The organism is Dyadobacter psychrotolerans, from assembly GCF_004349265.1.
GTDB lineage: Bacteria > Bacteroidota > Bacteroidia > Cytophagales > Spirosomataceae > Dyadobacter > Dyadobacter psychrotolerans.
On the sequence record NZ_SMFL01000017.1, the window covers coordinates 1 to 57,671 of the forward strand.

At 41.2% G+C, this 57,671-nt stretch carries 55 protein-coding genes and 1 tRNA gene; 34 read left to right on the forward strand and 22 right to left on the reverse strand.

What is annotated here, in order from left to right; all coding sequences use genetic code 11:
- The 5 genes from E0F88_RS28965 to E0F88_RS28985 form a co-directional block, all read left to right on the forward strand.
- A partial coding sequence (locus tag E0F88_RS28965; RefSeq protein ID WP_131961839.1) for a T9SS type B sorting domain-containing protein occupies positions 1–312 on the forward strand: 312 nt, incomplete at its 5' end.
- Positions 313–423: 111 nt separating this feature from the next.
- On the forward strand, positions 424–1,302 hold the full coding sequence (gene fabD / locus E0F88_RS28970) for an ACP S-malonyltransferase (RefSeq protein WP_131961840.1): 879 nt from the start codon (positions 424–426) through the stop codon (positions 1,300–1,302).
- Positions 1,303–1,370: 68 nt separating this feature from the next.
- Positions 1,371–1,441 (forward strand) — tRNA-Gln (locus E0F88_RS28975).
- Between the two features lie 249 nt (positions 1,442–1,690).
- Entirely contained in the window at positions 1,691–2,302 is a 612-nt protein-coding gene (locus E0F88_RS28980) for a TetR/AcrR family transcriptional regulator (protein ID WP_131961841.1), read from the forward strand.
- A 154-nt stretch (positions 2,303–2,456) separates the two neighbouring features.
- Complete coding sequence (locus E0F88_RS28985; protein WP_131961842.1) at positions 2,457–3,962, forward strand: lipopolysaccharide biosynthesis protein; 1,506 nt, start codon at positions 2,457–2,459, stop codon at positions 3,960–3,962.
- A gap of 5 nt (positions 3,963–3,967) precedes the next feature.
- On the opposite strand, the gene E0F88_RS28990 is transcribed toward E0F88_RS28985, so the two are convergent.
- Positions 3,968–4,714 carry an ABC transporter ATP-binding protein gene (locus E0F88_RS28990; RefSeq protein WP_131961843.1) on the reverse strand — a complete coding sequence of 249 codons (747 nt, stop codon included), beginning with the start codon at positions 4,712–4,714 and terminating at the stop codon, positions 3,968–3,970.
- A gap of 11 nt (positions 4,715–4,725) precedes the next feature.
- Positions 4,726–5,454, reverse strand: coding sequence for an MlaE family ABC transporter permease (locus E0F88_RS28995; RefSeq protein ID WP_131961844.1), 729 nt, complete (start codon positions 5,452–5,454; stop codon positions 4,726–4,728).
- Between the two features lie 62 nt (positions 5,455–5,516).
- Between E0F88_RS28995 and E0F88_RS29000 the strand changes: the two genes are divergently transcribed.
- From E0F88_RS29000 to E0F88_RS29015, 4 genes are all read left to right on the forward strand, one after another.
- Positions 5,517–6,227 (forward strand): SDR family oxidoreductase, encoded by a 711-nt coding sequence (locus tag E0F88_RS29000; protein ID WP_131961845.1) that lies wholly within the window; start codon positions 5,517–5,519, stop codon positions 6,225–6,227.
- Positions 6,228–6,300: 73 nt separating this feature from the next.
- Positions 6,301–7,209, forward strand: coding sequence for an ROK family protein (locus E0F88_RS29005; RefSeq protein ID WP_131961846.1), 909 nt, complete (start codon positions 6,301–6,303; stop codon positions 7,207–7,209).
- Between the two features lie 81 nt (positions 7,210–7,290).
- Entirely contained in the window at positions 7,291–8,001 is a 711-nt protein-coding gene (locus tag E0F88_RS29010; RefSeq protein WP_131961847.1) for a glycosyltransferase family 2 protein, read from the forward strand.
- 357 nt (positions 8,002–8,358) lie between these two features.
- Positions 8,359–10,356, forward strand: a complete 1,998-nt coding sequence (locus E0F88_RS29015) for a T9SS type A sorting domain-containing protein (RefSeq protein WP_165940178.1) — start codon at positions 8,359–8,361, stop codon at positions 10,354–10,356.
- Here E0F88_RS29015 and E0F88_RS29020 read toward each other — a convergent pair.
- Together E0F88_RS29020 and murB are read right to left on the reverse strand one after the other, a co-directional pair.
- Entirely contained in the window at positions 10,345–11,556 is a 1,212-nt protein-coding gene (locus E0F88_RS29020) for a Dol-P-Glc:Glc(2)Man(9)GlcNAc(2)-PP-Dol alpha-1,2-glucosyltransferase (RefSeq protein ID WP_131961849.1), read from the reverse strand. The genes E0F88_RS29015 and E0F88_RS29020 overlap by 12 nt on opposite strands.
- Positions 11,557–11,570: 14 nt before the next feature.
- Positions 11,571–12,587: a UDP-N-acetylmuramate dehydrogenase gene (gene murB, locus E0F88_RS29025; RefSeq protein WP_131961850.1), complete on the reverse strand. Its 1,017-nt coding sequence runs from the start codon at positions 12,585–12,587 to the stop codon at positions 11,571–11,573.
- A 111-nt stretch (positions 12,588–12,698) separates the two neighbouring features.
- Between murB and E0F88_RS29030 the strand changes: the two genes are divergently transcribed.
- Together E0F88_RS29030 and gmd are read left to right on the forward strand one after the other, a co-directional pair.
- Positions 12,699–13,265 (forward strand): SPOR domain-containing protein, encoded by a 567-nt coding sequence (locus E0F88_RS29030; protein ID WP_229213948.1) that lies wholly within the window; start codon positions 12,699–12,701, stop codon positions 13,263–13,265.
- Positions 13,266–13,310: 45 nt separating this feature from the next.
- A complete protein-coding gene (gene gmd / locus E0F88_RS29035; protein WP_131961852.1) occupies positions 13,311–14,423 on the forward strand; it encodes a GDP-mannose 4,6-dehydratase in 1,113 nt (370 codons plus the stop codon).
- A gap of 85 nt (positions 14,424–14,508) precedes the next feature.
- Here the strand turns inward: gmd and E0F88_RS29040 are convergent, their stop codons facing one another.
- Entirely contained in the window at positions 14,509–14,982 is a 474-nt protein-coding gene (locus E0F88_RS29040) for a thioredoxin family protein (RefSeq protein ID WP_131961853.1), read from the reverse strand.
- 173 nt (positions 14,983–15,155) lie between these two features.
- Here E0F88_RS29040 and yihA point away from each other — a divergent pair, with 173 nt between their 5' ends.
- The 7 genes from yihA to E0F88_RS29075 all read left to right on the forward strand — a co-directional run bounded on the left by yihA (position 15,156) and on the right by E0F88_RS29075 (position 21,178).
- Positions 15,156–15,764 carry a ribosome biogenesis GTP-binding protein YihA/YsxC gene (gene yihA, locus E0F88_RS29045; protein WP_131961854.1) on the forward strand — a complete coding sequence of 203 codons (609 nt, stop codon included), beginning with the start codon at positions 15,156–15,158 and terminating at the stop codon, positions 15,762–15,764.
- Positions 15,765–15,886: 122 nt separating this feature from the next.
- Positions 15,887–16,399 carry a DUF5606 family protein gene (locus E0F88_RS29050; protein ID WP_131961855.1) on the forward strand — a complete coding sequence of 171 codons (513 nt, stop codon included), beginning with the start codon at positions 15,887–15,889 and terminating at the stop codon, positions 16,397–16,399.
- Between the two features lie 118 nt (positions 16,400–16,517).
- Entirely contained in the window at positions 16,518–17,651 is a 1,134-nt protein-coding gene (locus tag E0F88_RS29055; RefSeq protein ID WP_131961856.1) for an AAA family ATPase, read from the forward strand.
- A 2-nt stretch (positions 17,652–17,653) separates the two neighbouring features.
- The gene (locus E0F88_RS29060) at positions 17,654–18,271 is read left to right on the forward strand and encodes a phage tail protein (RefSeq protein WP_131961857.1); all 618 of its coding nucleotides are present in this window, start codon (positions 17,654–17,656) and stop codon (positions 18,269–18,271) included.
- A 46-nt stretch (positions 18,272–18,317) separates the two neighbouring features.
- Entirely contained in the window at positions 18,318–18,974 is a 657-nt protein-coding gene (deoC, locus tag E0F88_RS29065; RefSeq protein ID WP_131961858.1) for a deoxyribose-phosphate aldolase, read from the forward strand.
- Entirely contained in the window at positions 18,971–20,089 is a 1,119-nt protein-coding gene (locus E0F88_RS29070; protein WP_131961859.1) for a glycosyltransferase, read from the forward strand. Before deoC ends, E0F88_RS29070 begins: the two co-directional genes overlap by 4 nt.
- Before the next feature lie 144 nt (positions 20,090–20,233).
- A complete protein-coding gene (locus tag E0F88_RS29075) occupies positions 20,234–21,178 on the forward strand; it encodes a 3-oxoacyl-ACP synthase III family protein (RefSeq protein ID WP_131961860.1) in 945 nt (314 codons plus the stop codon).
- Positions 21,179–21,252: 74 nt separating this feature from the next.
- Here the strand turns inward: E0F88_RS29075 and E0F88_RS29080 are convergent, their stop codons facing one another.
- Positions 21,253–23,247, reverse strand: a complete 1,995-nt coding sequence (locus E0F88_RS29080; RefSeq protein WP_131961861.1) for a M1 family metallopeptidase — start codon at positions 23,245–23,247, stop codon at positions 21,253–21,255.
- Positions 23,248–23,383: 136 nt separating this feature from the next.
- Between E0F88_RS29080 and meaB the strand changes: the two genes are divergently transcribed.
- Both meaB and E0F88_RS29090 read left to right on the forward strand, forming a co-directional pair.
- Complete coding sequence (gene meaB / locus E0F88_RS29085) at positions 23,384–24,382, forward strand: methylmalonyl Co-A mutase-associated GTPase MeaB (protein ID WP_131961862.1); 999 nt, start codon at positions 23,384–23,386, stop codon at positions 24,380–24,382.
- Between the two features lie 111 nt (positions 24,383–24,493).
- Positions 24,494–24,979 (forward strand): hypothetical protein, encoded by a 486-nt coding sequence (locus E0F88_RS29090; protein ID WP_131961863.1) that lies wholly within the window; start codon positions 24,494–24,496, stop codon positions 24,977–24,979.
- Positions 24,980–25,054: 75 nt separating this feature from the next.
- Here E0F88_RS29090 and E0F88_RS29095 read toward each other — a convergent pair whose 3' ends face one another.
- Positions 25,055–26,740, reverse strand: coding sequence for a SusD/RagB family nutrient-binding outer membrane lipoprotein (locus E0F88_RS29095; RefSeq protein ID WP_131961864.1), 1,686 nt, complete (start codon positions 26,738–26,740; stop codon positions 25,055–25,057).
- Positions 26,741–26,785: 45 nt separating this feature from the next.
- Positions 26,786–30,223 (reverse strand): SusC/RagA family TonB-linked outer membrane protein, encoded by a 3,438-nt coding sequence (locus E0F88_RS29100; protein ID WP_229213949.1) that lies wholly within the window; start codon positions 30,221–30,223, stop codon positions 26,786–26,788.
- A 528-nt stretch (positions 30,224–30,751) separates the two neighbouring features.
- Between E0F88_RS29100 and E0F88_RS29105 the strand changes: the two genes are divergently transcribed.
- Both E0F88_RS29105 and E0F88_RS29110 read left to right on the forward strand, forming a co-directional pair.
- A complete protein-coding gene (locus E0F88_RS29105; protein WP_131961865.1) occupies positions 30,752–31,624 on the forward strand; it encodes a diacylglycerol/lipid kinase family protein in 873 nt (290 codons plus the stop codon).
- A 39-nt stretch (positions 31,625–31,663) separates the two neighbouring features.
- Positions 31,664–31,999, forward strand: a complete 336-nt coding sequence (locus E0F88_RS29110; RefSeq protein WP_131961866.1) for a translation initiation factor — start codon at positions 31,664–31,666, stop codon at positions 31,997–31,999.
- Between the two features lie 76 nt (positions 32,000–32,075).
- Here E0F88_RS29110 and E0F88_RS29115 read toward each other — a convergent pair whose 3' ends face one another.
- Positions 32,076–32,528 (reverse strand): DUF8785 domain-containing protein, encoded by a 453-nt coding sequence (locus E0F88_RS29115; RefSeq protein WP_131961867.1) that lies wholly within the window; start codon positions 32,526–32,528, stop codon positions 32,076–32,078.
- 66 nt (positions 32,529–32,594) lie between these two features.
- The gene (locus E0F88_RS29120) at positions 32,595–33,836 is read right to left on the reverse strand and encodes an ABC transporter permease (RefSeq protein ID WP_131961868.1); all 1,242 of its coding nucleotides are present in this window, start codon (positions 33,834–33,836) and stop codon (positions 32,595–32,597) included.
- A gap of 230 nt (positions 33,837–34,066) precedes the next feature.
- On the opposite strand from E0F88_RS29120, the gene ggt reads away from it, so the two are divergent.
- Positions 34,067–35,833 carry a gamma-glutamyltransferase gene (ggt, locus tag E0F88_RS29125; protein ID WP_131961869.1) on the forward strand — a complete coding sequence of 589 codons (1,767 nt, stop codon included), beginning with the start codon at positions 34,067–34,069 and terminating at the stop codon, positions 35,831–35,833.
- Between the two features lie 19 nt (positions 35,834–35,852).
- On the opposite strand, the gene E0F88_RS29130 is transcribed toward ggt, so the two are convergent.
- Both E0F88_RS29130 and E0F88_RS29135 read right to left on the reverse strand, forming a co-directional pair.
- Positions 35,853–36,359 (reverse strand): cupin domain-containing protein, encoded by a 507-nt coding sequence (locus E0F88_RS29130; protein ID WP_131961870.1) that lies wholly within the window; start codon positions 36,357–36,359, stop codon positions 35,853–35,855.
- A complete protein-coding gene (locus E0F88_RS29135; RefSeq protein ID WP_131961871.1) occupies positions 36,356–37,120 on the reverse strand; it encodes a DeoR/GlpR family DNA-binding transcription regulator in 765 nt (254 codons plus the stop codon). Before E0F88_RS29135 ends, E0F88_RS29130 begins: the two co-directional genes overlap by 4 nt.
- A 55-nt stretch (positions 37,121–37,175) precedes the next feature.
- On the opposite strand from E0F88_RS29135, the gene nudK reads away from it, so the two are divergent.
- Entirely contained in the window at positions 37,176–37,760 is a 585-nt protein-coding gene (nudK, locus tag E0F88_RS29140; protein WP_131961872.1) for a GDP-mannose pyrophosphatase NudK, read from the forward strand.
- A gap of 51 nt (positions 37,761–37,811) precedes the next feature.
- On the opposite strand, the gene E0F88_RS29145 is transcribed toward nudK, so the two are convergent.
- The 3 genes from E0F88_RS29145 to E0F88_RS29155 all read right to left on the reverse strand — a co-directional run bounded on the left by E0F88_RS29145 (position 37,812) and on the right by E0F88_RS29155 (position 39,815).
- On the reverse strand, positions 37,812–38,135 hold the full coding sequence (locus tag E0F88_RS29145) for a YtxH domain-containing protein (protein WP_131961873.1): 324 nt from the start codon (positions 38,133–38,135) through the stop codon (positions 37,812–37,814).
- Between the two features lie 184 nt (positions 38,136–38,319).
- Entirely contained in the window at positions 38,320–39,051 is a 732-nt protein-coding gene (locus E0F88_RS29150) for an SIMPL domain-containing protein (protein WP_131961874.1), read from the reverse strand.
- Positions 39,052–39,380: 329 nt separating this feature from the next.
- A complete protein-coding gene (locus E0F88_RS29155) occupies positions 39,381–39,815 on the reverse strand; it encodes a MarR family winged helix-turn-helix transcriptional regulator (RefSeq protein ID WP_131961875.1) in 435 nt (144 codons plus the stop codon).
- 392 nt (positions 39,816–40,207) lie between these two features.
- On the opposite strand from E0F88_RS29155, the gene E0F88_RS29160 reads away from it, so the two are divergent.
- The 4 genes from E0F88_RS29160 (at position 40,208) to E0F88_RS29170 (ending at position 43,170) form a co-directional block, all read left to right on the forward strand.
- Positions 40,208–41,032, forward strand: a complete 825-nt coding sequence (locus E0F88_RS29160) for an AraC family transcriptional regulator (protein ID WP_131961876.1) — start codon at positions 40,208–40,210, stop codon at positions 41,030–41,032.
- Between the two features lie 201 nt (positions 41,033–41,233).
- Positions 41,234–41,386, forward strand: a complete 153-nt coding sequence (locus E0F88_RS33830) for a hypothetical protein (RefSeq protein ID WP_165940179.1) — start codon at positions 41,234–41,236, stop codon at positions 41,384–41,386.
- A 122-nt stretch (positions 41,387–41,508) separates the two neighbouring features.
- Positions 41,509–41,931, forward strand: a complete 423-nt coding sequence (locus E0F88_RS29165; protein ID WP_131961877.1) for a VOC family protein — start codon at positions 41,509–41,511, stop codon at positions 41,929–41,931.
- A gap of 57 nt (positions 41,932–41,988) precedes the next feature.
- Positions 41,989–43,170, forward strand: coding sequence for an FAD-dependent oxidoreductase (locus tag E0F88_RS29170; protein ID WP_220466398.1), 1,182 nt, complete (start codon positions 41,989–41,991; stop codon positions 43,168–43,170).
- A 94-nt stretch (positions 43,171–43,264) separates the two neighbouring features.
- On the opposite strand, the gene E0F88_RS29175 is transcribed toward E0F88_RS29170, so the two are convergent.
- From E0F88_RS29175 to rpsU, 3 genes are all read right to left on the reverse strand, one after another.
- Positions 43,265–45,850 (reverse strand): phosphoenolpyruvate carboxylase, encoded by a 2,586-nt coding sequence (locus E0F88_RS29175; protein ID WP_131961879.1) that lies wholly within the window; start codon positions 45,848–45,850, stop codon positions 43,265–43,267.
- Between the two features lie 66 nt (positions 45,851–45,916).
- Positions 45,917–46,789 (reverse strand): phage lytic cycle repressor MrpR family protein, encoded by an 873-nt coding sequence (locus E0F88_RS29180; RefSeq protein ID WP_131961880.1) that lies wholly within the window; start codon positions 46,787–46,789, stop codon positions 45,917–45,919.
- A gap of 119 nt (positions 46,790–46,908) precedes the next feature.
- Positions 46,909–47,103, reverse strand: coding sequence for a 30S ribosomal protein S21 (rpsU, locus tag E0F88_RS29185; RefSeq protein WP_090154901.1), 195 nt, complete (start codon positions 47,101–47,103; stop codon positions 46,909–46,911).
- Positions 47,104–47,259: 156 nt separating this feature from the next.
- On the opposite strand from rpsU, the gene E0F88_RS29190 reads away from it, so the two are divergent.
- From E0F88_RS29190 to E0F88_RS29210, 5 genes are all read left to right on the forward strand, one after another.
- Positions 47,260–48,195: a Ppx/GppA phosphatase family protein gene (locus E0F88_RS29190; protein WP_131961947.1), complete on the forward strand. Its 936-nt coding sequence runs from the start codon at positions 47,260–47,262 to the stop codon at positions 48,193–48,195.
- A gap of 72 nt (positions 48,196–48,267) precedes the next feature.
- On the forward strand, positions 48,268–48,468 hold the full coding sequence (locus tag E0F88_RS29195) for a DUF2683 family protein (RefSeq protein ID WP_131961881.1): 201 nt from the start codon (positions 48,268–48,270) through the stop codon (positions 48,466–48,468).
- Entirely contained in the window at positions 48,465–48,719 is a 255-nt protein-coding gene (locus tag E0F88_RS29200; RefSeq protein WP_131961948.1) for a Txe/YoeB family addiction module toxin, read from the forward strand. Before E0F88_RS29195 ends, E0F88_RS29200 begins: the two co-directional genes overlap by 4 nt.
- A gap of 161 nt (positions 48,720–48,880) precedes the next feature.
- Complete coding sequence (locus E0F88_RS29205; protein WP_131961882.1) at positions 48,881–51,457, forward strand: zinc-dependent metalloprotease; 2,577 nt, start codon at positions 48,881–48,883, stop codon at positions 51,455–51,457.
- An 83-nt stretch (positions 51,458–51,540) separates the two neighbouring features.
- Entirely contained in the window at positions 51,541–52,209 is a 669-nt protein-coding gene (locus tag E0F88_RS29210) for a peptidoglycan DD-metalloendopeptidase family protein (protein ID WP_131961883.1), read from the forward strand.
- Positions 52,210–52,232: 23 nt separating this feature from the next.
- Here the strand turns inward: E0F88_RS29210 and E0F88_RS29215 are convergent, their stop codons facing one another.
- The 4 genes from E0F88_RS29215 to E0F88_RS29230 form a co-directional block, all read right to left on the reverse strand.
- On the reverse strand, positions 52,233–53,462 hold the full coding sequence (locus tag E0F88_RS29215; RefSeq protein WP_131961884.1) for an MFS transporter: 1,230 nt from the start codon (positions 53,460–53,462) through the stop codon (positions 52,233–52,235).
- Between the two features lie 19 nt (positions 53,463–53,481).
- Positions 53,482–54,135, reverse strand: coding sequence for a FadR/GntR family transcriptional regulator (locus E0F88_RS29220; protein ID WP_131961885.1), 654 nt, complete (start codon positions 54,133–54,135; stop codon positions 53,482–53,484).
- Positions 54,136–54,207: 72 nt separating this feature from the next.
- Positions 54,208–54,960, reverse strand: coding sequence for an SDR family NAD(P)-dependent oxidoreductase (locus tag E0F88_RS29225; RefSeq protein ID WP_131961886.1), 753 nt, complete (start codon positions 54,958–54,960; stop codon positions 54,208–54,210).
- A 90-nt stretch (positions 54,961–55,050) separates the two neighbouring features.
- Positions 55,051–56,754 (reverse strand): S41 family peptidase, encoded by a 1,704-nt coding sequence (locus E0F88_RS29230; protein WP_131961887.1) that lies wholly within the window; start codon positions 56,752–56,754, stop codon positions 55,051–55,053.
- 296 nt (positions 56,755–57,050) lie between these two features.
- On the opposite strand from E0F88_RS29230, the gene E0F88_RS29235 reads away from it, so the two are divergent.
- Positions 57,051–57,623 carry a Crp/Fnr family transcriptional regulator gene (locus E0F88_RS29235; protein ID WP_131961888.1) on the forward strand — a complete coding sequence of 191 codons (573 nt, stop codon included), beginning with the start codon at positions 57,051–57,053 and terminating at the stop codon, positions 57,621–57,623.
- The last annotated feature ends 48 nt before the right edge of the window (positions 57,624–57,671 follow it).

A 57,671-nucleotide genomic window follows, 5' to 3' on the forward strand; every position in this document is an offset into this window, starting at 1 on the left:
GTTTGCAAAGACAACTGCCCTGCCTATGTTTTGCCAAATGTATTTACACCAAACGGTGACAATAAAAACGATATCTTCCAGCCTTTCGATTGCCCCGCATTTGTACAGTCGCTCGAATTCAGGGTTTTCAACCGCTGGGGAGCACAGGTGTATGATACCAAAGATGTCAACATCAACTGGAACGGAAAAAACAAAGCAGGGAAAGACCTCGCAGCAGGACAGTATTATTACGAAGTTTCCATTCAATTCGAATCGTCAAGAAAAGATGCCAAACCGACTATCCTTAAAGGCTGGGTGCAGATGTTGAGGTAAAACCCAGGCAAAGCCTGCTTTTTTCTTTCGATTACAAGTATTTCCTTTGTAGCCCCGCAGATTCAACTGCGGGGCTTTTTTATTCACTGTGAATACGATAAAATATAAATTATGAAAAAGGCATATATTTTCCCTGGCCAGGGATCTCAGTTTAAAGGAATGGGATTGGATCTTTATCAATCTTCTGATTCGGCAAAAGAATTGTTCGATAAAGCGAATACAATTCTGGGCTTTGACATTACCAAAATCATGTTTGAAGGAACAGATGAAGAACTGAAACAAACCAATGTAACCCAGCCTGCGATTTTCATTCACTCTGTTGCTCTTGCCAAAAATAGCAATGACTTTGCTCCGGACATGCTTGCGGGTCATTCACTTGGCGAATTTTCTGCTCTGGTGGCAGCAGGTGCACTTTCTTTTGAACAAGGGCTTTCATTGGTTGCCAAACGTGCCGATGCGATGCAGAAGGCATGCGAAATCCGTCCTTCCACAATGGCTGCTATTCTAGGTCTTGACGATAAGACAATTGAAGATATTTGTGCAGGAATTACCGACGAAATTGTTGTTCCGGCTAATTACAATTGCCCCGGACAGGTTGTAATTTCAGGAAGCATTGAAGGTGTAGAAAAAGCATGTGAGCTATTAAAAGCCGCCGGTGCCAAACGTGCACTGATTTTACAGGTAGGCGGTGCTTTTCACTCTCCTTTGATGGAACCTGCACGGGAAGAACTTGCGGCAGCAATTCATGCGGCAGAATTTAAATCACCGGTTTGTCCGGTTTATCAAAACGTCAATGCCAGTCCGGCAACAGATATAGCGATTATCAGGGAAAACCTTATTTCTCAGCTTACAGCGCCGGTACGCTGGACACAATCGGTGGAAGCAATGGTGGGTGACGGAGCAGGTTTATTCATTGAATGCGGTCCAGGAAAAGTACTTCAGGGATTGGTAAAAAAGATCGCAAATCAGGTTGAATTAAAAAGTATATAAATTTTTTTTCACCAAATACTTGACAAAACCAGATACGCGTATTAGTTTTGCACCACTATTAACAGTTCTGGCTGATGGTGTAATGGTAACACAGGACATTTTGGTTGTCTCGTTCAAGGTTCGAGTCCTTGTCGGCCAACAATAGTTAAGAAAAGCTCTTCATACTTATGTTTGAAGAGCTTTTTCAATTTTAGGGATTTCACATAAATTTCCCGTCCAGCTTCATTTTTCCAACCCACTTGTTTGGAATAATTTCCAATTTTCGATCCTTTTAAATCATATTTAGAAACCAATTTCGACAAAAAGGTGACATAGTGTAAATCCTTTGTACATTATTTTCGGATGAAATGTTACATTTACTATGTTTTAACCTAAACAGCACCCAAAAATGAAAATTGACAAAATTAAAAAGCGTGATCGAGAACGCACGAAAGGAAAAATCCTGAAGGCCGTCGGTGAAGTAATTGAACAATACGGAACCGACAAAGTAGGCGTAAACCTGATTGCGCGGACCGCAGGAGTAAATAAGGTGTTAATATACCGATACTTCGAAAGTGTAGACGGACTGATGGAACAATACGTAACGTCCGGCGAATACACTTCTACAACCGGTGATGAGTTTATTGAGAACATCGAACCCATTCCCACAGAAGATCGCAACAAAGCGTTGACAGATCTCATGCATACTTTTATCCATGACCTGAGAGAACGGAAAGCTACCCGTGATTTGCTCAGATGGGAGATTGGTACGGGGAAATCCATATTATCAGATGCCAAAAATGAGGTTGCCAACCGCGTTCTTGCGAAAATCGGAGAGATGCCGGACTTTGACGACACCAAAGGCCTGATGGCATTTATTACAGCCGGCATTTATTATATGGTTATAGCAACAGACCTAAGAAGTAAAATGATCGATATCGATCTTCATACGGACGAAGGCTGGAAAAGAGTCGAGAATATAATAGAACGGATCATTCACGATGTGAAAAACCCGGTTTAGAAAAAATGTCCTTCATTGCAAAATGGAGGACATTTTTTTTACCCTATGAAATTTGACGTTTTGGTTCACTTATATTTGTCTTTTAAATCACACCGATCAATTGAAACACACAGTTTGCTTTCACAAACAAGTTTGAAAGCGCTGATAAAAGAGTATGAGTGTACTAAAAAAGCTGGCCAGCGACACGGCAACCTACGGAATCAGTACCATGTTGGGTAGGTTTCTAAACTACATGCTGGTAGCACTTCATACTTCCCTGTTTGAGCCGGAGCAAATTGCCGCTCAAGGGCAACTTTATTCTTATGCTGGCCTTGCCCTTGTTTTATACACATTTGGTATGGAAACGGCATTCTTCCGATTTGCAAGACAGGAAGCCAACCGAAAAGAATATTATAATTTAATTCTGAGTGCGGTTACGATTGTCAGCCTCTTTTTTTCGGGACTACTATTTTTATTTGCTGAACAGACCGCCGTCCTGATAGAATATCCTGAAAGTGTGTCTATCGTCAGAATGTTTGCCCTAATCATGGCGATCGACGGAATCGTCTCCATACCTTTTGCAAGACTACGTCTGGAAGGCAAAGGCAAGAAATTTGTTGTGCTTAAAGTGGCCAATATTATAATCAATATTTCGCTCAACCTGTTTTTTCTAATCGTTTGCAGAGACATTCATGCCGGAAAATATTTATCTTTTCTAGGGCCGGTTATTGATATTTTTTACAATCCTCTACATGCTCCGGATTACATCGTTTTAGCCAATCTTATAGCGAATCTTGCTTTTTTATGGATGCTGAGAAAAGAACTGGCTGATTTTAAATTCGTTTTCAGCAAAGATCTGTTTAAGCCGGTCTGGGTTTATGCATTTCCGATTCTGATAATGAATGCAGGAGGAGTACTTAACATGCTTTTTGACCGGGCTTTTATCCAGTTTCTGCTTCCCAAAAACTTCTATCCGGGGCGAACCTCCGAACAAGCCATTGGAATTTATGTTCAGTGTTATAAGCTTTCGATCTTTATGAGTCTGGCAACGCAGGCTTTTAAGTATGCCGCAGAACCATTTTTTTTCTCAAAAGGTGAAGATAAAAATGCGCCACCCGTTTTTGCTAAAATTACCAAATGGTTTGTGATTATCTGTATTCTGATGTGGGTAGGCATAAGCCTGAACCTGGATTTGCTTGCAGAATTATTTTTGAAGAAGAAAATCTACCACGAAGGCCTTCCGGTAGTTCCCTGGCTGCTTGCGGGATATATGTTTCTGGGCATCTATTATAATGTTGCGACCTGGTTCAAACTGACTGATAAAACACAATACGGAACCTGGCTCACATTAACCGGTGCATTTATTACCATTTCACTCAGTTATCTTCTGGTTCCGCGGATAGGTTATCTTGGCTTTGCTGTTGCCTTTGCAGTTTCAGGTTTTTCGATGGTAGCCTTGTGTTATATTTTCGGGCAAAAGTATTATCCTGTGCCGTATGAAGTTCCTTCAGCTTTGATTTACGTTGGCTTGGGAGCCATTTTTATTGCCTGCTCTATGATGTACAAAATTCCTGACCTCTGGATTTCTGTTCCGGTTCATATGCTGGCATTTTTAGTCTTTGCGGCGATCTTATTTGTAGCCGAAAGAAAGAATATACCTTTTCTTCAAAAAGATAAATAAGAAAACTACCTGGCCATTTCCCGAAGTAATTTATTCGAAAACAAAAATTCCTGTAATTCCGGAACCGTCGTTTTTGTGATTTCTTCTTTTTTACCTTCCCAAAGTTTATCTCCCTGATATAAAAAGAAGATATTCTGTCCTATTTCCAGAACAGAGTTCATATCGTGGGTGATAATGATTGTAGTAATCTGATATTCCTCCGTAATTTCTTTAATCAACTCATCGATTTTAACAGACGTCAGCGGATCAAGCCCAGAATTGGGTTCGTCACAAAACAGATACATCGGGTTCATTACAATTGCCCGTGCGATACCAACACGTTTTTTCATCCCACCGCTGATTTCCGAAGGCATCCTTTTTGCGGCGGCTTCTAAGCCCACCCGCTGAAGGCAAAAAGCAACGCGTTCCTGCTTCTCACTGGCCGACTGATCCGTTAACATGTCCAGCGGAAAACGAACGTTTTCTTCTACCGTTTTTGAATCAAATAAAGCGCCACCCTGAAACAACACACCCATTTCTCTGCGGATAGATTGCTGAGTATCTTTATCGCTGTTATAAAAATCCCTGCCGTTATAAAGCACAGTTCCGGCATCCGGTTTGACCAGCCCGATCATGCATTTAAGCAATACACTTTTTCCGGTACCACTCCCGCCAATAATCAGGTTTGTTTCTCCTTTTTGAAAATTAGAAGTAATCCCTTTTAGTACTTCCTTTCCGTTAAAGGATTTTACGATATTGTTTATTTCAATCATGATTTCTAAAATTATAACAACAGCTGGGCAAGGAGATAATCTGCAATCAGAATCGAAATACAGCTATTGGTAACAGCCTGCGTACTGGATTTACCTACTTCTAATGCGCCGCCCGTTGTGAAAAAGCCCTGATATGAGGAGATAGTTGCGATCAGAAACCCGAAGACAAAAGGTTTTACGCACATAAAAAAGAGATTATACGGAACAAATGAGTCCCTGATCCCATTCAAATAATCACGCTCCGTGATCACGCCCGTTAATGTTCCGGCCAGATAACCGCCAAAGATCCCGAGAAAGGCCGCAAAGATTACCAGCATCGGAAACGTAAACATGGCCGCCATGACTTTGGGCAAAACCAAATAGGAAGACGAATTAATTCCCATTACCTCCAGCGCGTCGATTTGCTCGGTGATACGCATTGTACCGAGTTCACTTGCAATATTTGACCCTACTTTTCCTGCCAGTACAATACATGTGATGGTTGGTGCAAGTTCCAAAAGCTGCATGTCGCGTACAATCAATGCAACCGTTGAAACAGGAATAATAGGACTAACAAGGTTATAGGCAGTTTGAATACAGGATACGGCGCCGATAAACGTTGAAACAATTGCGACAATAAATATTGAACTCACCCCTATTCCCACACACTCTTCAATAAATCGTCGCCAGTAAACGGATAATTTTTCACCTTTGCCAAATAATGATCCTAAAAAAATGAAGTATTTACCGATAACAGACATAATATCTTAATTGTATTCAATATTTTCGGGAAAATTAGGCAAAAAAAGAAGCAAACAGAAAAATGAATCCATTAGTAATCGTTACAGGAGGTACAAAAGGTATAGGCAAGGCTGTTATCGAGCGTTTTTTGGAGGGCAATTGTGATGTAATTACCTGTGCCAGAAATAATATGGAGCTTTTTTCATTACAAAAAGAAATGAAAGACCGCTTTCCGGCTTCTCAGTTATTTTATAAAACCATTGATATGGCTGTCCGTGAAGAAGTCAGCGATTTCATTGTATTTATTCAGTCACTGGGCAGGCCCGTGATGGCCTTAATTAACAATACCGGTGTATTCATTCCTGGACAGGTCCATAATGAGGAAGAAGGCACTCTTGAAAAGACTATGGAGACCAACGTTTACAGTGCTTACCATCTTACACGAGGGGTTATAGCACACATGATCGAACAAAGGAAGGGCCATATTTTTAACATTTGCTCTACTGCGAGTATAACTGCCTACCCAAACGGAGGTTCATACTGTATTTCCAAATTTGCTTTATACGGAATGACCAAAGTACTTCGTGAAGAAATGAAACCGCATCAGGTTAAAGTTACCGCTGTGATTCCGGGCGCAACTTACACCGATAGCTGGCAGGGAACAGAACTTCCGGAAGAAAGATTTATTGCTTCGCAAGATATCGCTGAGGCAATCTGGTCGGCATTTTGCCTTTCTCCAAGGGCAGTTGTGGAAGAAATTTTGATTCGTCCGCAGTTAGGAGATTTAGATTGACTTATGAACAATAAGGCATTTTTACTAAATTGCCGCATTTTTAAAATTATTTATTAAACCCATATTTGATTTCATGGAACAGTACCTCGGTATAGACGTGGGCGGCACCAACGTAAAAATGGGGATCGTTGATGCTTCGGACGGAAGAATATCCAATTTTTATAGCCACGATACCGCAAGCTGGCGCAGTTCAGGCCACTTTATTGAAAGACTCGGCGATGCCATCGCGCTTCAGCTGGTTGAATATCCCTCAGTAAAAAAAGTGGGAATCGGAGTACCCGGCCTTACCGACCGTGCCCGTACCAAATTAATTGAAATTACTGCTATCCCGGAAATCGATGGTATTGCGATCGTTCCTGATTTAAAAGAACGCTTTCCTAATCATGATTTTTTTCTGGAAAATGATGCCAACGCTGCGGCATTGGGTGAATATTATTTTGGAGAAGACAAATTACCGGAAGACTATATTTTCGTAACACTCGGAACCGGCATCGGCGGCGCAGCCATTATAGATAAAAAGGTATTTAAAGGAGGAGGAGGAAACGCCATGGAGCCGGGCCATGTTCCTTCCAAAAACGGAAAGGTTTTGGAAAGAAATATTGGCAAAAAAGAACTGCTCGATATGGCCAACACGATGAGAGCAGCCTACACAGGTACTACCCAGCTTCCTTCTGACGGAACAATTTCAACAACCGGTTTGGTTGCTGCAGCTTCCGAAGGAGATGAACTTGCAAAACAGATATTTTTTGAAATGGGCTACCTGCTTGGAGAAGGCCTGGTTTCGATGATCCGTATTCTGGATATAACCACGATTCTTATCGGCGGCGGCATTTCAGCGTCATTCGAGTTTATTCTTCCTGCGATTAACGATCGTTTCCAGTACTGGTTAACACCGTACTATCTTAAAACAATAAATATTAAAAGAGCTACCTTAGCAAATGATGCCGGACTTTTAGGAGCAGCATCTCTTTGTTTTGACTGATAAATTTTAGCATCCCGTCTCTAGGGCGGGATGTTATTTTTTTAGAATTACCCCTGGTTGTGATTTACATACATTATCCTGATGAAATTATCTATAATAGTTCCTGCCTACAATGAAGAAAAAACCATACTTCGCGTATTGGAAAAATTAAGATCTATTGAGTTAATAGGTGGATTTCAAAGGGAAATAGTGGTTGTTAATGACTGCTCTTCGGATAACACCGAAGGTATGGTAAAACAATTTATATCTGAAAACCCTTTGGTCGAAATCAGCTATTTCAGGCATGAATATAACCAGGGAAAAGGTGCAGCACTCCATACAGGGATCCGCAGAGCAAGCGGAGATTACATTATCGTTCAGGATGCCGACCTGGAATATGATCCGGAAGAATTTAATATCCTCTTAAAACCTGTTATAGACGGTTATGCGGACGTAGTTTACGGGTCCAGATTTATGGGCGGCACGCCACACAGAATCCTGTTTTTCTGGCATACGATCGGAAATAAATTTCTTACATTTTTAAGTAACATGTTCTGTAACCTCAACCTGACAGACATGGAAACCTGCTACAAATTATTCCGCGCAGATATTCTAAAAAGTCTGAATCTGGTTGAAAAACGTTTCGGTTTTGAACCAGAGGTCACCGCCAAAATTTCCAAAGTTCCGAAAATACGGATTTACGAGGTAGGTGTTTCCTATTATGGCCGGACCTATGAAGAGGGCAAGAAAATTAACTGGAAGGATGGATTTAGAGCCATTTATTGTATTTTGAGATACGGATTGGGTAGTTAATATTCCACGACAAAGTTTCACTGGTTTCCTATCATAATTTCACCATAAGGTAAAAAAAATCTGACCGGACTTATCGAAATTAACTCATTTTTTCACAATAGTGAATTAATTTCAATCAACAGAAATTTAGAGGTTTAAAGTTGTCTACTGGCGATTGCTTTTGTATTTTTGTATTTGGAGTTACTAGTATATATCCAATATTCCTCTATCATTTGCATATCACACTCTCTTGTTTTGAAGTCCGGAGATTAGTCCCTTCAAAAACCCATGTCTGTGCGCGCTGAATTGGATTAAATGTTTTTGTTACCAGAGCGCCTATTCACAAAAATTACAGCACCCCGGCTCACTCAATTTGTTATGATAAAAACTATACTTTCCTTTTGTTTCATTTTCGTATCTTTTATTACAGTCCCAGGTTTTACACAAAAAATTAACTTTGTTTCCTTTGACAAGCTTCCGGCTGACAAACAGCTTTTTGCAAGGGACAAAAATAATGAAGGTGAAATCAACATTTCCGGTAAGGTTGAAGCAACGGGATACGCCTACGTTTCAGTAGTAAAGTATCGGAATAAAGTCAGAACCGGCTATCAAAAAAGCAATATTCAGTATACAGGTTCTGCGGCTCCTTTTCAATTCAGCACAAAAATTAAATCTGAGCTGGCAGAATATGCATTTGAGTTCTATGCCTGCAAATCTGCGACAGACTCTGTTAGAATTGTGAGGAGGGATGATGTTGTGGCAGGAGATTTTTACATTATTTATGGACAGTCGAATGCGGTAGCCTGGGAGGTTGACTATACTTATCGCAATGAATATTGCCGTTCTTTTGGATCTTTCCAGGGCGGAGCCACCACATGGGGATTGTCAAATGAGCTTACTCCTCGTGTTGGTATTTTTGGAATCGAATTTCAAAAACGAATTTCTGAAAAATATGGCTTCCCAACCTGTGTTATAAACGGAGCCACAGCCGGATCTTCCCTTCAAACTCTGCTGAACAGAATAGAAAATAACCACGCTGATACATCAACTCCATACGGCACATTACTCAACTATGCACAGCAGACTGGTTTATTGCCTAATATAAAAGGAATTTATTACTGGCAGGGTGAAAATGAAGCTGCCGGAGATAATCCTTTATCCTGGGCACCTTTGTTCAAGACCATGGTAGATCAATGGAAAGAAGATTATCCTAATGTCGAAAAAATCTATGTTTTTCAATTGCCTCTTTTTGGAGGTGGCGGTTATGATGACCGTATTGGCCAGTTCAGAGAGTCGCAACGTACATTAGATCGATTGTATCCAATTATTCAACCTTATGCTGCGCTCGGTGCCCCGGGATGGAACGGCTTTCATTATGGCTTGGAAGGATATCTTAAACTTGGCCAGGATCTTGCTGACATGGCCGGGTTTTATCACTATGGCAAAAAAGAAAAAATAACCTCCCCAAGTGTCCAAAAAATATTTTATTCTTCCCCTAAATCTGATGAAATCACCATGGTTTTTGAAGATTATCAGCAAATGGTGTATCCTAATGATACCATTAACAACAACATAGAAGGAAGCCTTGAACCTGTTTCAACCTATTCGGTTAAAGATTTCTTTTATCTTAACGGTGAGTGGCAAAAATTAAAATCGGGAAGAGCTGAAGCAAACAAAATTATTGTTGAACTAAAAACGGTAGGGAAAGATACCTTAATCAAATATCTGCCTTCAAAATACCATTATTCCGGGCTTCTTACTGCTCCATGGGTTTATATTGGCCCGTTTTTAAGAAACAGCAAAGGATTTCGGGCGTTTGCCTTTCATCATACCAAAATTTTCCCTTATACAAACCTGGGCACGCTTAAACTGGAAGGGAAGGATGAGCAAAAAAGTCTTACTCTCAGCTGGAATGCACTCCCAAATGTTAAAGGTTATATTTTGGAAAGGGTGAACAAAAAAGATTCTCTGCCTTCACACGAAGTCATGTATCTCCTGGCAAGCCAAACAGAATACACTGACGCAACCGCGAAAAAAGGAGTAGAATATACCTATTCAATCAGGGCATATACAGATCAGTCTGAATCTGCTATTTCTTCATTAATACTGACTAAACTGAGCGAAGATGTCCAGCCGGAAATAATGGTAACCGCGTTCCCGAATCCCGCAACTGAGCTTGTAAATATAACTTCCACGGCGTCCGGCATTGTAAAAATCGATGTCTACACCGTAACCGGAAAAAAGATCAAATCCGAAACTTACACAAGCCAGGATTGGGTTACTGTGCGCGCCGAAGATTTAAGCCGGGGGCAATATGTATTTAAAGTATACACAGAAGATGGCCTGGTTACCAGTAAACTGATATTACTGATGTAACGGTTTCGTATATTTCGTGAGCGCCCAGTGCTCATCAAACATGGCTACAAACCAAAGGATCATTATCATTGGCAATGAATATTTGTCCCAGGAAAGCTGCGCTTTACCCAATAGTAATACATTGAACAACACCACGCAACCTGCAAGGTTGAAATGAGGTGACACAAAACGCATCAGCGTAAGAAGCATCAACAGCCCGAAACAGATTTGTTTTAAAAAGCCGGTTATACCCACAGTCATAAAGAGCTGATCGATATAACCCAGATATGGCCAGGTAAAATAAGGATTGTATGCCTGTTTAGCAGGGAAAAACACGATCAATCCAAGAATGACAACCAGAAACAACACAAAAAATCTTGGATAATTTCGGGGATAATCAATGAAGTACCGCAATTTACCTGTTATCAACATTTCGGGGATTACGTAGTAAACGGCAAGGCAAACGGACGAATAAAGCACATATCCAAAATTATACTGAACAAGCTTATCGGAGTCATAATGCTGGTCGGCCATAACGGCGGCAGGTGCCGGGCCATGCCATAATATTACCCATGGGACAATACTTATTACAGCAACTGCATAGAGCATCCAGGTTTTGTTTAGGAACAGGCTGCTTACAAATTGCTTTACACCCGTGCTGTTTTTCAAAATCTGCAACAGTTCATACAAAACAATTGCTGCCGGAAAAGCAAGCATGTACTGCCGGCAACAAATACCGGCAATAAAGAATACTGCTCCTAAAATATGCCGGTTGTTAAGATAAGCAACGGTTCCTGCAAGTACGGCAACCATGGCAAAAATGTCGGTGTAATAAAAGACACTGATCAGGTAATAGTTTGGGAAAAGAATTAATCCTCCAAGACAAAGAAAAAACCGCCTGGAACGCTCCGGACTAAACCAGACAAACACCATCAGCAGTAAAAAACTGACTCCATAAGTCAGCAAACGGAGATACTGAATATTCTCACCAAGAAAATGAACTACCCAACCGCCCAGAATAAAAGGCAAAGGTGTGTTTAATTCATTGTAACTTTTTAGGAGATCAATAGAAGGAATAGGCTCCTGACTGAAAAAGACAGCCGTTGGTAAATAATGATTCTCATCCTGATATAGTGCTCCGTTAAAATTCTCTTTCAGAAAAAAAATGATAATGAAAACAAGGAAAAGAAATAGTGAAGTGTGTAGTTTTCTTGATTGCATGCTTAATGTTGATTTTAAACGAAATTTACCTCAGTTGTCAGAACAATGCCAAATTTTTCTTCAATTGATCGTCTGATTTTCTCCGACAACAATTTAATATCCTCTCCTTTTCCCCCGCCATAATTAACCAATACAAGTGCCTGTCGTTCGTGGACACCAATTTGTCCTTCACGATAACCTTTCCAGCCAGCCCGTTCGATTAGCCAGCCGGCCGGCACTTTCACTTTCCCGGGTCCCACCGGATAACCAGGCATCTCAGGAAATGTTTCTTTGAGCAACTCATATTGTAGAAGATCAATTTCCGGGTTTTTAAAAAAACTACCGGCATTCCCGATTTTAGCAGGATCCGGCAATTTACTTTGCCTTATCCTCACCACGGCATCACTTATTGCTTTGATTGACAAATTCTCCACTCCCATTTCTGCAAGTGTTTTTTTGATGTCGCCATATTCAATGTTGAAGTCGGGATTCTTTTTTAGTTTAAATACCGCTCCTGTAATGATGTATTGGTCTTTTAGCTCCTTTTTAAAAATGCTCTCTCTATACCCGAACTGGCATTCTTCCCAGGAAAAAATCCTCGTTTCCGCAGTTGCAATGGATATCGCGTAAACAGTTTCAATTACATCTTTAATTTCCACACCATAAGCACCAATATTTTGCATTGGAGCCGCTCCCACGGTTCCGGGAATGAGTGACAGGTTTTCAATACCGGCATAATTATGATCCACGCAGTAGTTTACAAAATCCTGCCAGACTTCGCCGCCTCCTACATACAGCCAGACAAACTCTTCATCTTCACGTATTGTTTCAGTTCCTTTAATCTGAGGATGTATCACCAATGCATCTATATCTTTACTAAAAAGAACGTTGCTACCTCCGCTTAAAATGAATTTCGGCGTTTGCTGATATTTTGTATCTCTCAATAAATCTGCAAGTTCCTCCACAGACTGTGGTTCCGCAAAATATCTGGCTTCTGATTCCAGACCGAAAGTGTTAAAATTCCGAAGAGATACGTACTGCTTAATTTCCATGAACTGTTGTATTTGATACAGCAAAGTTAGGTATTACATTCAAAATAGCGTGAATTGGTGATTCTTCCATTTTTGGTTAAGTTTGTGCGCTCAATCCGAATCTTTCCAGACATGCTGCTGAAAAATAAATTTCTTTACTGGACTTTAAATCTGGCATTACTTGGCGGAGTGTTTGGCTGCAGCAAAAAAGCTGCGGTAAACTCTTCCGGCAGTGACTACAGAGAAGATCTTTCCGCAGTGCGGCCTCGTTTTGAATCAGTAGAAAAAACGACTGAAAAAACGCCTGAAGCAAAAAAACAGCCCGTAGTACCAACAGCAAAACCTGGCAACGACAAACCATTGTATGTCAATAAAAAACTGGAAGCAGCTTTGGATTCACTTTCAAAACAAAATAAGTCCATTCGTTACATAAGTGGCTACCGCATTCAGCTTTATGTAGGAAACGTGAGACAAGAAGCAGATGGTGCCAAATCATTCATTTATCAGGCTTTTCCGGATTTAACTCCATATGTGTCTTATTCTCAGCCGACTTACAGAGTGAAGGCCGGGGACTTTATGTATCGGAGTGATGCCGAACAGTATCTTGAGCAAATAAAAGAACAGTATTCTTCCGCAGTCATTTTAGCTGACCGGGTTGAAATAAAGAAAAGTCTGATGCTAAATCCGACCGTGGATTAACACTCCATTTAAGTTTATTAATTATTTCTATACATACGATTGACAATGAAAAAGGCACTAATTACAGGTATTACCGGACAGGACGGCGCTTACCTGGCCGAGCTACTTCTGAGCAAAGGCTACGAAGTACACGGAATCAAGCGGAGAAGCTCTTTATTTAATACCCAGAGAATAGACCATATCTATGAAGATCCGCACGAAAAAAATATTCGCTTTCACCTTCACTACGGTGATCTGAGTGATTCTACCAATATTATCAGAATCATCCAGGAAGTACAGCCGGATGAAATTTATAACCTGGGCGCCATGTCGCATGTTCAGGTAAGTTTTGAAGAGCCGGAATACACTGCCAACGTGGACGGCATAGGCACTTTGCGAATTCTTGAAGCAGTGCGTCTATTAGGTTTAACTCAGAAAACAAGAATTTATCAGGCATCAACTTCGGAATTGTACGGCTTGGTGCAACAGGTTCCACAATCAGAAACCACTCCGTTTTATCCGCGTTCGCCTTACGCAGTAGCCAAGATGTATGGTTATTGGATCACGGTGAATTACCGGGAAGCTTACAATATGTATGCTGTAAACGGAATTTTATTTAACCATGAATCTCCGCTGCGTGGTGAAACTTTTGTAACCCGCAAGATTACCCGTGCAGTTGCCCGCATTGCTTTGGGATTACAGGATAAAATTTATCTGGGAAATCTGGATGCACAGCGCGACTGGGGTCATGCGAAGGATTTCGTAGAAGCTATGTGGCTTATTCTACAGCAGGAAGTAGCAGAAGATTTTGTAATCGCAACGGGCGTAACAACCCGTATCCGCGATTTCGTCAGAATGGCCTTTGCAGAAGTGGGCGTGGAACTGGAATTTTCCGGAGAAGGTGAAAAAGAGATTGCAAAAGTCGTAAAATGTAATAATCCCGAGTTTCAGATTGAAGCCGGCAAAGAAGTTGTAGCTGTTGATCCGCGTTATTTCCGCCCGACCGAAGTTGAATTATTGATTGGCGATCCAACCAAATCGATGACCAAATTAGGCTGGAAACCAAAATATGATCTTAAAGCACTTGTAAATGATATGGTAACAGCAGACGTTGCCTTATTCAAAAAAGATCGTCTTTTAGAAAACAGCGGTCACCGTGTTCCTAATTATTACGAATAAAATATTGATCCATTCAAAAACAGAGAACCCGGTGAAATCAGATTCACCGGGTTCTCTGTTTACTACTGAACTATAATTCAGAAACTTATAAAATTGCCTTTGTAACCTTCGGTATTTTTTTACCGGTTTTGATCAAAACTTCCGGAGTCTGGTAGCCAAGTAATTCTTTCACCACCTTTCCGTCAGGATCGATGAAAAGTAAGGTAGGATAGCCCTGCAATGGATATTTTTCTGCAAGCATGGGACCTTCACCACTCTCCATATCAAACTTCACATTAATGAAATCCTTATTGAAAACCGCTGCAACATCAGGACGTGTGAAGACATTTTTCTGAAGTAATTTACACGGGCCACACCAGGTAGTATATGCATCAAAAAAGATTACCTTATTCTCCGCTTTGGCTTTTTTCAAAATCTGAGCCCAGGTTCCGGAGGTAAATTTAATTCCCTTTTCAGGAGCGGTCATTTCCTTTTTTCCGCCATCATATGCGAATACTGAGGTTACCGCCAGCATAAGCGCCAGCATAAAAAATACTTGTTTATAAATTCTCATTTTCATATTTGTTACAAATTGAACAACAGTATAACGAAAATAGTACTTTGTTTTATTTTAAGTAAAAACAAATCCTTCCGGATAGGTTCCAAAATTTTTCAAATTTTCCCATATCGCAGCACGCAATTCAGACCTAAGAAAAGAATAAGTACCTTTGCAGCCAAATAATTATATATCAAATGAAAATTCAGGAAGCAAAATACGTCATGAGCAATTCGGATTATGAGAAATGCCCTGCACCGAATATGCCTGAATATGCCTTCATTGGCCGTTCCAATGTGGGTAAATCATCGTTGATCAACATGTTGGTTGAAAAAAAGTCGCTTGCAAAAACTTCGCAGCAACCTGGAAAAACCCAACTGATTAATCACTTTGAGATCAACAATGCCTGGTATCTGGTCGATTTACCGGGTTATGGTTATGCAAAAGTAAGTAAGTCAGAGCGGGAAAAATGGGAAAAGATGATCGGCGATTATCTGCATAACAGAGAAAATCTGCTTTGCACCTTTGTGCTTGTGGACATCAGGCACAGCGCATTGGCTGTTGACCTCGAATTCATGGAAGGCTTAGGAGAATCAGGAATCCCTTTTCACATTATTTTTACAAAAGCTGATAAACTGAAAGCCTATCAGATCGAAGCACAGTTGAAAGCCTACACAGAAAAACTGTCCGAATTATGGGAAGAAGTCCCTCCTATTTTTGTTACATCGGCCGAAAAAAATGAAGGCAGAGAGCCCATTCTGAAGGCAATAGAAAGTTATAATGCTACGTTTTCAAAAAACCCATAGGAATTAAGGTTGTTTACGGTTGAATCTTTCTGTTATTTTGCGGAAAATTAGATTGGCTGTAAGCATGTTTATGATCTTAAAAACGGCTAAAAAATCCTAATAAAAACTAATAGTAAGAAAGAATGAGTGATAAAGCAGAGACAACCGGAATGGATTTGTTGAAGGAGATAGCCAATGTTTCCGGTAAAGGCGGGCTATTTCGCATTTTGAAACCAAGCCGTGCAGGTGTAATTGTCGAAAGCCTGGATGAAAAACGTGAAAAAACATTAATCGGCCCAACGGCACGTGTATCTGTTTTAAAAGATGTTTCGATTTTTACGGACGGAGAAGAAGAATCCGTTCCTTTGGCGGACGTTTTCCTGAAAATCAGAGAAGTTCATGGCGAAACTATTGATTTGCAGCTTAAATCTTCATCCGACAAAGATCTTATCGAGTTTCTAAATAAGATCCTCCCTGATTTTGATAGATCAAAAGTTTATATTTCTGATATTAAAAAAATTATTACCTGGTATAATGTATTGTCAAAATACACACCGGAACTGTTTGTAGAAGCATCTTCGGGAGTTACAGAAGATGCAACGGAAGAAGTTCCTGCTGCCGAAGCGGAAGCTCCGGAAGAAAAAACAAAAGCATAAATTAAAAAAACTTAGTGCATAGATGCCAAAGCCCTGTCGGTCAGACGGGGTTTTTATATTATCTTCAAGATAGATTGAAAGCCTGCTCTACAGGTATCAATCTCTTCTTATTCTGAATATGATACAAAAGATCAAGATAGAAAACTACAAATCCATTCAAAGCCTGGACTTTGAATTAGGACGCTTGAATGTAATCATAGGTGAAAATGGGAGTGGGAAAAGTAATATTCTTGAGGCGATTGCTATGGGATCGGCAGCTGGTGAACACAAACTAAGTAATGATATTTTAGCTTCTAGGGGAATCAGGATTACTGATCCGGTTTCTATGAAATCTGGCTTTTCAAAAGATACTTCTCAGGGAGATATTGAAATCAATTTTAATGACTCAGCTGGTAAATCTTACAATCATTCTTTAAGTCATGATGTAGAAAATCCTTTCTCCGAGTGGGAGGATCATGGGGCCGTTGCGCTTGGAGATTTACGAGCTACGGATCTTGATGAAGAAAGTCCGGTTTTTAAATCGCGTAATGGGAAGATTATAAAATCGGAGATTGGATTTAATCAATTGTTAAGAAAGTCAAGCAGAAAAATTTATTCTAATTTTCTCATATATGCTCCTGAAAATTATGCCTTACGACAATTTCAGGAAGAGGCTCAAATTGAACCTTTGGGAATCCGGGGAGCAGGTCTGTTTAAATTACTTTCAATCTTGAACAAGGATCGGCCTGACCAGTTCCAGAAAATAAGGGAACAGTTAAATTTAATTGACTGGTTTGACGGTTTCGAGATACCAGGCGATCTTCAGTTTACAGAGAGAAGAATTCGAATAAAAGACAGATTTCTTGAAGATGGTCTTGAATACTTTGACCAACGCAGTTCAAATGAAGGTTTTTTATACCTATTATTTTATTTTTCTCTTTTTATAAGCGATTACACCCCCAATTTTTTCGCAATCGATAACATTGACAACTCATTGAACCCCAAGCTTTGTGCTGAACTAGTCAAGATTTTAGCTAGACTGGCGAAGGAACATAATAAGCAGGTCATTCTTACTACTCATAATCCTGCAGTTTTGGATGGGTTGAACCTGAACGATGATGAGCAAAGATTATTAGTTGTTTATCGAAATGCGTATGGACATACCAAAGTAAACCGTATTCTACCTAAATCACTTCCGGAAGGCTCCAATCCGGTAAGACTATCTGAGCAATTTCTCCGGGGATACATCGGTGGTTTACCCAAAAACTTTTAAGGATGAATCAGTTTGGATTAATTGGCGAAGGAATAACGGACCAGATTGTTATTGAGAATCTTCTTATTGCAAGTTTTTCTGACCCGGATATTTTAGTCACTTATTTACAACCATTAAGAGATGCAACCAATGATTCCATGGCCTTATCAGCTGGAAACTGGCATAAGGTTTTAGAATATTGCGGTTCTGAAAATTTTAAAGACTCCTTTCAAAGCCTGGATTATATTATTATTCAAATCGATTCTGACGTGTTTTTATCAGGAGAAGTTCAGGAAAAATATCGGAACATTATTAACTCGTCTGATAGCTGTGAAGTTATAGTAGACAAAATGAAAGGAATCATTATTGGTGCTATCGGAGAAGACTTTTACAACGGTGTTATAGAAAGAATTATTTTTGCCATTTGTGTACACTCTATAGAATGCTGGCTATTACCCATTTATTATCCTACGCAAAATGCAATAGCACGGAAAATTACAGGCTGCCGGGAAAAGTTAAATCAGATTCTACCTCAAAAGGAAGGATTTTATATACATGAAAAAAAACCAAAATACTACAGAGATATTTCAAAAAAATACTTTAAAATGAGGCCAAACGATTTACAAGGGCTGCGAAAATGAATCCTAGCTTAAATACATTTGTCTCTTCGCTTGAAAATTTTAAAGTATGAATCTCCCCTCTTACATCGACCATACCCTCCTAAGCCCGACTGCAAGGGAGACGGATATCAGGAAACTGTGCGAGGAGGCGTGGATTCATCAGTTTAAAGCCGTTTGCGTAGCACCAACCTATGTTGGCTACACAAAGGAAATGATGGAGTTTTGTCCTGTCAGAATTGAAATTGCGACCGTTATTGGTTTTCCGCTAGGGTACTCGACAACGGCAACAAAAATGGCAGAGGCAGGTAATGCACTTGCAGACGGAGCGACGGAACTGGATGTGGTCATGAATATGTCGCACTTTAAATCCATGGCCTATTTGAGCGTGCGTGAAGAGTTGAAAGGATTGGCTGAACTGGCACATATCAATAATGCCATTCTCAAAGTAATCATAGAAACAGCCTATCTTGATTCTTTCGATTTGTATACGGCTTGTGAAATATGTGCTGAAGCGAAGGTTGACTTTGTAAAAACATCAACCGGGTTTGCCCCACAGGGTGCGGAAATTGAAACTGTTCGAAAAATGAGGAGTATTCTGCCTGCCCATATAAAAATTAAGGCTTCCGGCGGGATTCGTTCTTATGAACAGGCAATCGCTTTTATTCAGGCCGGAGCGGACCGAATAGGTACATCAGCCGGTGTTTCAATTATTGCCGGGGTATGACAAAGCGTGTACTTCTTCTCAGCAGCGTACACCCAGCGACCGATCCGCGTATCCTTTACAAGATTGCGCCGACGCTCCTTGCTGATTATGAAGTATTTTGTGCCTTGCCAGGTGCCGGTTACAATGATCGGAATGGTCTAAAGATGATCCGTTTGCCGCAGTATAAAGGACTTCTGGCAAGGTTGATACTTGCACATCCGGTTGTTATATGGAAATGCCTGCGACTGCGTCCTGACCTGGTTCATATTTTCGTTCCTGAATTAATCCCGGTTGCTCTTTTATTTCAATGGCTGGGAGCGAAAATCATTTATGAAGTGCAGGAAAATCTATACAAGAAATTTGAGATAAAGGGTTATAATAACAATTTGATTTTTAGAAAGTTGTTTAAATATTTTGATCTCTCTGCCAGAAAAAGATTTAACTGCTTGTTTACAGAGGACGCATATCTGAAAGAATACCGAAATTTGGCCAAACCGTCGGCAGTTGTTCACAATTATGTATCTCTGGCTTTTACAGACAAATATTCAAAAGGAACTGAACATGACGGTTTTGCAAAACCCGCCTTTTTATACTCCGGAGTTATATCCATGGAGCGAAGTTTTGACACAATCGTTGCCGCTTTGGTTTTATTGAAAAAGAAATATCCGGTTTTTCTGGTTCATTTATTTGGACCCGTTCGATTTAGCCGGGACGAAGCGGAACAGTTACCAGGATATGCTTATGTTAAGGAACATTTGATTTTTTATGGATACACCGATCTTCGTTTGGTATTAAAATATGCGAAACAATGTGTAGCCGGAATAGCATTGCTAAAACCAGTCGCCGACTATCCCGATTCATTTACTACAAAGCTGTTTGAATACATGGCATTAAAATTGCCTGTGGTAACATCTGACTTTCCATTATATCAGGAGGTTGTTGAAATATCAGGCTGCGGTTTTTGTATTTCTCCGTATGATTCACAGTTACTGGCAGACAAACTGGAATGGATCATTGGCAATCCTGAAAAAACCCTTGAAATGGGTAGAAATGGCCGAAAATCGGTGGAAAGTGATTATAATTGGGAAAACGAGAAAAAAAACCTGTTGTCATTTTATAAAACAGTACTTAACTGAGTAAAAACAAGATACACATACGAATTGATATAATTTTACAACTTTATTATTGAATTGTTCAAATATTAAATACTACGTTTTCTACGAAATATTTAACTTTCGGAATTAAAAAGATTTTTAGTTTGCGGAGTCAACTTCTCAACCATGTATATTAATACGATTAGTCACTATTTACCAAGCGAAATTATTGGTAATGAATACTTTACAAATTTAAACAATCTTTCAGACGAGTGGATTGTCTCGCGTACCGGAATTTCAGAACGCCGCAAAGCTTCTCCTGGCGAAAATACTACCACAATGGCTATTCAGGCTGTTGAAACACTTCTTGAAAGTATCCCATATAGCAAAAATGAGATAGACCTGATCGTAGGTGCTACTTACACACCTTACGATACGATTGTTACACTTGCCCACGCAGTTCAGCATCAGCTTCAGATTCCAGATATTCCCGTAGTGAGCATTTCCTCGGCATGCTCTTCCTTACTAAATGCGATTGAAATTGTTGAAGGCTACTTTGCAATGGGTAAAGCTTCCAAAGCAATTGTTGTTGTTTCGGATCATAACACGGCTTATTACAATGAACTTGACACCGTATCAGGGCACCTTTGGGGTGACGGCGCTTCGGCTATGCTGATCTCAAAGGAACGGCAAACCAAGTCTGATATGCAGATTAAAAAGATTATTACAGGAGGCGCAGCAACCAGCGGAAAGGCAATCGAAGCAGTTGTACTTCGGCCCAATGATCGTGGTGTTGTGATGCCTTTTGGTCGTGACGTTTTTCAGAATGCCTGTATTTATATGCCAAAGGTGAGTCAGCAGGTTTTACAGGATTGCGGATTAACAATCGATGATCTTGATTACCTGATACCGCACCAGGCCAATCACCGCATTAGCCTGAATGTCATCAATACATTGGGTATTCCTGTTGAAAAGTTGATATCAAATATTCAGTACCTGGGAAATACCGGCTGTGCAGGCTGTGCCATCGCACTATCAGAGAACCAGGATAAATTTAAATCCGGTGAAAATATTGTCATCACAGTGTTTGGCGGCGGTTATTCTTACGGAGCCATGCTGTTGACGGTGTAGGAATTCAATAAAAAAAGCCTTTCTGCCTGATTTCAGATCAAACAGAAAGGCTTTTTTTATTTCAAACTAAAAAATTAATTTATTTCCTGCTCAGCAAATTTTGCAGGCTTCCATACATTGTTTTCAGGAGCAACGTCCGGAAGACTTTTATCCGGATCAATCGTTACCGACCGGATAGGCTGCGTAGTCGTGCTGCGGAATGTCCAGCTTCCACCTCTCTGCCATATCTCAACCGGAAAATCTACACGCGTTTTTTTACCGCTAACTTCTTCAATTTCCACCTTGGCAGGCATCGCCCACTGATTCAGGTTTTCTATTGTGATCAAAGATCCCTTTTGTGGATTTTGCTCGATGTAGGTAACCTGTTTTACGCTTTGGTCAAGTTTGTAATTTTCAAAAAACCAACCTTTCCAGAACCAGCCCAAATCTTCACCAGCTGCATCTTCCATGGTACGGAAAAAATCGTAAGGAGTTGGATGTTTAAAAGCCCAGCGTTGTACATACATTTTGAAGGCATAGTCAAAACGGTCTTTTCCAAGAACCTGCTCTCTTAACATTCTTAGGCCAAGTGCAGGTTTATAATACGCCTCCCACCCAAGGTTTGATGGTTGAATAACTTCCGGAATCGTCATGATCGGATCAGCTTTCGGACGGAAGATGATCGGAGCCAGGCGGTGCAGATTATTCATCTGTGAATCTTTAAATTCTCCGTTATTGAAATTGTCTCCTGATAGAAAGTTAATGAATGTATTAAATCCTTCATCCATCCATGCATATTTACGCTCGTTGTTGCCAACAATCATGGGGAACCAGTTATGACCAAATTCGTGGTCTGTAACGCCCCACAAATCCTCTTTCCTGCTTTTGCTGCTGCAAAATACTATTCCCGGATATTCCATGCCCCCTACAATTCCGGCTACGTTTGTAGCAACAGGATAGGTATATTCATGTACATAGGATGAATAAAATTCAATACACCCTTTTACATATTCTGTTGAGCGGCCCCATCCGTCAGCTCCGCCGTCTTCAGCAGGATAAGCCGATTGCGCCAAAGCAGTTTTTCCGTTTGGCAGATTCATCTTTGCTGCATCCCAAACAAAAGCTTTTGAAGTTGCCCAGGCGATATCACGAGCCTGTACGCATTTGAAGCGCCACGTAAGTGTTCCGGATTGTTTTGGTCTTGAGGCAGGATTTGTAACTTCCTCAGCCGTACGGATCATCACTGTCTCGTTGCTTTTTGCAGCGTCTGCAAGTCTTTTTCTTTGCTCTGCTGTAAGTACCTCATTTGGATTTTGCAGCGCTCCTGACCCTACAACGATGTGATCCCAGGGAACAGTTACATTATATTCAAAATCGCCGTACTCCAGGTAAAACTCACCTGCTCCAAGATAAGGAAGTAAATTCCAGCCTTCGATATCATCAAATACAGCCACTCTCGGATACCATTGAGCCATTTCGTAAACAATACCGTTTTTAGTTTCAAGTGTTCCCATACGGTCTGAACCATATTCAGGAATTTTGAAAGAATAGGCGATCTTAATTTTGATCACATCTCCGTTGCCTTTTACAGGTGTAGCCAGACGAATTTGTAACCTTGTATCGGTCACAATATAATTGGCAGTAACGAATTTGTCTTTGCCTTGTTGTACTTGTACCGATTTAAGCGAATCACCGCCACTGAAACCGGTATTCCCAAAACGTCCGCCTGTTACCGGAGTTGTCTTGCCACCTCTCGACTGGTCGTTAAAAGCATTTTGATCTAGCTGGAGCCAGATAAATTCCTGGTTTTCCGGACTGTTATTTTTATAAGTTATTTCAACGTCACCGCTCACAATTCCCTTTTGTTCATCCAGGGCAACATTAATTTTGTAATCAGCGCGGTTCTGCCAGTATTTTGGTCCCGGAGCGCCGCTTCCTGTGCGGTATTCACTGCCAGGCTGAAAGTTGAATAACGGATGGAAAAGCACGTGCGCATCATATTTAGCTTTGTCGGCTTCCTGGGCAAAAACCCCCGAAAAACTCAGACAGCATAGCGCTATGATGCCGAAGCGAATTTTTGAAATTTTCATTCGAATGAAGATGTATTAAAAAGATGTTATTGTAAACGGACAATATAACAGTTTTCGCGTTTTTTAGGATTAAAAATTTCATTTTTAATAGTCAATACCGACTTTTACAAAGAACTTCCCAAAACAAAAGCCACCTATGCGCAAGCGCCTTACCATTGAAAACTACAAAAATGGCATCCTGGCGGGCGATCGCATCATTCTTAGCCAGGCTATAACAATCATAGAAAGCGGACTAACCCAGGACAGAAAACTTGCTTCTGAACTGTTGCATGAGATATTACCTGCAACCGGAAATTCGCTTCGTATCGGTATCACCGGTGTGCCGGGTGTAGGAAAAAGCACTTTCATCGAAGCTTTGGGAAAACACATCACATCCCTGGGAAAACACCTGGCTGTGTTAACCATTGATCCTTCCAGCAAACGATCAGGAGGAAGTATCCTCGGTGATAAAACCAGGATGGAGCAACTCTCCCACGACCCGCTTGCTTACATCCGTCCTTCTGCCGCTAATCTGTCTTTGGGCGGAGTAGCGCGAAACACGAGGGAGACTATCCTGCTTTGCGAGGCGGCAGGCTTTGAGGTTATCATTGTAGAAACCGTTGGTGTCGGACAATCGGAAACACAGGTAAAAGGCATGACCGACTTTTTTCTTTTACTGATGCTCGCCGGCGCAGGGGATGAACTTCAGGGTTTAAAAAAAGGAATTATGGAAATGGCTGACGCCATAGCCATTAATAAGGCTGACGGAGACAATAAAACCGCAGCCGCTTTGGCAGTTCAGGAATATACCAATGCTCTTCATCTATTCCCAAAATCTGAGTCCGGTTTTGAATCAAAGGTAGTTTCCTGCTCTGCGCTGGAGCAGACCGGAATCAGCGACATCTGGAACATCATTTTAGCTTATCAATCATCCGCTAAGACAAGTGGGTTTTTATATAAAAACCGTCAGAGTCAAAATCTGGAATGGATGTATGAATTTATCCGGCAAACACTCGAAATGAGTTTTTACGGAAAACCATTAGTAAAAAAAGCGCTCAGAACAGTAGAAAAGTCGGTAGTTTCGGGATCTGAATTACCGGTTAAAGCAGCGCAGGATTTGCTTGATCTTTTCTTCAGAGAAGATATCCTTGACTAAAAGCGAACATGGCAAATCAGGTCATTTTAACAAAAATACCATTCTAAGGCAATTTTTCAGGTGATTTATAACGTTAGATTATAAAGACACTCAATCATCCATTTCTCCGTTATGAAATTCTACAAAAATGTAACTAAAATTCTTACCCTGTCGCTTCTTGCCTTTGCGCTCATATTCGTATCATGCAAAGATGATGACAAAGAACCCGAAACTGTTGATAATAATGAAATTGTAGGGAAATGGAAATTTTCTGCCATTGCACCCGAGACAGCAGGAACCAATATTGGCGATCTGAGCTTAATCACTACTTTGGTTCCATGTGCTTTCAGCCTGACACTAACGTTTGAATCTAACAACAAAGTCACACCTGCAGACTGCGAATTAGCTGTTCAGGGCCTTGCTGCTGCTGGATTTTTAACTGTCGGCCAGGACACGAAATGGAAGGTCGAAAATAATACACTCAAACTTACCAATGGCACTACCGTACAGACTTTACCCTTGCAGCAAAGTAGTAATCTGATGAAAATTACGGTTAATACGAACACAACCGGATCGGGAGCTGCCGTAAACGCTGTGCTAACATTTACAAGAGTTTAAAAGTAAAGGTTTAATTACAGCAAAAGCGGCCGCCCTGAAAGTCAGAGCGGCCGCTTTTGCATTTGTTTTCAGCTTTTATTTTCCTTCTCCGATTACCGGATTATTTTTATCAAACCACAAGCGCTGCGTGCTCAATGCCTGCACCGTACGATCACCCGGAGTGAATCCCTGCTCAGTCTGGCTTTTCAGCCAGTTTTCATTGTTGGTTCCAAGTGCGGGCTCATCTACCCAGTAACGACGCGGAATCGGTTCGTTAAATTTATCTCGGGGATAGTAAGTTGAGCTGTTCTTCGGATAGCCTGTACGTCGAATGAAAGTAAACGCTTCTGTTGGCAGGCGCATAAAATTCAGATATTCCTGAATGTAAATTCGTTCCAGATTATTTACTCCGTTGAATTTAACAGATGTTTGAGCCAGATAGGCCGTAATCTGTGCTTCAACAGTGCTTTGGGTAAATCCTGTTGTAGACAAAGCTGCGACTGCAATGGCGTTCATGGTGCGAAGCGATGAGGCAACACCTTTTTTATACCATTCTTCTGAAGTTCCTTTCGTATTCAAACCTGCACCATACCCTTTTTCGATCAACTCAGCAATATAAAAACAAGTTTCAGCACTCGTAACCAGGTAGTCGTGGAATGTACCTAGGCCACCGTTCCGCCTTGGTGCAAAAAACACTTTGTTGATCGATGACATTACCACCAGTTTACTTGTTCCTACTGTCAGCGGATTTTTGTAATACTGTGCCGTAGCAGCATCGGTAGTCCAGTCTGCCGGACCACCCTGATAACGAATCTGGGTATCTGTTGCTGAGATAAATGCAGGCAATGTTACTTTGTATTTTTTAATTGAATCCAAATTGGCTGCGGTAAGATCGTTTGGACTAAAATACATCTGAAGGCGTGGATCGTTTGTCGTTTTGAGAAAGCTGACAATCGATTTTGTCGCGTAACGCGCACTGCGGTAATCAATGTCGCCGCCAATGGGGTTACTGTTTGGATCAAGATATGCAAACTGATCTTCGTCAGCCGTGATCGGGCCGACCGCATTTTCCATTACTTCTTTGAAAATCTGAGTCGTTTTAGCCTTGTCCTGGCCTTCATAACGCACAGCAATACGAAGTTTTAAGGAGTTGGCCAGTTTCACCCATTTTGTCCAGTCGCTATGATAAAAAATATCCGCATTCCCATAAGTCAACTGGTCAGTTGAAGAAGCAACTAGATCCGCAATTGCGGTATTCAGTTCTGCCAGCCAGGTGTCATAAAGTTTCTGCTGCCCATCATATTCAGGTTTAAAATTACCCTCGGACCGGCCCAAACCAGCTTGTGTATATGGAATAGATCCATTCATATCGCTTACGTGCAAACCGTAAAAAATACCGGCAACATAGGTGGCCGCCCTCATTTTCTGATAGCGCTGTTTGTCCGCCTTTAAGTCAATCTGGCGACGAATTTCTACCAGGTTAGGCAATACATTGCTGTAAAAATTGCCATATCTCGAATTGATGTTTGTAGACAGCTCATAGGGATCGGTTGTCATGTGCTGGGTAAAACGAAGCAGCTGTTCCAGATTTTCCCAGATCCACTCCGACCCGCTTGACGGAAGGCTGTTTAGTGAGTATGTAAAAAGATACTTCGGATCCGGATCAGTTACGACGCTTGGATCCGTATTTATCTCGGCGAAATCATTGGTACAGGAATTAGACAGCAGCAGCGTACCGGCCAGCATAATTCCCGTTGCCCATTTTATGGTTATATTTTTCATTTAAAATATCTTTAATGTTATCCTTGCGGAATACCGTTTTTACTATTAAAATCCTGCTCTCAAAGTCACGCCTAAATTGCGGGTCATTGGAGGAATGAAACCAACCTCTTTTTGAACAGCCGTACTGTTTGAAACGTTAGATGCAGGGTTAAAGTGATTTGGCAAAGTGTTATAAAGATAAAACAGATCACGTCCTACAAAACTGATCGATAACGTGTTAAGCTTAATTTTATCAACAAATACCTGCGGAACCTGATAGCTTACCGAAAACTGACGAAGCGAAATCCAGGAATTTTTAACAATCCAGTAATCCCCAACTGCCGTTGAAGAAGATCCGTAGCGATACATAAACTGAGGTAAATGTGTAGGTTCTACAAACCCCTTGTCATAAGCTTCCTGATAACTCATACCGCCCACATTTACAGAAGTTCCGTTGGCCTGGGTGATGGTTTGACCTGCATCAAAAACACCGTCTGGAATAATTCCGTCGTCGTACGTTTTGTTGTCATACTTGCTCGTCCAGGTAATACCGCCATGTTCTGCATCGCGTCCTTCCAGAGACGAAGGGAAGATACCCGTATGCGTTCCGTAACGCAGCGAAGTCAGGATCATATCACCGCCAATTTTTGCATCAAACAAAACGTTCACAGATAACCTTTTGTAAGTAAAGGTGTTATCCCACCCGGAACGGAATTTGGCATTAATATCTCCCACGTCTTTCCATTCATTACTTCGTGCCGGGAAAGCGGCTCTTGCATCACTTCTCCATGACAGGATTTGTTTGCCATTGTTGGGGCTACCTTCCATGTTGTATCTTTTGGCTGCAATTTTTGTCCGGATTACCCCGTAAGCACCGCCTACTTTGGCATAAGGAATTAAATCGTTTCCGCCATTTCCTTCATTTTCCAAAGGATAATATTCTCTATCTCCATACAAGTCGATGATTTTGTTACGGTTATGAGAAAAACTCACCATAGTATTCCATTTAAATGCGCCGATTTGCAGGGGCGTTGCATCCAATGCGATTTCAATCCCCGTATTCTGAATATTTCCTGCATTGATCAAAATACTGCTTACACCCGACTCAACAGGAGCTGAAATCGTGATTGGCTGGTTTCTGGTATTGTCGCGATAAAGAGAAACATCGAAGCCAAGACGGTTTTTGAAAAACTTCATTTCCAGACCGATCTCTTTGGCAATTTTACGCAGCGGTTTAATGTTAGGCTGCAGCGTCGAATTTGAGTTAAAAGTCGATGTCGACTGAACTCCATTCCCTCCTGCATCCGTTGGATCTCTGAATGCAAATCCTGAATTAAGTGTAAAAGGATCAATATCACCACCCAGTGCAGCCAGGTTGCCTCTTAATTTTCCATAAGTGATCCAGCCCGGAAGTGAATTGTTGAATGTTTGAGAAAACACCCAGGATAAACTCGCCGACGGATAATTATAAAAGTTATTGCCAGTTCCGTTTTTGTAAGTCAGCGCCGAAGCCCAGTCACCACGCCATGTTGTTTGCAGGAAAAGCTGGTCTTTGTAACCAAAATCAGCACTTGCATAAAGTGAGTTGTAAGACCTTCTATTTTTAAAACCTCCGGTTGATTTTACCGCATTTACGGAGTTGGCAAGAAAATAGTTTCCGGGATAACTTAGCCCGCCATCTGTTTCGCTAAGGTTGTACGACAGATTCATACGCTGCGATTCTCCTCCTAAATAACCACTAAAATCCAGGTCCGGCGTAATTTGTTTGTTAAAAATCGCCATCCATTTCAGGAACCGGGTTTCTTTTGTAGAATGCCCCAATACATATTTACCACCGGTAAAGTTTGTTCCCTGACCAAGTTCTTTGGTTTCATTTTCTGTATAAACATTGTTTAAGTTACCCTCTACCTGCACTTTCATCCAGTCTGTAACCGTACCAGTCAGTGCTATACGCCCGCGAACCATTTGTTCTTTCTGGGTATAGTTATTTTCAAAAATATTAAACCAGATGTTTGGCTCGGGTACTTTATTTGGCTCGTTTACATCATTCGCCTGCGGAATACCGCCGTTGTAGCCAATATAATTCTGGCGCTGCATCCACTTTTTGGTATCATAATTCCTTCCGAACACCCATATGTAGCGGTTCAGTGAAAGACTTGGGGGGTTGCTCCCCTTGGTAGCGGTATAGTCTCCGGTAACATCAACAGACAGGAATTTATTTAGTTTATGCGTTACACGAAGGTTAAATGCATTCTTCGATAACTCATTCCGAAGGTTGATCCCTTTACTTTGATTGCGGTTATAAGAAAGACGGAAGGTCGATTCGGCAGTTCCGCCATCAATCGCAACGTTTGTCAGACTTCCCTTCCCGGTCTGAAAAGCATCCAGATAGTTATTCGGGTAGGCCTGGTAGGTTGTCATCGTACCATCGTAGTCCAATACCTGTTGCCCTGCAAACTTTGGTCCCCAGTTTTCCAGCTCACGCCCGATCTGACGGTCAATGTAAGGCTGTCCCTGGCTGTTAACCGGAAAAACCTTTGTTGTCCAGGATTCATCCGGTTTGTAATTCGGATCCCGGGTATCTGTAAAAAAAGCACCTACGGTTCCTCCGCCGTATTCATTCTGGAAATCAGGTCCGCGATAGGGCTGAGCCGCTGTAAATGTTTGGGTTACGTTAACACCGATACCTTTGCGTTGATGCCCTTTTTTTGTGGTAACTAAAATCACTCCGTTGATCGCACGCGTTCCGTACAGTGCAGCCGCCGCAGATCCTTTCAACACCGAAACACTTTCAAAATCCTCCATATTCAGGTTTTTGATATTATTCCCAAAGTCCCGTCCGCTTCCATCATAAAGGTCGTTGTCCAGAATTACACCATCTACAACAAAAATTGGCTGGTTATTTACACCCAATGTGGAGTTACCCCGTATCAGGATTTTTGTATTACCTGTCAAACCGCCGGCACCCTGGTCAATCTGCACTCCGGGAATTCTTCCCTGTAAAGCGCTGATCGGGCTAACTTCGTTGGTTGTAGCCAGTTTTGTTCCGGCAATGTCTGTAACTGTATAACCCAACTGGCGTTTTTCCTTACTGACGCCAAGAGCGGTTACGACTACCTCATTAAGCTGCCCGGCATCTTCTTTCAGTTTTACATCAATTACAGACTGTCCGTTTACCGAAACTTCCTGTTTTACATAACCAATGAAAGAGAAGGTTAGGGTTGAACTCTGGGCAGCAGAAATTGTATACTTGCCATCTACATCGGAGATTGTTCCTGAAGAACTTCCTTTAATCAGAACACTCGCGCCTGGAATCGCCGTCCCGGTAACGGCATCGGTTATCGTTCCTGTAACCTGAAGACCTTGTGCATGCAAAACGCAGTTTTGCATAAAACCAAGAGAAAACAGAAATACAATGATACAGGCAGATATATTCATCAGCGGCCGGCTTTTTTCCAACCGCGAATTATCTCCTGAAATTTGAATCAAGAAGAGTTTTTTCATGTAGTGATTGTTGGTTTAAGAGTATAATAGATTGGACAAAGCTGATTTATCCAAAAATTTAGTGAATGTACATTATTAAAATTATTTATTAACTAAACTTTTAAGTTAAAATTTTTATTGAAATCGTGAAAATGTGATTTTTCTAACCAATGGATGATTTACTTCAAACTTATCCTACTTCAATGATTTTAATAATGAAGCCGAAAGGCAACGCTGATTACTTTTTAAATGAAAATCATAATCATAGAAATTTCCTGACAAAAAGCAATTTGCTTCTATCCGAAACAATGCTTTTGCGATCACCATGGTTTCTCACATTTTTTGTGGAATTTTGCGGAGCGGACTTTGAATTCATCTGTACGGAATTTTGTAATTCACCCTGCCAATATTAAAGACCAAGATCATATGAGTAAGTTTGATATAATATTCAAGAAATTGGACCGTCAGAAGTATCCTTTTATAGACGGCCTGTATTATCTGTTTATCATCATTTTTTTGGGAATTCTTTTCCTTTTCTTCGCATAATTCGTGGCTGACTATCTTTTTATACTTAACCCGAATTCTGGCACTTCCCTTGGCCGAAATATCGACGCCGTAGCGCATGCGATTGACGCAGAAGCAAGCAAAAATAAACACAGCGCACATATTCTTTTTACTGAAGCAAGGGGACACGCGACTGAGCTGGTACAGGAAAATCTGCAATCAGGGAACTGGAAAGCTGTTGTTGCGGTAGGTGGTGACGGTACTGTAAATGAAATTGCAAGGCCATTGGTAAATCAGCCAACGCCTATCGGTATACTGCCCCTTGGTTCAGGAAATGGGCTGGGGCGGCACCTGGGACTTCCGTTAACACTGGAATCTTCTTTAAAAAGGCTTTTTGCAGGATCTGTTTCTACTATTGATAGCGGGCTGCTGAATGACATTCCTTTTTTTTGTACGGCAGGAATGGGCTTTGATGCTTACGTTGGACATTTGTTCAGTCAGCAAACCAGCCGCGGTTTGGCTACTTATGTAAATGTGTCTTTCAAAGCTTACTGGGATTATCAACCTCAATCATTCCGGGTTAACGGACTTGAGACAAACGCGTTCTCTCTGACTTTTGCAAATGCCGGGCAGTTTGGCAATAATGCATGGGTGGCACCTCATGCCAATCTTCAGGATGGTGTACTGGATGTCTGTACAATCAAACCCTTCCCAAAATGGTTTGGGACTTCTTTGGCTTACCAGCTTTTCACAAAACAATTGAAACAATCAGAATATATTGCTTATCAGAGTGTTACAGAGGTTTTGGTAGAAACTGATAAAGCTCCAATGATTCACTATGACGGAGAGCCTTTGCAGCTGGAAACCAATGTCATTAAAGTTAAAATCAATCCGCAAAGCCTGAATGTAATCATCTGAATGTCTTATCAAGAGCTATAATCTTAACAAATCGTAGTTATGTCAAAAAAGAACCGCTCCGGAGTTGTTTATTCAACCGATCCGGAATTCGAATATAAAGAATCCGGTGAGAATGATCCGGACACACTGTCCCCTCAGCAACAGGATTTACGTATCTGGCTGGATCGCAAAGGTGGCGGGAAAGTTATTACTATTGTCAAAGGCTTTATCGGGAAAAACGACGATCTTGAAGCACTTGGCAAGCAATTAAAATCCTTATGCGGCAGTGGCGGGACTGTAAAGGACTGGGAAGTTCAGATACAGGGAGACCATCGTGATAAAGTAATCACATGGCTTTTATCCAAAAATTATAAGGCAAAAAAAGCAGGTGGGTGAAGTGGCAGCGAGCATAGGGATAAGTGCAGGGAGCGATGAATCACCTACCCCATGCCCTCAACCCCAAGCCCATTACTCACAAAACCTTAGTGGTATCAATTTCCGTAGGTGTTGGCAGTGGTGTTGCCGGTGTTTGTGTAGGCGGAAAATTTCCTCTGCTGCCTTGTAATACTTCCACATTTGTTACAAAAAACTTTGTATCGCCATTCCAGGGAAGGGTGAAGAATTTTTGCTCGTAAGTCAGTGACACACGATGCCCGTTTTGAATGGCTTCTTCCAGTTTGGCTATTGCATCTTTATTTTTTCCGCTTACCGAGAAAATCCATTTAGAAGAATTCATGGTGCCATCGCCCTCGCTCAGGCCGCCCATTCTCAGCTCGCCTTCATATGTTTTGAATAAGTATCCTTTGTTGCTTAGCTGTGTTACAAAGCCGCCACGTTTACCTTCGCTATAATATCCAAATGTGAGGTAATAAATAATTCCAAAGACGATTGCCAGAAAAACAGCAAATATGACCCATTTACGCATTGTTTTAATGTTTTAAGTTTGTGAATTAAAGCGAACTTCGTAAAACGGTTTGATTTTTCCTAGTGATTATTTCGCCCGGATTGCAATCACCGGATCCATTCTTGCCGCCAGCATCGCCGGGACAATCCCCGACAAAACGCCAATGATACACGAAACTGCCAATCCTAATATAATGTTTCCGGGAGTCATGATAATCTGAAGCGATCCCATGGGAATAAACGAGAGAAGAAAAACCAGTAGAATCCCTACCAAACCTCCCACTAAACTGAGCATTACAGCCTCAAAGAGAAATTGAAACAGAATGGAATAGTTTTTAGCTCCTAAAGATTTCTGGATACCGATGAGGTTTGTCCTTTCTTTTACCGAAACGAACATGATATTGGCTATGCCAAATCCTCCAACCAATATTGAAAAACTCCCAATCACCCAACCTGCCAAAGTTAACACTGCAAAAAGTCCTGAAATAGCCTGGGCTGCTGCTTCGGGTTTATTTAATGAGAAATTGCTGTCGTCTCTCGGTTTAATTCCGCGCCTGGTTCGCATCAATCCGGTAATCTCTGCTTCTACGGATTTCATTCCCTCATCATCAGGAAAACCTTTTACAACAATGTTAGCCCTTTTCCTGCCCGACTGAAATAACTTTGAAAAAGAAGCAAACGGAATCAGGCAATTTTTATCAGCACTGCCGCCAAAATTCACCAGACTTTCACCCTTTTTCTCCTGCACGCCTACAATCACAAACTTATTTCCGGCTAACTTAAATTCTTTTCCGACAGCATCCTGTCCCGGAAAAAGCGCCGCAGGAATATCCGCTCCGACAACAGCCACGTTTCTTGCATTAGATGTTTCCAAAGGCATAAAATATCTGCCGCCTGCTATGGTAATATCTGATATTAAATTGTACTCAAATGACACGCCCTGCACCTGGGCATCAATACTATTCGACCCGTTTTTTAGGGTAATACCACCACGTGAATCCATAACAGCAACAGCACTGGCAGATTCCAGGTTATCGTACAAATATTTGTATTCCGAATAAGTTGGCTCCGGCCATTGAAAATACTTCCACCACTGATATTCACCTCCAAAGCTCCACGGCCATTTTTGGACATAAATTACTTTATCACCGATAAAACTCATGCTGTCTTTGATGCTTTTTTCCAGCGAGTCGACAATCGTGAAAACAGCTACAATAGCAAAAATTCCAACGGTTACACCGAGAAGAGATAATATTGTTCGGGTAAGATTAGACCTCAGTGCCTGCCAGGCAAATCTAAAACTTTCCCATATCTGGCGTAAAAATTTCATAGTCCCTGACCCGATCTGTTAAAACTTTATAAAGAATAGTCCTGAAAATTAACAGGAATGCTTATTTCATCAATGCAATTTAGGATAGAAGGTATTAAAACAGTTTGAGTAGTCTGTGGATATTTTGATCAATGATAATTTTCTGAGGAAAAACTTCAAAAAACATATTTGATATCATTCCTCTTACTTAGATTTGGTAAATTACATCACAAACTCTTACACCGCCAAATATGAGAATCCGCTACACGCTCCTTTTTCTTTTAACCACATTATCAGGCTTTTTAGCCGCACAAAAACCCGTTCAGGAATCAACCGGTTTTTACCAGTTTCTTTCCGATGATCCAAATCAAAAATCATTTTTTAGCGACCGCAAGGGCGTTGTAGCGAAAAACGGAATGGTTGCTTCCGCACACCCGGAGGCATCACGTGTAGGTGTTGAAATTCTGCAGGCTGGGGGAAACGCAGTTGACGCGGCAATTGCAGTACAATTTGCATTGGCTGTGGTTCACCCGTCCGCAGGAAACATTGGCGGCGGCGGTTTCCTTGTTTATCGTAACAAATCGGGACATACAAACAGCATTGATTTCAGAGAAAAAGCACCCGCAAAAGGGCATGCTGATATGTATCTGGACAAAGACGGAAATGTCATTCCAAATTCGAGTACACTCGGGAGGCTCGCATCAGGTGTACCCGGCTCCGTAGCGGGTATGGCCGAAGCACATGCAAAATATGGCAAATTGTCCTGGAAACAGCTTTTACAGCCCGCAATTGATCTGGCCGCAAAAGGAGTTATTCAAACAGAAAGAGAAGCCCGGGGATTAAATGCCATCAAAAAAGACTTATTGGCACTCAATCCGGGAACTACATATTTTCAAAAATCAGATGGTACCGAATGGGTAGCGGGAGATAAACTGGTTCAAAAAGATTTGAGTAAAGTTTTGACACGAATTCAGAAAAAAGGCTGGGACGGATTTTATACAGGAAAGGTTGCCAAGCGACTCGTTAAAGATATCAGTCAAAACAAAGAAGGTATCATAAGTAAAAAAGATCTGAAAGAATATCATGCAAAATGGAGGGAAACGATTTCAGAAACTTACAAAGGTTATAAAGTAATTACCATGGCGCCACCGTCCAGCGGTGGTATTGCACTGGTTCAGCTGATGCGTTTAACCGAACCGTTCCCGCTACGCAAATGGGGATGGCACAGCGATTCAACAATTCAGGTGATGATCGAAGCCGAACGCCGGGTTTATGCCGACCGCGCTAAGTTTCTCGGAGATCCTGATTTTGTCAAAATTCCTGTTGAAACACTTTTAAGCAAAGATTACCTGCAAAAAAGATGGTCCGATTTTTCATGGGATAAGGCCACAGACAGCAAAAATGTAAGCGGTGGCGTTTTCCCGGGATATGAAAGTTTGGAAACGACGCACTTTTCAGTGGTAGATAAAGAGGGAAATGCAGTTTCGGTTACGACCACTTTAAACGGCGGTTACGGAAGCCGGGTGGTGGTGAAAGGCGGCGGTTTTTTCATGAATAATGAAATGGACGATTTCAGTGTAAAACCAGGTGCACCAAACATGTACGGGCTCATTGGCAACAAAGCAAACGCCATTGCTCCAGGAAAACGAATGTTGTCTTCGATGACGCCTACCATTATTGAAAAAGACGAAAAACTGTTTATGGTTGTAGGAACACCGGGCGGTTCAACCATCATTACATCTGTTTATCAAACCGTCCTGAATGTGCTCGAACATGGCATGACCATGCAACAGGCCGTAAACGCTCTGAAATTTCACCATCAGTGGTTGCCGGATAAAACTACATTTGAAGCAAATGCTTTTTCGGAAACTGCTTTAAAAAAATTGCAGGACAAGGGTTATATTCTTGAACAGCAAAGAAACACAATTGGCCGCATGGACTGCATTCTGGTGACCCCTGACGGCTGGCTGGAAGGTGGCTCCGATCCGCGCGGGGATGATACCAGCGTTGGTTATTAATTGCCTGGTCCGGTTTGATTCAGGGAGCTGTCATTTCCTGAATCAAACCGGAATACTTTGGAAATTCGGAGATCAAAACTATCCTTTCCGCCATTTCAAAATCTTCAAAATCAAATCCCGGAGCAACGGTACAGCCTACCAATGCATAAGAACTTCCGGAGGCAGGACGTGATCCAAACCAGCTTCCGGCAGGAACAACGGCCTGAAAAGTTTCTCCGTTTTCAGGATCGCGGCCCAATCTGATCACATTGGAATTGCCTGTCTCCGGATTGAGCACAAAAATTTCCAAGGCTTCTCCTGCATAAAAATGCCACATTTCATCCGATTTGATTCGATGAAAAGCTGAAAATTGCCCGGCTTCCAATAAAAAATAGATTCCGGTAGAAAAGCTCCGGTCTCCCGTAAAACGGTCCGGCAGCGTTTCTTTAAGGATACTTTCACCTGCACGATAAGTCTCTGAATAATATCCGCCTTCAGGATGCGGAAGTAAATTATATTTCTCTACCCAATAAGAAGCTGGTTTCATATTTTTGTTTTCAATTCGGTTAATACTTTAACTCCTTTTGCTTCCAGTTTTTCAGTTTCTGCGTTCTCTTCATTGGTTATCAAAACGTTAACTAAAGTTATTGGGGCAAACTGCAGATATTTATCCTTTCCAATTTTTGAGATATCGCATAAAAGGTAGGTGATATCTGCATGAGACGAAGCTGCCAATGTAACTCCGGCCTCCATTTCGCTATGTGCACTCAAACCATTTTCCGAAGATATACCATCCACTCCTAAAAAGGCTTTATTTACCTGATAACGGCAAATATGCTCTTCCGCTATTTTACCATGAACAGCCTGCCTGTCTTTATCAACCTCACCGCCTACCAGATTTATTTTTACCGAAGAACCTAATAATTCGTATAAAACAGGAAGAGAATTCGTTACAACCCGGATCTCTTTATTTCTGATAAACTGGCATAACCGAAAAACCGTACTTCCGCAATCCATAAAAATAATATCACCATCTGTAATTTCATCTGCAGCAATTCTGCAGATATGATCTTTTTGTTCCGCATTCGCAGCAACTTTATTTTTAAAAGTAAAAGGAGTTTTTGTAAGCTCAACCTTCATGGCGCCGCCGTGCGTGCGGTAAAGCAACCCATCTGCTGCCAAAGCAATTAAATCACGACGTACAGTAATTTCAGAGGTCTCTGTTTTTTCGGCTAAATCGCTGACATTGACTTCTCCGAGTGTATCGACCAATCCCAGGATTATATTTTTTCGTTTTTGAAAATTCATACCTATTCGTACATTTGTTCAAAAATAATCAATATCAATCAAAAACAATCAATTTATGAATGATAACTTTAATTTAGTTTCTGAGGAAGTACTTTCAGATAACTGGTATACATTAAGAAAATTCACTTTTGATTACCAAAATGCAAACGGAACCTGGGAAAGGCAATCCCGTGAAGCATACGACCGCGGCAATGGCGCGACTATTTTGCTTTACAATAAAGAAAAACAAACAGTAATTCTCACACGCCAGTTTCGCCTTCCGACTTACACAAATGGAAATACAACCGGAATGTTAATAGAGGCCTGCGCCGGTCTGCTGGATAAAGATAATGCCGAGGATTGCATTCGCCGGGAAACCGAAGAAGAAACAGGTTACAAGATAAGATCTGTCAAAAAGATCTTTGAAGCCTATATGTCACCGGGATCTGTTACTGAAATTCTTTATTTTTTTGTTGCCGAATATTCGCAGGAAATGAAAACCGGAAATGGCGGAGGCTGTGAAACTGAGCAGGAAAACATAGAAGTGATGGAGATCTCTTTTCCTGAAGCACTGAAAATGATGGATTCCGGAGAAATTAAAGATGCTAAAACCATGCTTCTCCTCCAGCATGCACAGATTAACGGATTGCTTGGGGCATAAAAAAGGCTGAAGACAAGAACTATCCTCAGCCCGAATATTTATTTATATCTGTCAGGAAATCGGATCCGGTGTTACAGTAACGTCCGTTTCTGTTGTGCCTCCTTTGCCCGAAAACTTTGCATAAAGATCCTTGAAGAATGCCTCTGCATCAGGAAAACTGGTTTTCAGTGCCTCAGAACCTTTTGTTTTTAATTCATCAAAATATTCCGGTGCCTTATCTATCGCTCCTTCGGCTTCTGCCTTTAGATCGTTTGCTTTCGTTTTCAGATCTTCCAGAAGTTTCTCTCCTTCTTCGGACTGCAGGTATTTATGTGCTGCTACTCCGGCTGCTGCGCCCAGAATAAATGTGGCAAGGTGTTTTGCGTTGATGCTCATAATTTTCTGATTCTATGGTTGATAACTAATTAAAGATACTTATGTTTTGACACAAAAGAAACGAATTCAGTCACTTATCCACGAACGGTTAAAAAATAATGCCAGAATAAACTTTGGCTTTCGGCAGTCATTCATCGGCTGTCACAAACTGCCAGGACTGATGGCCGAAAGCCGACCGCCGATGTTATTTTATCTCAAATGCTGCCTGCATTCTGTAATTGATTTTAATTTTTTGGTACTGCACATCGCTATCCTGCACTGCATCGGCCGACTCAGCCATTGTACGCATTGCTGCTTTCATAAATACAGGCTGCGGATACTGTATATTCTCATCCAATTCTCTTATTTCAAGTATCTGACCAAGTTTTTGATCAACCGCAGCCACCAGATATGATGCCTTCTCTTTAGCTGCTTTCAATGCGTCGATTTTAACCTGTTTTTTAAATTCTTCTCTTTTCGAATGATCGACACGGCTGACGTTGGCGTACTGAACACCCCGGCTTTCCACTTTTGAAAGGATTCCGTCCAGTTTATCCGCACTGCTTACTTTTAACTCATATTGTTTCGCCTCAAGGAAAGTAGCTGGTTTTTTCTTTTTATCCACATAGTTTTGATAACCGCCCACACCACTTACCGATAACGCCTCTTTTGGAAGACCTGCATCCGCAACTGCTTTGATCAACTGCTTTTCAAGCGTACTGATAACGACTTTATCCTTTTGGTTTTTTTCATCATTAAAATACTCCCTTAGCGATACATTGAAATAAATCTCATCAGGAACCACTTCCATTTCGGCAAAACCAGCGACTTCAATTTTACGGGTGGGAGGAGTTTGCTGCATGGTTGTAGTTTGTGAAAAAGATGGGAATTCAACTGAACCGAATAATAACGCACTTAATAAAATGACCTTTTTCATGACTTCAAAAATTAATAAACTGATTAAAAAATTGACTTGGTGCTTGCAATATATTTGCTCTTAACGATAGAGCTAAATGCTTATTACGAAGACAAGGATTAGAGAAGAAGGTTGGAAAGAGGTTTAACCCGGAAGGGTCCGCGAAAGAAAAGCTAATAAAAAAGACACAGATACCAGATTGATTTTCAGAAGAATAAAAAATATTTTCTGCCGAAAATCAATACGATATTAACAAACATTAACGCTGCTGATGCTTTTAATTTAATGGATTACCGATGCCTAAAAATAAGCACCGGACAAAGAAATAGTTGTATCAGTAATTTCAGAGATCAGTTAAAATTCTGATAAATAGAATCCATAATTCTCACAAAATGTTGGTAATCTGTTTCTTCCAGATCACCCCACCCTTTTCTTCTGATTTCAGCAACAATGGGAAAAGCTTCACGATAGGTATCTGCTCCTTTTTCAGTTAAAAAAAGATTGAATTTTCTTCGGTCGCCTGCTGCCGGGGCTCTTTCAACCAATCCCTTTTTCTCAAGAAGATCTATTATCCGCGTTACAGTTGGCGGATCTTTAAAAGTGAGTTCTGCCAGTTCATTCTGGCTGATTGAAGGAGCTCTTTTAATATGATCAATCAATACCCATTGATCTACGGTCAGATCAAATCCTCCTTCATTTAACTGTTTCTGAAGCGCATTCCGAATTTTTTTTATGGTTGTATCGATCTTAAAAAAATACGCCCGCTGGTCAGAATAATGTGTCATGGATTAAAAGAATGTTTTAATCCAGATATAAGACAACACATTAGTTCGTCTACTAATAGTTAAGCGTGTTTATTGAAAATTTTTAAGAATATCTGCTAGTCACCAATTATCTACTAATGAGGATATTCGCTTAAATGGCGAAATGATCAAACTTCCCATTTATGGCTCACGAGCTGAACGAACATTTAACTACGTAAACTTTCGTATTAAAAAATCTACTTACCATCAGGTATTTAAGATGGAAGTCTAAAGTTTTATCAAACAATTCATGGAACCTACGATCATATTCGTAGTTTAAATGGAGATAATTTCCCTTACCTTTAGATCATCAATCCAGCTAAATTGCAGGTGATAAGATTTAACAGGTATCAGAATAAATTACAATGCCCGAAATGCAGCACCTGGAATTTGATTCGCCGGAAGAGCTTAAAAGTACCATTAGATGTTTTTGGTATAACAAAAGGGATTCCGAAGAATCAAAGTCAAGCTTTGAGGTAATACCTGATGGTTTTGCAGAAATTATATTTCATTTCGGCGGCGGTTGCGCTCTTTCTGATGAAGATGAATTACGTTCATTACCATCGCCATTTTTAATTGGACTGCTTAATCAGCCTGCTGTTTTTCACACTAAAGGAAATCTGGAAATTATTGGAATCAGGTGTTTTCCATGGACCGTTTTTGATTTGCTGGGAATGCCCTCTGATAAAGATGGAATACTGGAAATTGAGCATCCGATTGCCCGGCTTCATGATATTTTGGAAAAGTGGGTCGATTTAGGGAAAATTGAAAAAGCGGTTGATCATCTAAAACAGTATTTTTTGAGATCAAATCCTCAAATATCTTTTAATAATATGTTGTCGAAAGCAGGAATCGCTATGCGGGATACGAACGGCACCATGCCCGTTAGCCAGGTAGCTGAGGCAGCGCACGCGACTGTTCGCACATTACAAAGAAACTTCAAACAATCTTCCGGTCACACGGTTAAAGACGTATCCGGGCTGATGCGGTTTGAAAAAGTGAGAAACGAACTGTTGCTTAACCCGGACACGAATCTGGCAGGACTAGCATATGAATTGGGCTACACGGATCAGCCTCATTTGAGCAGAGAATTTAAACGTTACAGTGGTGTCAGCCCCGCTGCATTTGCCCGAAATGCAAAGAAATTTCCGGTAATCAACGATATGGTCGCATTAAAACAGGCTGATGATCATGCGTAAAATGAACAAAGCCATTCCTGTAAATTATTTTGGTGATGAGTTTGCTTTTCTGGGAAAGAACGTCGCAAACTACCGTTTTTATTGGCTCAAATGCCCTTTTTATCAGAAATCCATTGGTGTAATTTTGTATTGAAACTTATAAAAAATTAGCTGTATCAACAATCTGATCGCCAAACAGGAATTCGCCCAAACAGGTTGGCAGTGCCGGACATATATGCTACTGTAAATTTCTCTCAGGTGCGTCAGGCATTACCTATGGCTTTCCAAATCAGCAACCCGACATTGCCATGGGAAATTATTGGAGTCGCCCCGGAAGGTTGGGAGCGCTGTCGAACAAATGCAAAAGGAGGATAAATATTTATATATTTCATTTTTGTTAAAAGCTCATCCTCAGCCATATGAAAAGACTGTTAACAGTAATTCCAATTTTAGTACTCCTTTTAAAATGTAACTCTAAAACTAACAAAACAAGCAATATGGATGACCAAAAAAGTCAGGTAGACTCAACGTTACCTGTTGACAACACGCCAAAAGTGACAGGGATTGGCGGCATTTTCTTTTTTTCCGACAGCCCGAAGGAAACAAAGGAGTGGTATGCCAAAAATTTAGGATTTGACGTCAATCAATGGGGCTCGGTGAGTTTTGAGTACCGAGACGTTGACAAGCCAGAAGAAATAATTCCGCTGCAATGGAGCCCTTTCAAAAGAGACAGTGACCATTTCACTCCTTCCAAAAAGGACTTTATGATCAATTATCGGGTTCAGAATATTGAAGGACTTGTAGAAAAACTAAAAGCAAACGGCGTAACTGTTATTGACAGCATTGAGACGTACGATTATGGAAAATTTGTACACATCATGGATGCGGAAGGTAATAAGATTGAACTTTGGGAGCCATGATAGTAGCATAGTTGTCTGATTTTGTCGCATTTATACAAGCCTGATCAATCAACATTCATGAATTTTGCTTCTTCATCAAACAATGCAAAATCCATGTTACTACGAAATAAACAGGTTGCTGTCATTGGTGCCGGACCTGTTGGCCTGACAATGGCGAAAATATTACAGCAGAACGGAATAGATGTAACCGTCTATGAAAGAGACAAAGACGCGTTTACCCGAATTTCCGGCGGTCCGCTTGACCTGCACAAAGGTTCAGGGCAGAAAGCCATGCACAAAGCGGGATTACTGGAACGTTACTATGAAATGGGCATTCCTATGGGAAGAACCGTGGCAGATGAAAATGGCAAAGTGTTGTTGGCTAGAAAACCAACATTTGAAGAGCGTCACGACAATCCTGAAATTAACAGAAACGATTTAAGAAAAATATTAGTTGAAAGTTTGAAAAGCAGTACCATCGCCTGGGAAAGGAAATTTACCGGACTTGAAGAACAAAACGGAAGGTGGCTTTTACAATTTGAGAATAATTTAACTGCAACTGCTGACCTGGTTATAGGAGCGAATGGGGGAATGTCCCAGGCCAGGAAATACGTTACGGATGCGGAAATTGAATATACCGGAACGCTGATTTTACAGGGTGAAGTTTTGGAGCCCGAAACAACTTGTCCGGACTTCTATCAGCTGTCCGACGATAACATTCTCATGACGGCAAGCGGAGGCAATTTGCTTGTTGCCAATCCCAGGAATGGTGGCTTACTGAGCTATAGCATAACGATTAAAAAACCGGAAGATTGGGATCAGGAATATAAGGTGAACTTTCAAAATACAGAAAACATCTTAACGTTCCTGCTAAATCGTTTCTCTGATTGGGATGAACGTTACCTGCAGCTTTTCCGCTCAACTTCTTCCTTTGTAATTTGGCCAACAAGACAGATACCACTGGATGTACCTTGGAAACTCAACCGCCCCTTGCCCATAACCCTCATCGGAGACGCTGCACATATCATGCCTCCTTTCGCAGGGCAGGGCGTGAACACCGGATTAATGGACGCATTGATTTTATCCGATAGCCTGACTGACGGAAAATTTGAAACTATTGAAGCTGCTATCGACGATTATGAACAGCAAATGTTTGTGTATGCAAAAAAAGCACAGCTTGAAACAAGCGAAAACGAAGCCAAGATGTTTCATTCCGACTTCTCTTTCACAACGAGATTTACAAACGAAGATATCTATTAACCACCTGTTATTCAATTTATTATAAAGTATTTAACAAAAAAAACCAGCCTCGAACGGCTGGTTTTTTTTGTTAGTCTATTTTGACAATTTAAAATTACGCTGAATTTCTCGCAGCATTGATAATTCCAAACATCGCACGCATAATCAGCTGATTGTAGGTTTCTACGTCAACAGGAAGATTTTTGGGATCTTCGGATAACATTTGCAGCGCATATTGCTGAATTGTGATCAGTGGCAATACAATTCGTTCTCTGACTTTAATTGAAACCTTTGTAACGTTATTGCTGTCAAGCAATTCCTTTTGTTCAGAAACATCAAGTAACGATTCAAGTGTCAGCCTGAATTCCTGATACATTTTATCCCAAAACTCTCTATAATCTTCTTCATCACGAAGATATTTGGTAGCGGGGAAAAACGCTTTTGATAAAGACTGCATCGAATTTTCAATCAATGTCCGGAAGAAAAGGGATTTTTTATAAAGCGTTTTAATCTCCTCCTTCTTTCCTTCTTCAGCCAATTTGGAAATCGCTGTACCAAAGCCGTAAAAGCCCGGAACATTCTGTTTCATCTGCGCCCACGACCCTACAAACGGGATCGCACGAAGATCTTCAAATTTCAAATCTTCATCATCATTTCCACGTTTGGTAGGCCGGCTTCCGATGTTGGTTTGTCCGTAAAAGCGTAACGGTGTTTTTTTGTCCAGATATTTTACAAACATCGGATGATTCTTCAAATCCAGATAGGATTCATAAGCTGCTCCGGCCATTTCCTCGATCAGGTCTTTGTCCTCCTGATTCAGTTCCTCTTCAATCCGGTTTCCTCTGAACAGGTGATTTTCCAAACCGGCAGTGAACAACCTTTCAAGGTTGTACATGGCTGTTGTAACCGTTCCGTAATTTGAGCTAATCGTCTGCCCCTGAACAGTAAGCTGAATTTCTTTATCTTCAATATCCTTACCCAGAGAAGAGTAAAAATTATGGTTATTGCCGCCGCCACGTGCAGGAGGTCCACCGCGACCATCAAAGAAAGTGACCTTGATTCCGAATTCGCGGGAAACTTTTGTCAATTCTTCTTTAGCCGTGTAAATCGACCAGTTAGCACGCAGATAACCACCGTCTTTTGTTCCGTCTGAAAATCCAACCATAATTGTCTGGTGGTTATCCCGTCCTTCCAAATGTGAACGATAATATCCGTTTTCATACAATTGACGCATAATTCCGGGCGCATTTGCCAAATCGTCAACTGTTTCGAAAAGCGGCACAACATCCAGCGCAAGCTTTCCGCTTTCATCCGCAATCAGGTTTTTTGCCAGTGCTACAACCTGCATCACATTAAGCGCTGACTGGTTATTACTGATCACATAGCGGTGTGCACCCTGTTCACCATTTTTTTTCTGAATCGTTTTGATTGCGCTGATAGATCCCAGAATATCCTTCGTCAGCTCATCCTCGTAATCCTCAATTCGTAAAGGAATATTAAGTGATAATAACAGATCTATCTTTTTAGCTTCATCCCAGTCTTCATAATCACTGTATTTCAGTAACGGGATTTTTTTCTCTAGTCTTTTTAAGATGTCTTCCCACGCTTTGCCATGTTTACGGCTGTCCTGACGTACATCCAGACTGGCAAAAAAGAATCCGAAGATGTTTAGTTTTAAAATAAAATTATCCAGTAACTCGACGAACAATCCCTGGTGTTTGGCAACCAGAACCTCACGCGCACTGAGCAGTTCAGCAATCAGTTCCTGTGCATCTTTATATCCTTCCTCAAAAGGGCCAAAAATGGTACTGTTCATTTTGCGCTCCGCAATAGCAATCGCATCGTCTACGCCTTTAAAGGTCAGCCTTCTTTTAAGTGTACGAATATCGCGGTAATAACCTCTTAGCAGTGTTTCTCTTAATCTTGCAGCAACCTGAAGTGTAGTTTCCGGATTAACAAATGGATTACCATCACGGTCACCGCCCGGCCAGAATCCCAATCTGAACAAATTCGGATAAGGCCAGTCATGTGCGCTCATGCCCAAACCATCGATCAATTTCATTAGAATTGCAGGGATGGCGTCGTAATATACGTTTTCAAGAAACCAGCACAAACTGACCGCTTCATCAAAAGGAGTAGGTTTTTCGTGATTGATAAAAGCAGTTTTACCAAGCTGAAGAAGCAACTGATTTACCTCGGTAAAGTCGTTTACTTTAATTGCATCTTCCAGGTCGTTGATAATCCCTAGCACTTTTCCCGAATAAAACTGGGTTGGGTGCGCAGTTAAAACAATACGGACACTAAAATCCTGTAATTTATTAAGTAATTTTTTCTTTAAAATATCACTGTCAACCCGGTCGGTCAGATAAGTAATCGAACCCTTACCGGTAAGGTCGTGCGTCTGATCAAAAGCTGCATCTTCCACAGAATCAAAAAGAACAACCTGTCTTTCAATATATTGGATAAAAGCAAAAAGAAGATCCGTCCGTTCTTTTGGAGTTGCAGTCTCCAGAAGTTCTTCAAAAAAGTTTTCGATAATCTGCCTTGGTGACTTTCCTTCCTGAAAACCAACCTCGCTTTGTTGTGTAAGTAAAGGAAGCAGCGAGCCCGTCTGAAAAATACCGCGATAGGGCAAACTAAGGAAAAGGCTGTTAAAAATGTTGTACTTCGTAACTACAGCGTCTTGAAAACTATTATTCATAGTGGAGCGACAAAATTATATTTGGAGACTGTAAACTGGCAACAAAGATACCTCAAAAAATCGGTTTCAGGCTTTTGGATGGGCCTGTTGATGTGTTTTTTTAAGTTTTTCTATTGAATTATGCGTATAGATTTGTGTGGCAGCCAAATTTGCATGCCCGAGTAATTCTTTAATTGCATTCAAATCTGCGCCGCGGTTCAGAAGATGAGTTGCATACGTATGCCGCAAAACGTGCGGACTTTTTTGGGAAAGCGTGGTTACCGCAGAGAGGTATTTTTTAACGATTCGCTGTATAAAAACCGGGTACGCCGGCTTTCCGTTATCTGTGAGAATCAGTATGTCCGTTTCTTCCTCAGGTGCGCGCTCAACGAGATATCTGCTTAATAACGCTGTAAGTGAAGCAGAAATAGGAATCATTCGCTCTTTGGCTCTTTTACCAAAAACACGAATGGTTTTCCCTGTTAAGTCCAGATCTGAGATTTCAAGTCCTATTAATTCCGACAAACGTATTCCTGAACCATATAAAAGCTCCATGATCACCCGGTCGCGAAAACCTTCTGCATTTTCCGCAAACATTTCCGTATCAAAAAGTACTTCCATCGACTTTTCTTCAACATAGGCCGGCAATTTTTTTCGGGTTTTGAGTGCTGAAAGTATTTTGGTGGGGTCTGTGGAAATGAGTCCTTTTTTTCTCAAAAAGCCATAAAAGGAACGAAGAGACGCAATTTTACGATTAATGGAAACCGGATTTAATCCCTCCTCCATTAAATCCACAATCCAGGACCGCAGCATGGGTGGCTGCGCCGTTTCCGGCTGACTGACTTCATACTGGAACAGCAAATATTTCCGGAATTGCTCCAAATCAGTTTTATAGGAAGTTATCGTATGAGCACTGCTGCGTTTTTCATATTGCAGCGATTCCAGAAATTTGTCTATCATAGGTGCTAACATACAAAAAAGAGCTGCCTTAAACAAGACAGCTCTTTTTCAATTTTATATGATTCGAAAGGATATAATGATCCCATCAAACCTTACACCAGAAAACAAATTCCTAAGAACTAGTCTTCTAAATGACCGTAAGTTTTTTCTTTATAAACTGCACGCAAAACTTCGAAACGACGCTTAACAGATGGTTTTTCAAAAGCTGTACGCGCACGAAGCTGGCGCATTGTACCAGTTCTTTCAAATTTCTTTTTGTAACGCTTAAGAGCGCGGTCAATCGATTCGTTGTCTTTAATGTTTATAATGAGCATGCTTATAAAATATAATGTTCTTTGAATTGGTTTTCTGAAACGGACTGCAAAGGAAAGCTATATCAATCAGAAAATCAAGAAACAAGCCATTAAAATTAGGATATTTTTGCATATTGCCCCTTGGAAACAAAGGAATTAACCGATTTATCTGCATCTATGAGCTCCCGGCTTGGTATAATTGATTTAGGAACGAACACTTTTCATTTGCTTATCGTCGAAAAAAACGGAGATGAGGTAAATTCCCTTTTTCATGAAAGCCGTCCGGCACGCATCGGATTGGGCGGAATTAACAAACGGATTATCAACGAAGACGCCATTGAACGGGCACTTACCGTGCTTCGGTTTTTTCGGGAGCAGCTTGATTTATTTGAAATAGCTCAGGAAAACGTTTTTGCATTTGGAACAAGCGCTATCAGAAATGCGGAAAATAAAACAGAATTCTGCGAGACGGTATTTACAGAAACAAAAATTCCGATTACGGTTATTGACGGAAATCAGGAAGCTGAATATATATATAAAGGTGTACGTTACGGCGCTAAGCTGGGAGAAGTTCCATGTCTGATCATGGATATTGGCGGTGGAAGCGTGGAATTCATAATCGGCAACGAATCACAGATTTTCTGGAAACAAAGTTTTGAAATAGGCGGCCAGCGGCTCATGGAGAAATTTATGCGTACGGACCCAATGACCGAAGGCGACCGAAAAAAGCTTTACAATTATTTAGATGAAAGTCTTATTCCGCTTGCGAATGCAGTTCATCAGTATGCTCCTGAAAAACTGGTGGGCTCATCCGGCACATTTGATACTTTGGTTGATATTGATTTTCAATTTCGTACAGGCCAATGGTCTCCCAAAAATATAACCGACTTTACTTTGCCGATTGATGAATTCTACCGGATTTACAGCCTGATTCTGGCAGGAAACCACGATGAACGGATGGCAATTGCCGGTATGATTGCACTTAGGGCTGATATGATTGTAGTTGCAGTTTGTCTGATTGACTATGTTCTCAAAAGTCACAAAATCAGAAATATTCAAGTTTCAGGTTATGCTTTGAAGGAAGGTGTGCTGGCTTCGATGTTGGGAAAATAAATTATTGAACCAAAATATCTGCTTTTGTTTGAAACAGGAAAATTGTAATTTAGATCAACAAAAACACAAATTATGACAACGTTAACCATCAATACAGAAGATAAAGAAGTGTTAAATGCAGTAAAAGCGCTTCTTAAAGGATTTAAGGTATCATTTAAGGAAAAACAAGATGCACCCTACAATCCGGAATTTGTGGCTAAAATAGAAAAAAGCAGACAGGAAGTGAGGGAGGGAAAGACTGTAAAAATAGAGCTTGACGAGATAGGGAAATAGAGTACTCTTTACAGGCTGTCGAAGATCTTAATTATTGGAAAAAGACCAATAACAATGCTGTACTTCAGCGGATCCGATTGCTTATTGAATCAATTACTCAAACACCTTATCAGGGAATAGGTAAACCTGAATCTTTAAAACACAATTTTACCGGCTGCTGGTCAAGGCGTATTAACCAGGAGCATCGCATTGTTTATGAAGTTACTAATAACACAATTTTTATCCTTTCTTTAAAAGGACATTACAAATAAAGTATATCTTCTTCCGGCCTGGTAGCAATAATTGACTTTTATCGCTTTTAAGTTTCCTGGTGAAATTAATTGTTTCTTCTCCACTCATCCAATAATTAATTGTCCTACAAATCAATTTCATACTTTTGCGGATTCTGTTAACTATAACTTTCTGACAATTTATGAAATTGACCCGCTACCTTCTTCTGACGGTAATGCTGCTTTTGTGTATGTCAAATGTTTTTGCACAAAAGAAAAAAGAAAAGAAAAAAGAGGACGCCAAAATTGACAAGGCTGTCGACGCGGTAGCTACCGCAGTAAAAGACAAACTAAAGGACGACAAAAAGAAAGGGCCAAAGCCTTTCAAAGAGGTAATTGACACGTCTGCGGTCAGTCAGAAAGGAATGATCTCCACCCACAAAGTATCCGACAAATGGTATTTCGAAATTCCTGATTCGTTACTGAATAACGATATCATGGCCGTAACGCGCTATTCAAAAACAGCTGCTGGTGGCGGAATTTTTGGCGGCGAAGAAGTTAACAGACAAATGATCCGCTGGGAAAGAGGCATGGACAACAATCTGCTGCTGCGTTCCGTAACCGTTGTCGTGGCTAGCGGAGATAGTACCAAACCAATTTTCCAGGCTGTAAAAAACTCAAACTCAGATCCAATCATTGGCTTGTTTGAAATTAAAGCAGTAAAAAAAGATCAGGCTGGCAATTCTTCCGTCATTGACGTTACCGACTTTTTTAACAGCGACAACCAAGTATTCTCATTAAGCAGTGTTTCCAAACAATTGCTCAAGCTGGCCGCATTTAAAAAGGAAGCCTCTTTTATAGAAAAAATGAGCAGTTTCCCGATTAACACCGAAATACGTACCATCAAAACATTTACTGTTGTACCGCAAACGATATCCATGACGCCGGCCCCTTCGGTCGGTAGGTACCTGCCATCGGGGCTTGATGCGGGTGTTGTAACAATGGAGATGAATACGTCGCTGATATTGCTTCCAAAAACACCGATGAGAAAACGGTTGTTTGACAGCCGAGTTGGCTTTTTTGCAAATCAGTATGCCGTTTTCAGCGAAGAATCACAACGCTCCGACGAAGAAGTTTTTGCGGTGAGATGGAGACTTGAACCAAAAAATGCGGAAGACGCAAAACGCCAGAAAAATGGTGAGCTGATCGAACCCAAAAAACCGATTATCTACTACATTGATCCTGCTACGCCGGTAAAATGGCGTAAATATCTGAAAGCAGGTGTGGACGACTGGCAGGTTGCATTTGAAAAAGCCGGCTGGAAAAATGCAATTCGTGGTGAATATTGGCCTGAAAAAGATTCGACAATGAGTCTTGAAGATGCCCGCTACTCGGTGATCCGGTACTTTGCGGCCGACATTCAGAATGCCTATGGACCTAATGTACACGATCCCAGAAGCGGAGAAATACTTGAAAGTCATGTGGGCTGGTATCATAACGTAATGCGTTTGCTTCGTAACTGGTATATTATCCAGGGAGCCGCGGTGGATCCAAAGGCACGCACTAAAAAATTTGACGATGAGTTAATGGGCCAATTGGTACGCTTCGTTTCTTCCCACGAAATCGGCCATACACTGGGCTTAAGACATAACATGGGTGCAAGCTCGGCAACACCGGTTGAAAAGCTGCGTGACAAAGCCTGGACCGAGAAAAACGGACATACTTCCTCAATCATGGATTATGCCCGTTTCAACTACGTTGCGCAGCCTGAAGATGGCATTACCAATCTGTTTCCAAGAATCGGAGATTACGACATCTGGGCGATACAATGGGGTTACAGCACCTTATCAGATACAAAAGATGCCGAAGCCGATAAAAAATTGCTGAATGTAATGACCAAGGAAGCTTACAAAAATCCAAGATTACGTTTTGGAACAGAAATGAGCCCTTATGACCCGCGTTACCAAACTGAGGATTTGAGTGATAATGCTATGAAAGCTTCTGAATATGGTATCAAAAACCTGAAACGTATCCTTCCGAAATTGACCGAATGGAGCCAGGAAGATGGCGAAAGCTATAAGGAACTGGAAGAACTGTATGGCAATGTTGTATCACAGTATCGCCGTTATCTGGGCCATGTAATTAAAAATGTTGGTGGAATTTATGACACTCCGAAAACTTATGATACAGAAGGCGAAACATTTATAACTGTTCCTAAGGCTACGCAAAAAGAAGCAGTTGCTTTCCTGAATACGCAATTGTTCAAAACCCCGGTTTGGCTTTTGGATCAGTCTATTATGAGTAAAATAAAGCCTGAGTCCGGTGTGGAAGCGGTTAAAGCCTTACAGGATTACGCACTTAATTCACTGTTTGCCGGCGACAGGGCTGTGAGATTGATGGAAACCGGTATTTCTTCAAAATTCTATTCGCTTGATGATCTGTTTAGTGAACTCGAAGGTGGAATCTGGTCAGAAGTAAAACAAGGTACCAGCATTGACATGTATCGCAGAAATTTGCAAAAGATATATGTTGATAAACTGATTTCAATGTTAAAACCGGGTAAAACCAACGTTCAATCCGTACCGGTTGGTGTTACTTACGGTTATTCAACCCGCTCGGTTGATCTTGAAAAAACAGATTTGCCATCTATAACCCGTGCACATCTGGAGAACCTGAAAAGCTCAATCCAGGCTGCAATTCCAAAAACAACGGATAAAATCAGTAAATATCACTTAAAGGATATTCAGCAGAGAATCAAATCTGCACTGGATCCTAAGTAATATATTTATAACTTAAAGGGTTGATAAGAAGCAGATGACCGCCTACTTGTCAACCCTTTTTTGTTTCAAATGACCTGATTTAAATGAAATCTCTCTCCGACATTCTGCAGCAGCACCATAAGTTCGCTGAGGTTATCAGAAACCCTCTGCCTTTTAAAAAGTTAGATTTTTCTCGAAGCAACCCGGATCTCTTACAACGGGACCTATCCAAAACTTCTGTGTTTACCGATTATGTGTTTGAAGAAATGCTGGATCATTCAACATATACAGGTATTGGAGGTTATGGTGAAAAAAGGGTGATTTACAGACAGCTTGCCCACTTTTCCAAACAGGAAGAAAATCCGCGTTGTATTCATTTAGGCATTGATATCTGGGCGCCAGCTGGCGAAAATATTTTTACACCATTAGATGGGAAAGTGCACAGCTTTGCATTTAATGATCATGTGGGTGATTATGGACCAACGATCATTCTCGAACACGAACTGGAAGGCGTGAAATTTCATACGCTCTATGGACATTTATCTTTGGACTCTCTCACTTATTTGTACACAGGGAAAAAGTTTCTGGCAGGTGACAGGATCGCTGCAATAGGAAATCATCCGGAAAACGGCGACTGGCCGCCGCATTTACATTTTCAGGTAATTTCAGATATAAAAAATTACAAAGGTGATTACCCTGGTGTTTGCAGTCTTAAAGAGAAAGAATATTTTTTATTTGTTTGTCCTGATCCGAATTTGATTTTACGAATTTAAAGTAAGCCCTAACTGAAATCGTTTTATTTCTTCTTTTCTAAATTAGGTAAAAAACCTGTCAGCAAACCAATCAGCGGCAGGAATGAACATACCCAAAATACATATTCAATACTCGTTCTGTCCGCCAGATTTCCAAGGATGGCAGAACCGATTCCTGCAATACCAAATGCAAATCCGAAAAACAGTCCGGCGATCATGCCTACTTTACCCGGTATGAGTTCCTGAGCATACACCAGTATTGCCGAAAATGCGGAGGATAAAACCAAGCCGATAATGATACTCAGCGTGCAGGTCCAGAACAGATTTACATAAGGCAACGCCAAAGCAAATGGCGCAACGCCAAGAATGGAGATCCAGATCACATATTTTCTGCCAATTCGGTCGCCAACGGGCCCGCCAATAAATGTCCCCGCGGCTACTGCAAACAGAAAGGCAAACAAATATATCTGTGACGTCTGAATAGAAACACCGAATTTATCAATCAGGTAAAAAGTAAAATAACTGGACAAACTTGCCATATAAATATACTTGGAAAAAATCAGCAGCAGCAGTATTCCAAGTGACAGAGTAATCTTTCCCTTTGACAATTTTAAAACAGAAGACTCACCTTCACCAGAAATCGGTTTTTTAAAGTTGAGATGCATGTTGTTTTTGTACCAGCCTCCTACTCTTGACAAAATAATGATGGCCAGCAATGCCACCAGCGAAAACCAGATCACCTGAAACCGCCCGTATGGCAGCAAAATCAAAGCCGCCAGCAACGGACCAAGAGAACTCCCGGCATTCCCTCCTACCTGAAATAACGACTGAGCCATGCCATGTCTTCCGCCTGAGGCCATTCGGGCAATACGTGAAGCCTCCGGATGAAAAATCGCAGACCCTACTCCAATCAAAGCCACAGACACCAATACAAGATGAAAACTGTTTGCGAGCGACAATGAAACCAGCCCCAGCAAAGTAAAACACATGCCGGTTGCCAGCGCGTAAGGCTGCGGCTTTTTGTCTGTATATAAACCAACCAATGGCTGCAAAACCGATGCGCTGATTTGAAAAGTAAAAGTGATTAGGCCAATTTGGGAAAAACTAAGACGAAAAGAATCCTTTACCATCGGATATATCGATGGAATGAGGGATTGCATTGTATCGTTCAGTAAATGAGAAAAACTTAACGCCAGTAAGATGGGAAATACGGTTTGCTGAGGGCTGACGGCCGCAGCAACGGAACCCGAAGGTTGTTGTTCGATTGTTTTCATAATTGTGCTATTCAAATTCTTAAACCGGCTGGCCTGTAATTTTAGCTGCCCATTCCCATGCCTTCTGCGGATCCTGATCTATAATACTCTGCAACAGCGATTCGTGCATGTGCTGCGTAGCAATAAAACTTTCGGTATCAATAAATAATTCTAAAAAATATTCCTGTAAATGGTTGGCGACAGTCTTGTAGAGGTCCAGCAATATTTCGCTTTTAGCCGCCACTGCAATTCCAAGGTGAAAGTTAATATCAGCCTGAATACATTGATCAGGAATATTGGCGATTGCCATTTCCTTACGCCTTTCCAGGTGATGCCTCATTTGTAAAATATCCGTTTCTGAGCGGTTGAGCGCTGCGTTTTCAGCAATTTTAAGCTCAATCAACTGCCTTACTTCATTTAACTCTTTTCCTTTTGCCCGTAAAAAGCGATCAGATATAGATTCCGAAACCGGCTGTTTTTTTTCAACAAATGTTCCTAAGCCCTGCTGAACGCGAACCAGGCCGGTGTGCGACAAGTTTCGGATTGCCTCTCTGACCGTTGAGCGGCCCACACCAAACAATGCCATCAATTCAGGCTCGGTTGGCAGTTTGTCGCCGATGGCAAATTCACCTTCCGTTATTTTTTGGACAAGCCTGTTTGCAACCTCATCCGCTAAACTTTGTCTTTTGATCATTTATTCATCATATCATCTGATGTTTCAAAATTAGAAAAAATTTTATGGAGTTAAGGCTGATACCGAAAAAAATTATTTTTTATGGATAATTGTTGCCGCTGATTGTGCTGCTGCCAGGATGGTTAGATCTGCTATGGTGACCCGCGCCGGAGCATTTACTGCATAAAGAATTGCATCCGCGATATCACCGGCCTGCAACGGCTCAAAACCCTGGTACACTTTTTCAGCACGGCTTTCATCTCCTTTGAAACGAACCAAGGAAAACTCAGTTTCCACCGCTCCGGGAGCAACATTGGTTACCTTGATACCGTGCTGGGTTAGTTCCAGACGCATTCCTTCACTCAAAACTTCAACAGCTGCTTTGGAAGCACAATAAACTGCTCCGTTGGCATAGGTTTGCTTTCCGGCAATGGAGCTAATATTTACGATATGACCTTTTCCCTGTTCCAGCATCAAGGGAATAATCGCCTTGGAAACGTACAAAAGTCCTTTTACATTTCCATCGATCATGGCATCCCAGTCGTCCGGATCGCCTTCGTCTAATGAACCCAGACCATGCGCATTTCCTGCATTGTTGATCAAAATGTCGATGTTTTTCCAATGGTCCGGCAATGAGCCGATCATAGCAAGTACCGATCCTTTGTCTCTTACATCAAATAACAACGTGGTAACTTTTACCTGAGCAGATAATATTCCTGCAATTTCGTCTAACCGTTCCTGGCGGCGACCGCATAGTATCAGATCTATTCCGGATGATGCAAATGCTGCTGCTGTGGCCTTACCAATTCCCGACGTAGCGCCGGTGATCAATGCAATACGAGACATAAAAAATTTGTAACTAATTAATTAAATTGAAGAGCGTACCTAAATAGTCAAAAGACTCTCATCCTTCCTTCTTCCCTCCTCCTTCCTCCCTTATTTTTTCCCTTTAACCGTATTCAGGCTACTGAAATCACCAGCTTCCAACTGAGAAGCCTGTCCAAAAAGCTGAAGAGCTCGCTGGTAAACATTGTCCGTTGGATTGATAACCTGGAAAACTTCGTTGTTCAGTCCGCTTTTTTGTTTTCTGCCCCAAACATACCGGCCGATAATTGCTTTTGTCTGGGCAACGATCACAGGTTTGGAAAGCTTGAGCTCTTTCTCATTTGCTTTGATACCCGCTTTCGTAGCGTCTTTCACCAATTCGCCAAGCATGGCATCCGATACCTGAAAGGATTTCAAATAGTCGTTGAAGGGCTGCTTTTCCAGTTTTTTCAAATTTTCATTTGCATACCTAAGTGCATATTCGCGGATGATATTTTTGGCATACAATTCAAACAGGTACTTGCTGTTGTTAAGCGTATCACGGGGAACAAAAAAGTCAGGCGTGATACCTCCGCCGCCATAAACGGTACGGCCGCCATCGGTTTTGTAAACCTTGCTTTTGTCAAATTTGATACTGTCGGCATTGAAAAGTTCACCGCTTTCGTAACGATGGGACAAATCCTGGCTGTAATCATCGCCCTTGCCCATTTCGTAAGGCTTTTGAATGCTGCGTCCGCTTGGCGTATAATAACGTGAAATCGTTAGACGCAACTCTGAATTGTCAGAAAGTTTGATCGGCATTTGTACCAAACCTTTACCATAAGACCGGCGACCAACGATCAGCGCGCGGTCGTGATCCTGTAATGCACCTGCAAGGATTTCCGAAGCAGAAGCACTTCCTTCATCAACCAAAACGATTACAGGCCCTTTCTCAAATGTACCGTCTACGTGAGATCTTGTTTTTCGATCAAAACGGCTGTCTTTTCCTTCTGTGTACACCAATAGTTTATCTCCGGAAATCAACTCATCGGCCATGCTTGTAGCCCGTTCCATATAACCACCCGGATTTCCACGAAGATCTAATATCAGCTTTTTCAACCCGTCCGCTTTAAGTGTTTTTAAGGCTGATTTAAATTCATCAAAAGTTGTTTCTGAGAAACGGCTAACCTTAATGTAACCGATCTCATTGTCAACCATATAGGATGCGTCAACAGAGTAAGTTGGAATGCGGTCGCGAACAACGGCGAAATTCATTTTATCCTTTAAACCAACGCGTTCAATAGAAAGGTCAACCTTTGTTCCTCTTTTGCCGCGTAAAAGTTTGTATACCTGTGCGTTGGTAACACCTGGACCGGAAAGTTTTTCTTTGTTGACCATCATGATACGGTCGCCGCTCTGAATCCCGGCGGTTTCCGAAGGTCCGCCGCTTAAAGGTGTCACCACATAAACAGTGTCATTGTAAATATTGAACTCTACACCAATTCCGTCAAATCCCGATTCAAGCTGAGACCTGGCTGCTGTTGCTTCTTCACTGTTGAAGTAAGATGTATGCGGGTCCAGTTTTTCCAGCATTTTTGAAATGGAATAGTCAACCAGTTCTTCAGTGTTAACCGAATCCACGTAGTTGTTTTCTACATACATCAGCACTTCACGGAACTTGGCAGAACTTTTGGCGACATCTGTAAGGCTTTTTCCTCCGCTAAAAAATGTGCTGCCAATGAGTACGCCTGCCGCAAGCGTGATCGCGACGATGATAGGAAGGCGAATGACCGATTTGGAGTTGCGAACAGGCTGTTCAGGGCTTTCTTGATTCATTTATTAACCGTTTGTAGGAAAAAGTTCTTGCTTTTAAATATCAAAGTAAACGTATCGGCGGCATTATCCTTGTCCGCAGAATTAAATATACGGAACTATATCAGTGCTTAAAACAAAGGACAGCTCTTTATTTCTGTAACAAGATGACAGCCCGTAATCGTTCTGTTAATACCCATCAAAATAAACAAAACGTAGTCGAAAAAATTGTATATATACTGAATTACGTAGAAATAAATATATTTACGCAACGGAATGAAAAGCTTTAACAAAAAACTGGTTGCACTTTTCATCCCCCTATGCTCAAATTTCCCGACAGCGATATTGCTTCGTTGGTAAGTCCGGATGCCATCAGGGTATTTCTACAACACGTAACGCGGCTTGATCTGCCTGAAAATGAGCTGATTCTTTCGCCCGGTCAGCAACAGCAGCATTTATATTTTATAAAAAAGGGAGTCGTCCGCTCTTATTATAAAGTTTTTGGCAACGAATGGACCAACTGGTTCGCCGCGGAAGGGAATCCGGCCTTTTCTACCGAAAGTTTCCTGAATGGAAATCCATCAACAGAATTTATAGAAACCTGTACTCCCGTCAGTTTTTATAGTATTTCAAAACAGGAGTTCCAGCAGTTCTTAAATGAATTCCCTAATCTGTATCAGCTCGCGTTTGTATTTATGCACCGCTACATGAGCGTAGCCGAAAACCGGATGTATGGCCTGCACGTGCTGACCGCCTATGAACGTTACGAAAGATTTATAGAAACCCACAAAAATATTGTGAACCGGGTCAAAATGCAGCACATCGCCAGTTATCTGGGCATAACACCTACCCATTTTTCCCGCGTCAGAAAGGAATATGCTCAAAGGGGTTAAGATCAATTCAAATTCAATGTAGCTACACGGATCAACCTATGTTGAGAA

Bases quoted from the DNA above. Each gene is read 5' to 3' on its own strand.
- E0F88_RS29155 (WP_131961875.1), bottom strand. From the start codon at position 39,815: ATGACACATTATTCTGACCAGCGGGCGTATTTTTTTAAGATCGATACA.
- E0F88_RS29020 (WP_131961849.1), bottom strand. From the start codon at position 11,556: ATGCAATCAAGAAAACTACACACTTCACTATTTCTTTTCCTTGTTTTC.
- E0F88_RS29095 (WP_131961864.1), bottom strand. From the start codon at position 26,740: ATGAAAAATATAACCATAAAATGGGCAACGGGAATTATGCTGGCCGGT.
- E0F88_RS29075 (WP_131961860.1), top strand. From the start codon at position 20,234: ATGTATATTAATACGATTAGTCACTATTTACCAAGCGAAATTATTGGT.
- yihA (WP_131961854.1), top strand. From the start codon at position 15,156: ATGAAAATTCAGGAAGCAAAATACGTCATGAGCAATTCGGATTATGAG.
- E0F88_RS29230 (WP_131961887.1), bottom strand. From the start codon at position 56,754: ATGAATCAAGAAAGCCCTGAACAGCCTGTTCGCAACTCCAAATCGGTC.
- E0F88_RS29225 (WP_131961886.1), bottom strand. From the start codon at position 54,960: ATGTCTCGTATTGCATTGATCACCGGCGCTACGTCGGGAATTGGTAAG.
- gmd (WP_131961852.1), top strand. From the start codon at position 13,311: ATGAAAAAGGCACTAATTACAGGTATTACCGGACAGGACGGCGCTTAC.
- E0F88_RS28990 (WP_131961843.1), bottom strand. From the start codon at position 4,714: ATGATTGAAATAAACAATATCGTAAAATCCTTTAACGGAAAGGAAGTA.
- E0F88_RS29160 (WP_131961876.1), top strand. From the start codon at position 40,208: ATGCAGCACCTGGAATTTGATTCGCCGGAAGAGCTTAAAAGTACCATT.
- E0F88_RS29175 (WP_131961879.1), bottom strand. From the start codon at position 45,850: ATGAATAATAGTTTTCAAGACGCTGTAGTTACGAAGTACAACATTTTT.
- E0F88_RS28995 (WP_131961844.1), bottom strand. From the start codon at position 5,454: ATGTCTGTTATCGGTAAATACTTCATTTTTTTAGGATCATTATTTGGC.
- E0F88_RS29205 (WP_131961882.1), top strand. From the start codon at position 48,881: ATGAAATTGACCCGCTACCTTCTTCTGACGGTAATGCTGCTTTTGTGT.
- E0F88_RS29165 (WP_131961877.1), top strand. From the start codon at position 41,509: ATGGATGACCAAAAAAGTCAGGTAGACTCAACGTTACCTGTTGACAAC.
- E0F88_RS29235 (WP_131961888.1), top strand. From the start codon at position 57,051: ATGCTCAAATTTCCCGACAGCGATATTGCTTCGTTGGTAAGTCCGGAT.
- E0F88_RS29220 (WP_131961885.1), bottom strand. From the start codon at position 54,135: ATGATCAAAAGACAAAGTTTAGCGGATGAGGTTGCAAACAGGCTTGTC.
- E0F88_RS29120 (WP_131961868.1), bottom strand. From the start codon at position 33,836: ATGAAATTTTTACGCCAGATATGGGAAAGTTTTAGATTTGCCTGGCAG.
- ggt (WP_131961869.1), top strand. From the start codon at position 34,067: ATGAGAATCCGCTACACGCTCCTTTTTCTTTTAACCACATTATCAGGC.
- E0F88_RS29210 (WP_131961883.1), top strand. From the start codon at position 51,541: ATGAAATCTCTCTCCGACATTCTGCAGCAGCACCATAAGTTCGCTGAG.
- E0F88_RS29180 (WP_131961880.1), bottom strand. From the start codon at position 46,789: ATGATAGACAAATTTCTGGAATCGCTGCAATATGAAAAACGCAGCAGT.
- E0F88_RS29170 (WP_220466398.1), top strand. From the start codon at position 41,989: ATGAATTTTGCTTCTTCATCAAACAATGCAAAATCCATGTTACTACGA.
- E0F88_RS29040 (WP_131961853.1), bottom strand. From the start codon at position 14,982: ATGAAAATGAGAATTTATAAACAAGTATTTTTTATGCTGGCGCTTATG.
- E0F88_RS29060 (WP_131961857.1), top strand. From the start codon at position 17,654: ATGAATCAGTTTGGATTAATTGGCGAAGGAATAACGGACCAGATTGTT.
- deoC (WP_131961858.1), top strand. From the start codon at position 18,318: ATGAATCTCCCCTCTTACATCGACCATACCCTCCTAAGCCCGACTGCA.
- E0F88_RS29130 (WP_131961870.1), bottom strand. From the start codon at position 36,359: ATGAAACCAGCTTCTTATTGGGTAGAGAAATATAATTTACTTCCGCAT.
- E0F88_RS29110 (WP_131961866.1), top strand. From the start codon at position 31,664: ATGTCAAAAAAGAACCGCTCCGGAGTTGTTTATTCAACCGATCCGGAA.
- E0F88_RS29115 (WP_131961867.1), bottom strand. From the start codon at position 32,528: ATGCGTAAATGGGTCATATTTGCTGTTTTTCTGGCAATCGTCTTTGGA.
- meaB (WP_131961862.1), top strand. From the start codon at position 23,384: ATGCGCAAGCGCCTTACCATTGAAAACTACAAAAATGGCATCCTGGCG.
- E0F88_RS29010 (WP_131961847.1), top strand. From the start codon at position 7,291: ATGAAATTATCTATAATAGTTCCTGCCTACAATGAAGAAAAAACCATA.
- E0F88_RS29135 (WP_131961871.1), bottom strand. From the start codon at position 37,120: ATGAATTTTCAAAAACGAAAAAATATAATCCTGGGATTGGTCGATACA.
- E0F88_RS29055 (WP_131961856.1), top strand. From the start codon at position 16,518: ATGATACAAAAGATCAAGATAGAAAACTACAAATCCATTCAAAGCCTG.
- E0F88_RS29215 (WP_131961884.1), bottom strand. From the start codon at position 53,462: ATGAAAACAATCGAACAACAACCTTCGGGTTCCGTTGCTGCGGCCGTC.
- rpsU (WP_090154901.1), bottom strand. From the start codon at position 47,103: ATGCTCATTATAAACATTAAAGACAACGAATCGATTGACCGCGCTCTT.
- E0F88_RS29190 (WP_131961947.1), top strand. From the start codon at position 47,260: ATGAGCTCCCGGCTTGGTATAATTGATTTAGGAACGAACACTTTTCAT.
- E0F88_RS29030 (WP_229213948.1), top strand. From the start codon at position 12,699: ATGCTGCTGAAAAATAAATTTCTTTACTGGACTTTAAATCTGGCATTA.
- nudK (WP_131961872.1), top strand. From the start codon at position 37,176: ATGAATGATAACTTTAATTTAGTTTCTGAGGAAGTACTTTCAGATAAC.
- E0F88_RS29145 (WP_131961873.1), bottom strand. From the start codon at position 38,135: ATGAGCATCAACGCAAAACACCTTGCCACATTTATTCTGGGCGCAGCA.
- E0F88_RS29150 (WP_131961874.1), bottom strand. From the start codon at position 39,051: ATGAAAAAGGTCATTTTATTAAGTGCGTTATTATTCGGTTCAGTTGAA.
- E0F88_RS29005 (WP_131961846.1), top strand. From the start codon at position 6,301: ATGGAACAGTACCTCGGTATAGACGTGGGCGGCACCAACGTAAAAATG.
- E0F88_RS29000 (WP_131961845.1), top strand. From the start codon at position 5,517: ATGAATCCATTAGTAATCGTTACAGGAGGTACAAAAGGTATAGGCAAG.
- E0F88_RS28985 (WP_131961842.1), top strand. From the start codon at position 2,457: ATGAGTGTACTAAAAAAGCTGGCCAGCGACACGGCAACCTACGGAATC.
- E0F88_RS29100 (WP_229213949.1), bottom strand. From the start codon at position 30,223: ATGAAAAAACTCTTCTTGATTCAAATTTCAGGAGATAATTCGCGGTTG.
- E0F88_RS29070 (WP_131961859.1), top strand. From the start codon at position 18,971: ATGACAAAGCGTGTACTTCTTCTCAGCAGCGTACACCCAGCGACCGAT.
- E0F88_RS29015 (WP_165940178.1), top strand. From the start codon at position 8,359: ATGATAAAAACTATACTTTCCTTTTGTTTCATTTTCGTATCTTTTATT.
- fabD (WP_131961840.1), top strand. From the start codon at position 424: ATGAAAAAGGCATATATTTTCCCTGGCCAGGGATCTCAGTTTAAAGGA.
- E0F88_RS29090 (WP_131961863.1), top strand. From the start codon at position 24,494: ATGAAATTCTACAAAAATGTAACTAAAATTCTTACCCTGTCGCTTCTT.
- E0F88_RS29050 (WP_131961855.1), top strand. From the start codon at position 15,887: ATGAGTGATAAAGCAGAGACAACCGGAATGGATTTGTTGAAGGAGATA.
- E0F88_RS28980 (WP_131961841.1), top strand. From the start codon at position 1,691: ATGAAAATTGACAAAATTAAAAAGCGTGATCGAGAACGCACGAAAGGA.
- E0F88_RS29080 (WP_131961861.1), bottom strand. From the start codon at position 23,247: ATGAAAATTTCAAAAATTCGCTTCGGCATCATAGCGCTATGCTGTCTG.
- murB (WP_131961850.1), bottom strand. From the start codon at position 12,587: ATGGAAATTAAGCAGTACGTATCTCTTCGGAATTTTAACACTTTCGGT.
- E0F88_RS29195 (WP_131961881.1), top strand. From the start codon at position 48,268: ATGACAACGTTAACCATCAATACAGAAGATAAAGAAGTGTTAAATGCA.